The organism is Terriglobia bacterium, from assembly GCA_020073085.1.
Lineage (GTDB): Bacteria > Acidobacteriota > Terriglobia > JAIQFV01 > JAIQFV01 > JAIQFV01.
In genome coordinates this window covers 57,672-115,342 of sequence record JAIQFV010000015.1, presented here as the reverse complement: position 1 = coordinate 115,342, position 57,671 = coordinate 57,672, and the positions used below count along the sequence as shown (strand labels likewise).

General features: G+C 56.4%; 48 protein-coding genes (1 of these 48 only partly in view). 20 read left to right on the top strand and 28 right to left on the bottom strand.

Features of this window, described 5'->3' with window-relative positions; translation table 11 throughout:
• Positions 1–91: 91 nt before the first annotated feature.
• From LAO21_16100 to LAO21_16090, 3 genes are all read right to left on the bottom strand, one after another.
• Positions 92–2,461, bottom strand: a complete 2,370-nt coding sequence (locus LAO21_16100) for a phosphoketolase family protein (GenBank protein MBZ5554240.1) — start codon at positions 2,459–2,461, stop codon at positions 92–94.
• Between the two features lie 32 nt (positions 2,462–2,493).
• Positions 2,494–3,978, bottom strand: coding sequence for an RNB domain-containing ribonuclease (locus LAO21_16095; protein ID MBZ5554239.1), 1,485 nt, complete (start codon positions 3,976–3,978; stop codon positions 2,494–2,496).
• A 249-nt stretch (positions 3,979–4,227) separates the two neighbouring features.
• Entirely contained in the window at positions 4,228–4,776 is a 549-nt protein-coding gene (locus LAO21_16090; GenBank protein MBZ5554238.1) for an ORF6N domain-containing protein, read from the bottom strand.
• 650 nt (positions 4,777–5,426) lie between these two features.
• Between LAO21_16090 and LAO21_16085 the strand changes: the two genes are divergently transcribed.
• Entirely contained in the window at positions 5,427–7,925 is a 2,499-nt protein-coding gene (locus LAO21_16085; GenBank protein MBZ5554237.1) for an Eco57I restriction-modification methylase domain-containing protein, read from the top strand.
• A gap of 207 nt (positions 7,926–8,132) precedes the next feature.
• The gene (locus tag LAO21_16080) at positions 8,133–9,050 is read left to right on the top strand and encodes a hypothetical protein (GenBank protein ID MBZ5554236.1); all 918 of its coding nucleotides are present in this window, start codon (positions 8,133–8,135) and stop codon (positions 9,048–9,050) included.
• A gap of 142 nt (positions 9,051–9,192) precedes the next feature.
• Here LAO21_16080 and mgtA read toward each other — a convergent pair whose 3' ends face one another.
• From mgtA to LAO21_16045, 7 genes are all read right to left on the bottom strand, one after another.
• Complete coding sequence (gene mgtA, locus LAO21_16075; protein ID MBZ5554235.1) at positions 9,193–11,826, bottom strand: magnesium-translocating P-type ATPase; 2,634 nt, start codon at positions 11,824–11,826, stop codon at positions 9,193–9,195.
• Between the two features lie 255 nt (positions 11,827–12,081).
• A complete protein-coding gene (locus tag LAO21_16070; GenBank protein MBZ5554234.1) occupies positions 12,082–13,437 on the bottom strand; it encodes an efflux RND transporter periplasmic adaptor subunit in 1,356 nt (451 codons plus the stop codon).
• 268 nt (positions 13,438–13,705) lie between these two features.
• Positions 13,706–14,014, bottom strand: a complete 309-nt coding sequence (locus LAO21_16065; GenBank protein ID MBZ5554233.1) for a hypothetical protein — start codon at positions 14,012–14,014, stop codon at positions 13,706–13,708.
• A gap of 110 nt (positions 14,015–14,124) precedes the next feature.
• Positions 14,125–14,280: a DUF3309 domain-containing protein gene (locus LAO21_16060; GenBank protein MBZ5554232.1), complete on the bottom strand. Its 156-nt coding sequence runs from the start codon at positions 14,278–14,280 to the stop codon at positions 14,125–14,127.
• A 417-nt stretch (positions 14,281–14,697) separates the two neighbouring features.
• Positions 14,698–15,099, bottom strand: coding sequence for a DUF5329 domain-containing protein (locus LAO21_16055; GenBank protein MBZ5554231.1), 402 nt, complete (start codon positions 15,097–15,099; stop codon positions 14,698–14,700).
• A 117-nt stretch (positions 15,100–15,216) separates the two neighbouring features.
• The gene (locus LAO21_16050; protein MBZ5554230.1) at positions 15,217–16,863 is read right to left on the bottom strand and encodes an AsmA-like C-terminal region-containing protein; all 1,647 of its coding nucleotides are present in this window, start codon (positions 16,861–16,863) and stop codon (positions 15,217–15,219) included.
• Between the two features lie 108 nt (positions 16,864–16,971).
• Entirely contained in the window at positions 16,972–17,763 is a 792-nt protein-coding gene (locus LAO21_16045) for a hypothetical protein (GenBank protein MBZ5554229.1), read from the bottom strand.
• A 586-nt stretch (positions 17,764–18,349) separates the two neighbouring features.
• Here LAO21_16045 and LAO21_16040 point away from each other — a divergent pair.
• Positions 18,350–18,574 carry a DUF3185 domain-containing protein gene (locus LAO21_16040; GenBank protein MBZ5554228.1) on the top strand — a complete coding sequence of 75 codons (225 nt, stop codon included), beginning with the start codon at positions 18,350–18,352 and terminating at the stop codon, positions 18,572–18,574.
• Positions 18,575–18,605: 31 nt separating this feature from the next.
• A complete protein-coding gene (locus LAO21_16035) occupies positions 18,606–19,301 on the top strand; it encodes a lipid-binding SYLF domain-containing protein (protein ID MBZ5554227.1) in 696 nt (231 codons plus the stop codon).
• 31 nt (positions 19,302–19,332) lie between these two features.
• Here LAO21_16035 and LAO21_16030 read toward each other — a convergent pair whose 3' ends face one another.
• Positions 19,333–21,486: an APC family permease gene (locus LAO21_16030; GenBank protein MBZ5554226.1), complete on the bottom strand. Its 2,154-nt coding sequence runs from the start codon at positions 21,484–21,486 to the stop codon at positions 19,333–19,335.
• 372 nt (positions 21,487–21,858) lie between these two features.
• Between LAO21_16030 and LAO21_16025 the strand changes: the two genes are divergently transcribed.
• From LAO21_16025 to LAO21_16000, 6 genes are all read left to right on the top strand, one after another.
• Positions 21,859–22,626 carry a slipin family protein gene (locus LAO21_16025; protein MBZ5554225.1) on the top strand — a complete coding sequence of 256 codons (768 nt, stop codon included), beginning with the start codon at positions 21,859–21,861 and terminating at the stop codon, positions 22,624–22,626.
• A gap of 107 nt (positions 22,627–22,733) precedes the next feature.
• Complete coding sequence (locus LAO21_16020; GenBank protein ID MBZ5554224.1) at positions 22,734–22,901, top strand: hypothetical protein; 168 nt, start codon at positions 22,734–22,736, stop codon at positions 22,899–22,901.
• A gap of 101 nt (positions 22,902–23,002) precedes the next feature.
• Entirely contained in the window at positions 23,003–23,431 is a 429-nt protein-coding gene (locus LAO21_16015) for a hypothetical protein (protein MBZ5554223.1), read from the top strand.
• Positions 23,432–23,632: 201 nt separating this feature from the next.
• Positions 23,633–25,918: a glycosyltransferase family 4 protein gene (locus LAO21_16010; GenBank protein MBZ5554222.1), complete on the top strand. Its 2,286-nt coding sequence runs from the start codon at positions 23,633–23,635 to the stop codon at positions 25,916–25,918.
• Positions 25,918–26,859, top strand: coding sequence for a glycosidase (locus LAO21_16005; GenBank protein ID MBZ5554221.1), 942 nt, complete (start codon positions 25,918–25,920; stop codon positions 26,857–26,859). The genes LAO21_16010 and LAO21_16005 overlap by 1 nt, the downstream gene beginning before the upstream one ends.
• Before the next feature lie 239 nt (positions 26,860–27,098).
• Positions 27,099–27,749 (top strand): DUF2569 domain-containing protein, encoded by a 651-nt coding sequence (locus tag LAO21_16000; GenBank protein MBZ5554220.1) that lies wholly within the window; start codon positions 27,099–27,101, stop codon positions 27,747–27,749.
• A gap of 107 nt (positions 27,750–27,856) precedes the next feature.
• On the opposite strand, the gene LAO21_15995 is transcribed toward LAO21_16000, so the two are convergent.
• Complete coding sequence (locus tag LAO21_15995) at positions 27,857–28,207, bottom strand: hypothetical protein (GenBank protein ID MBZ5554219.1); 351 nt, start codon at positions 28,205–28,207, stop codon at positions 27,857–27,859.
• Positions 28,208–28,269: 62 nt separating this feature from the next.
• Here LAO21_15995 and LAO21_15990 point away from each other — a divergent pair, with 62 nt between their 5' ends.
• The 3 genes from LAO21_15990 to LAO21_15980 all read left to right on the top strand — a co-directional run bounded on the left by LAO21_15990 (position 28,270) and on the right by LAO21_15980 (position 30,541).
• The gene (locus LAO21_15990; GenBank protein ID MBZ5554218.1) at positions 28,270–28,512 is read left to right on the top strand and encodes a type II toxin-antitoxin system Phd/YefM family antitoxin; all 243 of its coding nucleotides are present in this window, start codon (positions 28,270–28,272) and stop codon (positions 28,510–28,512) included.
• On the top strand, positions 28,509–28,904 hold the full coding sequence (locus LAO21_15985) for a type II toxin-antitoxin system VapC family toxin (GenBank protein ID MBZ5554217.1): 396 nt from the start codon (positions 28,509–28,511) through the stop codon (positions 28,902–28,904). Before LAO21_15990 ends, LAO21_15985 begins: the two co-directional genes overlap by 4 nt.
• Before the next feature lie 275 nt (positions 28,905–29,179).
• The gene (locus LAO21_15980; GenBank protein ID MBZ5554216.1) at positions 29,180–30,541 is read left to right on the top strand and encodes an amidohydrolase family protein; all 1,362 of its coding nucleotides are present in this window, start codon (positions 29,180–29,182) and stop codon (positions 30,539–30,541) included.
• A 183-nt stretch (positions 30,542–30,724) separates the two neighbouring features.
• Here LAO21_15980 and LAO21_15975 read toward each other — a convergent pair whose 3' ends face one another.
• Positions 30,725–33,139 (bottom strand): ABC transporter permease, encoded by a 2,415-nt coding sequence (locus LAO21_15975; GenBank protein MBZ5554215.1) that lies wholly within the window; start codon positions 33,137–33,139, stop codon positions 30,725–30,727.
• Between the two features lie 367 nt (positions 33,140–33,506).
• Here LAO21_15975 and LAO21_15970 point away from each other — a divergent pair, with 367 nt between their 5' ends.
• From LAO21_15970 to LAO21_15960, 3 genes are all read left to right on the top strand, one after another.
• Positions 33,507–35,936 (top strand): ABC transporter permease, encoded by a 2,430-nt coding sequence (locus tag LAO21_15970; protein MBZ5554214.1) that lies wholly within the window; start codon positions 33,507–33,509, stop codon positions 35,934–35,936.
• Positions 35,937–36,800: 864 nt separating this feature from the next.
• Positions 36,801–37,304, top strand: coding sequence for a heavy metal-responsive transcriptional regulator (locus tag LAO21_15965; GenBank protein MBZ5554213.1), 504 nt, complete (start codon positions 36,801–36,803; stop codon positions 37,302–37,304).
• A 1-nt stretch (position 37,305) separates the two neighbouring features.
• The gene (locus LAO21_15960) at positions 37,306–37,842 is read left to right on the top strand and encodes a hypothetical protein (GenBank protein MBZ5554212.1); all 537 of its coding nucleotides are present in this window, start codon (positions 37,306–37,308) and stop codon (positions 37,840–37,842) included.
• Between the two features lie 780 nt (positions 37,843–38,622).
• Here the strand turns inward: LAO21_15960 and LAO21_15955 are convergent.
• The 3 genes from LAO21_15955 to LAO21_15945 all read right to left on the bottom strand — a co-directional run bounded on the left by LAO21_15955 (position 38,623) and on the right by LAO21_15945 (position 40,478).
• Positions 38,623–39,018, bottom strand: a complete 396-nt coding sequence (locus LAO21_15955) for a nuclear transport factor 2 family protein (protein ID MBZ5554211.1) — start codon at positions 39,016–39,018, stop codon at positions 38,623–38,625.
• 125 nt (positions 39,019–39,143) lie between these two features.
• Positions 39,144–39,839 carry an amino acid racemase gene (locus tag LAO21_15950; GenBank protein ID MBZ5554210.1) on the bottom strand — a complete coding sequence of 232 codons (696 nt, stop codon included), beginning with the start codon at positions 39,837–39,839 and terminating at the stop codon, positions 39,144–39,146.
• Positions 39,840–40,184: 345 nt separating this feature from the next.
• Positions 40,185–40,478: a BrnT family toxin gene (locus tag LAO21_15945; protein ID MBZ5554209.1), complete on the bottom strand. Its 294-nt coding sequence runs from the start codon at positions 40,476–40,478 to the stop codon at positions 40,185–40,187.
• 148 nt (positions 40,479–40,626) lie between these two features.
• Between LAO21_15945 and LAO21_15940 the strand changes: the two genes are divergently transcribed.
• The gene (locus LAO21_15940; GenBank protein ID MBZ5554208.1) at positions 40,627–40,845 is read left to right on the top strand and encodes a ribbon-helix-helix domain-containing protein; all 219 of its coding nucleotides are present in this window, start codon (positions 40,627–40,629) and stop codon (positions 40,843–40,845) included.
• Between the two features lie 186 nt (positions 40,846–41,031).
• Here the strand turns inward: LAO21_15940 and chrA are convergent, their stop codons facing one another.
• The 3 genes from chrA to LAO21_15925 all read right to left on the bottom strand — a co-directional run bounded on the left by chrA (position 41,032) and on the right by LAO21_15925 (position 43,957).
• Positions 41,032–42,291, bottom strand: coding sequence for a chromate efflux transporter (chrA, locus tag LAO21_15935; GenBank protein ID MBZ5554207.1), 1,260 nt, complete (start codon positions 42,289–42,291; stop codon positions 41,032–41,034).
• The gene (locus LAO21_15930) at positions 42,251–42,697 is read right to left on the bottom strand and encodes a DoxX family protein (GenBank protein ID MBZ5554206.1); all 447 of its coding nucleotides are present in this window, start codon (positions 42,695–42,697) and stop codon (positions 42,251–42,253) included. The genes chrA and LAO21_15930 overlap by 41 nt, the downstream gene beginning before the upstream one ends.
• 495 nt (positions 42,698–43,192) lie before the next feature.
• Positions 43,193–43,957: a sulfite exporter TauE/SafE family protein gene (locus LAO21_15925; GenBank protein MBZ5554205.1), complete on the bottom strand. Its 765-nt coding sequence runs from the start codon at positions 43,955–43,957 to the stop codon at positions 43,193–43,195.
• A 288-nt stretch (positions 43,958–44,245) separates the two neighbouring features.
• Between LAO21_15925 and LAO21_15920 the strand changes: the two genes are divergently transcribed.
• Together LAO21_15920 and LAO21_15915 are read left to right on the top strand one after the other, a co-directional pair.
• Positions 44,246–44,527: a hypothetical protein gene (locus LAO21_15920; protein MBZ5554204.1), complete on the top strand. Its 282-nt coding sequence runs from the start codon at positions 44,246–44,248 to the stop codon at positions 44,525–44,527.
• 136 nt (positions 44,528–44,663) lie between these two features.
• The gene (locus tag LAO21_15915) at positions 44,664–45,002 is read left to right on the top strand and encodes a hypothetical protein (protein MBZ5554203.1); all 339 of its coding nucleotides are present in this window, start codon (positions 44,664–44,666) and stop codon (positions 45,000–45,002) included.
• 252 nt (positions 45,003–45,254) lie between these two features.
• Here the strand turns inward: LAO21_15915 and LAO21_15910 are convergent, their stop codons facing one another.
• Positions 45,255–46,211 carry an alpha/beta hydrolase gene (locus tag LAO21_15910; GenBank protein MBZ5554202.1) on the bottom strand — a complete coding sequence of 319 codons (957 nt, stop codon included), beginning with the start codon at positions 46,209–46,211 and terminating at the stop codon, positions 45,255–45,257.
• A 192-nt stretch (positions 46,212–46,403) separates the two neighbouring features.
• Between LAO21_15910 and LAO21_15905 the strand changes: the two genes are divergently transcribed.
• Positions 46,404–46,904 (top strand): transposase, encoded by a 501-nt coding sequence (locus tag LAO21_15905; protein ID MBZ5554201.1) that lies wholly within the window; start codon positions 46,404–46,406, stop codon positions 46,902–46,904.
• Between the two features lie 265 nt (positions 46,905–47,169).
• On the opposite strand, the gene LAO21_15900 is transcribed toward LAO21_15905, so the two are convergent.
• The 8 genes from LAO21_15900 to amrS form a co-directional block, all read right to left on the bottom strand.
• Positions 47,170–47,538, bottom strand: a complete 369-nt coding sequence (locus LAO21_15900) for a PQ-loop repeat-containing protein (protein ID MBZ5554200.1) — start codon at positions 47,536–47,538, stop codon at positions 47,170–47,172.
• Entirely contained in the window at positions 47,539–47,757 is a 219-nt protein-coding gene (locus tag LAO21_15895) for a hypothetical protein (GenBank protein ID MBZ5554199.1), read from the bottom strand. It lies immediately after the preceding gene.
• Positions 47,758–47,819: 62 nt separating this feature from the next.
• Complete coding sequence (locus LAO21_15890) at positions 47,820–49,157, bottom strand: hypothetical protein (GenBank protein MBZ5554198.1); 1,338 nt, start codon at positions 49,155–49,157, stop codon at positions 47,820–47,822.
• A 159-nt stretch (positions 49,158–49,316) separates the two neighbouring features.
• Positions 49,317–50,087 carry a Crp/Fnr family transcriptional regulator gene (locus LAO21_15885; protein MBZ5554197.1) on the bottom strand — a complete coding sequence of 257 codons (771 nt, stop codon included), beginning with the start codon at positions 50,085–50,087 and terminating at the stop codon, positions 49,317–49,319.
• Between the two features lie 407 nt (positions 50,088–50,494).
• Positions 50,495–54,295 (bottom strand): PAS domain S-box protein, encoded by a 3,801-nt coding sequence (locus LAO21_15880; protein ID MBZ5554196.1) that lies wholly within the window; start codon positions 54,293–54,295, stop codon positions 50,495–50,497.
• A 60-nt stretch (positions 54,296–54,355) separates the two neighbouring features.
• Positions 54,356–54,811 (bottom strand): response regulator, encoded by a 456-nt coding sequence (locus LAO21_15875; protein MBZ5554195.1) that lies wholly within the window; start codon positions 54,809–54,811, stop codon positions 54,356–54,358.
• The gene (locus LAO21_15870; GenBank protein ID MBZ5554194.1) at positions 54,804–57,377 is read right to left on the bottom strand and encodes a PAS domain S-box protein; all 2,574 of its coding nucleotides are present in this window, start codon (positions 57,375–57,377) and stop codon (positions 54,804–54,806) included. Before LAO21_15870 ends, LAO21_15875 begins: the two co-directional genes overlap by 8 nt.
• Positions 57,378–57,634: 257 nt before the next feature.
• A protein-coding gene (gene amrS / locus LAO21_15865) for an AmmeMemoRadiSam system radical SAM enzyme (GenBank protein ID MBZ5554193.1) crosses the window boundary here: on the bottom strand, positions 57,635–57,671 show its 3' portion. The gene runs 1,058 nt beyond the window's last position; 37 of the gene's 1,095 nt are visible here — the last part of the coding sequence; its start codon lies off the right edge, out of view; it ends in the stop codon at positions 57,635–57,637.

Here is a 57,671-nt window from a genome sequence, read left to right as displayed (position 1 = left end):
TTTCGCGCCCGGGACGCGGGAATCTTTGGGCTCGATTTTCTTAGAAAATCTTCTGTCCAGGCGACGGGCAACCGAGAACTCTGCGTGCCAATTACTTTGTGCCGCCCCACTTCCAATTCCGAATCTCCGGCAGGTCTTCGCCATATTTGTTGATGTATTGCCTGTGCTCGATCAGTTTGTCCTTGAGCTGTTGCTTCAGGTAGATGCCCTTATCGCCGGTTTGCGGCAGGCGTTCGATGGTATCCATCACGAGGTGAAAACGATCCAGATCGTTCAGCACCGTCATGTCAAAGGGTGTGGTGATGGTGCCCTCTTCCTTGTAGCCGCGGACGTGGATGTTGTCGTGGTTGGTGCGGCGGTAGGTGAGCCGGTGGATCAACCACGGGTAGGCATGGAAGGCGAAGATGACCGGCTTGTCCCGGGTGAAAAGCTCGTCGAAATCCATGTCGCTCAATCCGTGCGGGTGCTCGGTCTGCGGCTGTAGCTTCATGAGGTCGACGACGTTGACCACGCGGATTTTCAGGTCGGGCAGATGCTCGCGCATCATGGCGACGGCGGCGAGCGTCTCCAGCGTGGGCACGTCGCCACAGCAGGCCATGACGACGTCGGGGGCATCGTCCTGGTCGTTGCTGGCCCACTGCCAGATGCCAATGCCCTTGGTGCAGTGCTTGACGGCGGCGTCCATTGTCAGCCACTGCGGCGCCGGGTGTTTGCCCGCGATTACCACGTTGACGTAATGGCGACTGCGCAGGCAGTGGTCCATCACCGATAGCAGGCAGTTTGCATCCGGCGGAAGGTAAACCCGCACGATCTCGGCCTTCTTGTTTACCACGAGGTCGATGAAACCGGGATCCTGGTGGGTGAATCCGTTGTGATCCTGACGCCACACATGCGAGGCCAGCAGGTAGTTTAACGAGGCGATCTTCCGCCGCCACGGCAGTTGTGACGTGACCTTCAGCCACTTGGCGTGCTGGTTGAACATCGAATCGACGATGTGGATGAACGCCTCGTAGCAGTTGAAGAGTCCATGCCGCCCAGTGAGCAGGTAGCCCTCAAGCCAGCCCTCGCATTGGTGCTCGCTGAGCATTTCCACCACGCGCCCTGTGGGCGAGAGAAATTCATCGTTCGGCACGGTCGCGGCGTCCCACTGGCGTTGGGTCACTTCAAAGAGGGCCTCCAGACCGTTGGAGAGCGTCTCGTCAGGACCAAAGACCCGGAAATTCCGCTGCTCGCTGTTCAGCTTCGCCACATCGCGCAGGAAACGCCCGAGCACATGGGTGTCGCCAATGCCGCGCACCCCCGGCGAGGGTACGTCGACCGCGTAGTCGCAGAAATCCGGCATCCGCAGGTCGCGGAGCAGCATGCCGCCGTTGGCGTGGGGATTCGCGCCCATGCGTCGATCGCCCTGGGGCGCAAGTTCGGCCAGTTCCGGTTTCAGGCGGCCCTGCTCATCGAAGAGTTCCTCGGGCCGGTAGCTCCTCAACCAGTCTTCCAACAGCTTGAGGTGCTCGGGATGGGTGGCCGGGTCGGAGAGCGGCACCTGGTGCGACCGGAAGGTGCCTTCAACCTGCCGGCCATCGATCATCTTTGGCCCCGTCCAGCCCTTGGGTGAATTGAGAACGATCATCGGCCAGCGCGGACGCGCGATGTTGCCGTGGATGCGGGCGTCCTGTTGGATTTTTTTGATCTGCTCCACCGTCGTGTCAAGCGCTGCGGCCATGGCCTCATGCATCAGTCCGGGCTCGTGACCCTCGACGAAGTAGGGCGTCCACCCGTAGCCGAGGAACAACTCTTCCAATTCCTCGCGGGTGATGCGCGCGAGGAGGGTCGGGTTGGAAATCTTGTAGCCGTTGAGATGCAGGATCGGCAGCACCGCGCCGTCGGTGGCCGGATTGAGAAACTTGTTGGAATGCCACGCCGTGGCCAGCGGTCCGGTTTCCGCCTCGCCATCGCCGACGACGCAGGCGACGACGAGGTCGGGATTGTCGAACACCGCCCCGAACGAATGGCTGAGCGAATAGCCTAACTCGCCGCCCTCGTGGATCGAGCCTGGGCACTCCGGCGATGCGTGGCTGGGAATTCCTCCGGGAAACGAAAACTGAATAAAGAGCTTCCGAAGCCCGGCCTCATCCTGGCTGATGTTGGGATAGATCTCGCTGTAAGTGCCCTCGAGATAAGTGTTGCCCACCACCGCCGGGCCGCCGTGCCCGGGGCCGGAGACGTAAATCATGTCGAGGTCGTATTTTTTGATGACCCGGTTCAGGTGCACGTAAATGAAGTTCTGCCCGGGGGTCGTGCCCCAGTGTCCCAGCAGCATGTGCTTCACATCCGCGAGCGCCAGTGGCCGCTTCAGCAACGGATTGTCGTAAAGATAAATTTGCCCGACCGAGAGATAGTTCGCCGCGCGCCAATAGGCGTCCATCTTCTGGAGCAGTTCCGGAGTGAGTGTGTTTGTTTTCATGGTTTAATCCTCATTCTGTGATCCGCCTTATCTTACGCCACTCTCTTGAAGTCAATATAGCCGCGCTCCACATCCGTGCGGACCAGTTGCACGCGGAGCCGGTGGCCGACATCCATACCTTCAAGACCGCTCACCAATCTTCCTTCAACCGGGGGATGCAGAAGACGGACCCATGTGCCCTTGTCCGACGCGCCGGTGACGATGGCATCAAACTGCTCGCCGATCCTTGATTCCAACAGCATCGCGGCGGCGGATTTTGTGACTTGCCGTTCAACCTTCTTCGCGGCGTCCTCCTCTTCGGTGCAGTGCTTTGCGAGCGCCTCCAATTCGTCGTTTTGGTAGGGCAGGGAACGTCCTGCCACGGCTGCTTTCAGCAACCGCTGGGTAATCAGATCGGGATACCGGCGGTTCGGGGCGGTGGAGTGAGCATAGTCCTTGACCGCAAGACCGAAGTGCCCGGCGACACTCGCTCCCGGAATTTCGACGACGTATTCACCGGCACCCAGGAGCTTGATGACGCTGAGAGAAAGATCGGGAAAGCGGAGGGGATCCGCGGCTTTCGCCGCTACCAGGAATTGGTCCAGGGCCTTGGAGTCGGGTTCCTTGGGCAACGTCGAACCGTGTTCCGCGGCAAGCTCGATGATCCGGTCCCAGCGCTTGGGGATGCGGACGACACGCCGGAGCGACGGAAACTTTTTCGCCGCGAGGAATCGCGCGGTCACGCCGTTGGCAGCGATCATGAAGTCCTCAATAATGTCTTTGGCCTTGTTTCTTTTATCGGCTTCCAGGTCTTTGAGCTCATCTCCGTCAAAGACCGGGCGGGCTTCGATGGTTTCGAGATCGAGTGCACCGTGGAGGTGCCGGAGCGCTTTCAGTTTCTGGGCCACGCGGTCCTGGAGTCGAAGGTTCTCGTCGAGACCGGTGACTGCGCCGACGCCGGGTGGCATCGGCCCGTTCCCTTCCAGCCAGCCGGCAACGCTGTTGTAGGCCAGCTTGGCACGGCTGCGCACCGTCGCTCCATAAACGTCCGAACTCTGAAGCGATCCATCCCCGGCAAGAACCATTTCAATAACGATGGCCAGGCGGTCTGACTCAAGGTTGAGAGAGGTCAAATCCGTGGAGAGTTTCTCAGGCAGCATCGGAAAGGTCTCGGCCACCGTGTAGACCGAGGTGGTGTTTTGCCGCGCATGATCGTCAAGTGCCGACCGCTTCTTGACGACGGCGTCAACGTCGGCAACGGCGACCAGGACCTTGACGACCCCATCGGTGCTGCCTTGGAGGGATTCGGCAACGGTCAGCTGGTCGAGATCACGCGAATCATCGTTGTCGATGGAGCACCAGAGAAGGTTCCTGAGATCGCGCGTCGATCCGTCAGTGTGCGTCGCTGGCCCGTGGATTCCGTCGAGCTCGGCAAGCGCCTGGAATGGAAAATCTGGAACAAGTCCTCGTTCCAGCATCGCCCGATGGGCAATTCCTCGCAGGATCGAGCGGTGTTGCTTGTCGTTTGTATCTGTCATAGATCGCACCGTTTCTGGAACGGAAGTATGGGGCGAGGGTAACGCGGGCGTCAAGCAGGCAGTGGTCGGAGTGCAAGCGGGGCGCAAGCTTACCGGCATTTAATCGTGGGTTTGTTCACCGAAACGAGGCTCATGACAGCGCTCGGTAAATTGCCAGATTTGTCCCGGCAGATAATGCCGCTGTGCTCTCGCCATCTCAGACTTCCATCGTCCCTAATTTCCAGGTCGACCTACCAAACCTCAATTTGCCTACCCGCGATGAAATCCAATCCTGCGTTTCTTGGATTCCGGTTGTGCCGGTGGCGGTTTGAGCAACTCACGTATTTCTTTGAAGAGCTGCACGATAGCTTCCTCATGGATCGCGAGGCGCGTCGTCAAGTTGCGTTCTAATTCTGCGAGCTTTACCGCCAACTTCCTGTTTCCGCCTAGGATTTCTCGCATTTTGATGAATGCACGCACGACGAACACGCTCATGGTAACAGCCTGTTCGCTGTTGAGAATATTGGCAGCCATGATGGCCCCATGTTCGGTGAATGCATAAGGAAGATAGCGTCTACCACCTCGCCTATTTGAGGTCACAATTTGTGACCTCAAAAGACCCACTTCCTTCTTCGTGAGTTGAAACACAAAATCATCGGGGAACCGGTGTTTGTTCCGCCTGACCGCTTGGTTCAGGGCCTTCGTGGACACGCCGTAAATCCGAGCCAGATCCGTGTCCATCATGACCCTCTGTTCATCCACCACATAGATGAGATTTTCAATATGGTCCGTCGTGAGAACGCCCAGTTGTCGTTTCATAAATGCCCCCTAAGCCATATTGCCATTCCTGTTCCTTCATTGGCGCAAGGGAATTCATCCTGAGAATTGAATCGAATGGGGGGGATGAATTGCTTCTCGTACCCTGGAACTCGTAAACAGCACTTCGGTCACTCGAGCAGAAACCGACGCTGGTGACAGCGGTGGGTCAAATGCCAGATATGTCCCAGCAGATAATGCCGAGGTACTCTCGCCATCGCAGCCTTCCCTGCTGATCCAAGTTGCCAAATGGGGGATTATTTCGGGGGCAAAAAACACCTTCTAAGGCCTAAATACTAGCCTTTTTTCCGATGATCGACAAGAGTTTCAATGAGTTGACTTAGTCCGACCCCAAGCGGTTTGGATTCCGTCGAGCTCGGCGAGCGCCCGGGACGGGAAATCCGGGACAAGTCCTCGTTCCAGCATCGCTCGATGGGCGATTCCTCGCAGGATAGAGCGGTGTTGCTTATCGTGTGTGCTCGTCATATATGTCTCCATTTCTGGAACGGGAGTATGGAGCGAACGCAATGCAGGCGTCAAGCATGGGGTGGCCGAAGTAGAAGCACGGCTCAGGCTTATCGGCATTCAATCGCCGGCTTGTTCGCGGAAGGAAAGCTTGCCCGGGCTGGCCCACGCTGACATAATACGCGGCAATGGACGCGAGTGTCGCACTAGCAGAATTAGGTAAGACCGTTGACCTGGCGAGGGTGGCGGTGACGGACCATCTTGACCCCAAGAAGCGCTCTGAATTTGGGCAAGTGCTAACGCCTTACTTTGTTGCGAAATTGATGGCAGGCAGGCTGTCGCCGCATCGTTCGTCAATTCGTTTGCTTGACCCAGGCGCTGGAATCGGCTCGTTGACCGCTGCTGTCGTCGAGTGGATTCTTCAGAGCGACCAGCGACCTACTTCGTTTCATGTGGATGCTTTCGAGATTGATTCGACGCTTGCCGACCACTTGGAAGATACGCTGGAACTTTGCGCGAGACATCTTGCAGGGAATGGCGTTTATTTCACGCATGTGATTCACCGGACGGACTTCATCTCCGATGCAAGTCTGGCACTCCGAGATGACCTTTTCACCGGCGAGCACCAGCGTTACGATGCTGCAATCCTGAATCCGCCTTACCGCAAGATCGCCACGGATTCAGCGGAGCGAAAGCATCTTGAGGCAGTGGGATTGCCGGTGGTTAATCTCTATACGGCCTTTCTAGGACTGGTTGTGAAGCTACTGGCAGATGATGGAGAATTGGTCGCGATCACGCCGCGCAGCTTCTGCAACGGCCCATATCACGCGCCGTTTCGCAAATTTTTTTTGAAAGAGATGGCGATCAAGTCCATGCACGTTTTTGAGTCACGAAAAGCTGCTTTCAATGAAGCCGATGTGTTGCAGGAGAATGTCATCCTTCACGCCGTCAAGACGAGAATTAAACCCCAGACGGTGATGATCTTTACGTCGAGTGGCCAATCTGACGACATGGTTTCGTACCATGAATCGCGTTATGAAAAAATAGTCCTGCCGGACGATCCACAGCGGTTCATTCGCATTGTCGAAGACAGCGTTGATGACGAGGTTCAACAGCGACTTCAATCTCTGGTCACTCGTCTTGACCATATGGGGCTGTCAGCGTCAACAGGCCGCGTAGTGGATTTTCGCGCGGCTGACCTACTGCAAGCCGAATCGAACGACAAGACCGCTCCGTTGCTTTATCCCCAACACTTACGACAATCCCGAATTAAGTGGCCGAACCCCAAAGCCAAGTTCAATGCCATCACCGTTAACGAAGGCCATCGTGATTTGTTCGTCCCGAATGACACGTACGTGCTGGTGAAGCGATTCACAGCGAAAGAGGAGAGAAAAAGGATTGTTGCAGCAGTGCATTTCAAGGGTGATACACTCACCGAATTGCTCGGCATCGAGAATCACCTCAACTACATCCACCGCGGTGGACTGGGACTTGATGCAAACCTGGCCAGAGGACTCGCGCTCTACCTGAACTCAACATTACTCGATCGATATTTCCGCCTATTCAGCGGCCACACTCAAGTCAATGCAACTGACCTCTATTCACTCCCTTTTCCGACACGCGCGCAACTTGAAGCGCTTGGACAAGAGGCCGGCGATTCGCTGTTAGGACAACAAGAGATCGACAATTCGGTTGAGAGAATCGTCTTTCAACAAACTGGAACATCCAATCACCCATTGATCACTATGAACAAAATCGACGCGGCACTCGAAATTCTGAAGGCGCTCGGCTTCCCGAGGGCACAACAAAACGAACGGTCGGCATTGACGCTGTTAGCGTTACTCGATCTAACCCCTCGCAGGGCGTGGAGTGACGCTTCCGCTCCCTTGAAAGGGATTACGCAAATGATGGGGTTCTTTGAACAACATTACGGCAAGAAATACGCGCCCAATACTCGCGAAACGGTGAGAAGACAGACTGTGCACCAATTTCTCGAAGCGGGAATAATTCTTTACAATCCCGACGAGCCGACTCGCCCCATCAATAGCGGGAAAACCGTCTATCAAATCGACGCTACGGCTCTCGTCCTGATCCGCACTTTCGGAACAACGAAGTGGGAGAAAACGCTTAGGGAATTTCGAAAAAAGGTGACGACGCTCCGCGAGAAATATGCGGAAGAGAGATACGCTCGTAGAATTCCCGTGCGAGTGTCCGGCAAGGTAACGATCACGCTATCGCCTGGTGGACAGAATGTCCTCGTAGAAAATATCCTCAAGGATTTCGCACCGGTCTTTGCGCCTGCCGGGCGCGTTCTTTACGTTGGCGATACCGACACAAAATTCGCCTACTTTGACAAGAGTGGCCTCAGCAAGTTGGGTGTGCATCTGGAAGAGCACGGCAAGATGCCGGATGTCATCATTCATTACACAAAGAAAAACTGGCTGCTGCTGATCGAAGCAGTCACCTCCCATGGGCCGGTAAGTCCAAAACGGCATCAAGAGCTCAAAGACTTGTTCGCGAAATCGAAGGCTGGCTTGGTGTACGTCACGGCGTTTCTCACCCGCAAAGAAATGGTCGTGCACCTCGGACAGATTTCATGGGAAACAGAAGTTTGGGTGGCAGAATCTCCGACGCATATGATTCATTTCAACGGGGAAAGGTTTCTTGGCCCGTATCCGGATGCATAAAACCCTGTTCGAAACCATCGTGAGATAATTTTGGCCGAAGCCGAACAGATGATATTCGCCAACGTGGAAACGGTCTGCCTGGATTGTCCCGAATTTTCCATGCGGTAAGGCGATCAGGTGTTGTGTCTGTGACAGTGGAAAAATTAAGGATCACACCTGAGTTTTCGTCGATGCCAAGTGATTCCAACTGATACCAGAGCATTCAATATGCCTACTGAAAAAGAAAACAGGAGAAACCAAGTCTTGAAAGCCTTCGATGTTGCCCTTAATAGACAAGGACACCCTTTTCAATACAGCGTCCTAAGACGGGCAGAAGAACTCTTTCGAGCAAATAAATCCAAATGGGTATTTGAAGCCACGGAGTTTCCAGTTGAAGTCCAACAGTTTGGAACACGCGTAGACTTTGTTCTTAAGCATTTCAATTCCTCTCCATATTACATCCTGGCTGAATGCAAACGTGCTAACCCGGCATTCTCAGACTGGTGTTTTGCCTATGCGCCATATTACAGGAGGAACCGGAGTAAACGAATTTTTGTGATGGAACATGCGGAACTTGGTGAAAATAGGAAACTGCGCTCCCGAGCAGCAATTGTTGATCTTCACGATGGCCCAAAGCCTTATCAAATAGCCGTTGAAATCAAATCCGGTAAGAGAGGAGACGCAACTGGACAGATCAAGGGAACGATCGAAGAAGCGGCAACTCAGGTGTGCCGAGCGTTAAACGGGATGCTGGAAATCTTTATGAGGAATCCCAATTGTCTTGAGTTACGGGAAACCGTTGACCTTCTCCCAGTGATTTTTACAACTGCGCAGATTTGGGTCTCAGATGTTGATCTTGGTGCAGCAGACTTGCGAACAGGAGAAATAGATATCTCGCAATCAAATCTTCAGCGCGCAAAGTGGATTATTTATCAGTATCACGCATCGCCTGGGTTAAAACATACAGTCCCTCCGGTGAATAAGTCAGCTGGGCTTGGGCAATTGATGGAACGGGAATATGTGAGGATGATCCCCATTGTTTGCTCGGAAGGCATCGATGAGTTCTTACTTTGGTCTTCATCATTTGGTGCAAACCCACCAGTAGATATTTCAGTTTCACAATTAAAGAGATCGTCACATTTCTAAATGAAATTAGAGAAATTCAGATTCCAACAACATCTGACGCTCGTGTGCTTTCAGGACCATGCGCCGACGGGGCATATTCATATACTGACCTGACCTCGTGGGCTATCCCATAAATTCAGGAAAGTCCCGAATTGTCCCGCGATTATTCGCCAAACCTGCGAATGAACCAGGTCTTCACCACCTGGGTCAGGATCGCATAACCCAGCAGCATGATCGCCAGAAACAGCCAGTATAACGGCGGGAGCGGGACAAATCCGAGCGTTTTCGCGAGGGGCGAAATCGTCAGCCAGGCGCCCACCGCGACGATGAGTATTGAAGTGAGAATCAGCGGGCGGCTCGCCCGGCTTTCGATAAACGGAATCTTGTTGGTGCGAATGACATGGATGATTAGCGTCTGGGTGAAGAGCGACTCCACGAACCAGCCGGTGTGAAACAGGGCCGGGTTATGCCAGCAGTTGAAAACGTACAGCATCAGGAAGAACGTCAGGTAATCGAAGATCGAGCTGATCGGCCCGATAAACAGGATGAAATGCATGATCTTCCCGATCGTCCACTGGCGCGGCCGGATCAACCAGTCCGCGTCCACCTCGTCAGTGGGGATGGTGGTCTGCGAGAAGTCGTACAGGAGGTTGTTGGTCAGCACCTGGATCGGCAGCATGGGCAGGAAGGGCAGGAATGCGCTGGCGCCCACGACGCTGAACATGTTGCCGAAGTTCGAGCTGGCCGCCATCTTGATGTACTTGACAATGTTGCCGAACACCCGCCGGCCTTCCAGCACACCCTGCTCCAGCACCAGCAGGCTGTTCTCCAGCAGGATGATATCGGATGACTCCTTGGCGATGTCTACCGCGCTGTCCACTGAGATGCCTACGTCGGCGGCTTTCAAGGCCGGGGCATCGTTGATCCCATCGCCCATAAACCCCACCACGTGACCCCTGCTTTGGAGCGCACGGATGATGTGTTCCTTGTGAGCCGGGGCCAGGCGGGCAAAGACGCTCGTTGCGCCGACCGCTTCAGCCAATTCCGCCACGCTCATCGTCTCGATTTGGGAGCCGAGCAATAGATGCTCCACCGATATGCCCACTTCCTTGCAGATATAGGCGGTGATGATCTCGTTATCGCCGGTTAAAACCTTGACATTCACGTTCAGGGTGCGAAGCTGCTTCAATGCCTCCGTCGCGGTGCCCTTGGGCGGATCGAGGAAGGCCAGGAAACCCAGCAGGATCAGGTCCGACTCATCCTTGATCGCATAGACGGGTTCATCCGGGGCGTTCGGCATTTCCTTATACGCCAGGGCTATCACCCGGAAGCCCTGACCATTCAGGGCGTCCACCATCTGCCGGCGTTTGGCGTCGTGTTCGGCCTGAACAGCGATGACTTTCCCCTGGAGTTCCACCCGGGTGCACAGGGTCATCACTTCATCCACCGCGCCTTTGCAGATCAGCGTGTTCAACCCGGTTTCATCTTCCACCACCACCGACATCCGGCGCCGCACGAAGTCGAAAGGAATCTCGTCGATCTTGCGGTACTTTTTGTTCGCTTTCAAGCGTTCTTCCAATTCCTCATGGTCGAGGATCGCCTCGTCGAGCAGGTTCTTCAACCCGGTATGGTGGTAGCTGTTCAGATAGCCATAGTCGAGCACCTTCTGGCTTGGATCGCCGTGCGCGTCCAGGTGCTTTTCGAGCACGATCTTGCCCTGGGTCAGGGTGCCGGTTTTGTCGGTACACAGCACATCCATCGCCCCGAAATTCTGGATGGCATTCAGGCGTTTGACGATCACTTTCTTGCGCGACATCGCGAGGGCGCCCTTGGCCAGGTTAACGGTCACGATCATGGGCAGCATCTCGGGGGTCAGCCCGACTGCCACGGCCATGGCAAACAGGAAAGCTTCCAGCCAGTTGTGCTTGCTCAGTCCGTTGATGAGGAAAACCGCCGGAACCATGACGGCGATAAAGCAGATCATCATCCAGGTAAACTTGTTGATGCCCTTGTCGAAGCTGGTGAGCTGGCGCTCGCTGACAATGCTGACGGCCAGGGATCCAAAGTAGGTCTGGTTCCCGGTGTGGAGGACCACGGCCGTCGCGGATCCACTCTCCACGTTGGAACCCAGGAAGCAGATATTGGGAAGGTCGAGCGGATTTTGAACGTCTGCCGGAGCGAGGGCGGCTTTCTTTTCGACAGGCAGGGCTTCGCCAGTGAGAGCCGCCTGATTCAGAAACAGGTCTTTGGCGGAGAGCACCCGGACATCCGCCGGCACCATATCACCGGCTGCCAGCCGGATGATATCTCCAGGCACCAGCATCTTGAGTGAGACTTCTTTCTCCTTGCCATCCCGGACCAAAGTCGCCGTGTTGCTGACCATCGCTTTGAGCTTTTCGGCCGCGTTATCGGCGCGCATTTCCTGGAAGAAGCGCAACACCACGCCCAGAACCACCATCACGAAAATAACCACCATCGCCCGCAGGTCACCCGTTAGGAAGGAAAGCACGCCCAGCGCCAGAAGCAGGAGGACCAATGGATTTTTGATGTTACTCAAGAGGCGCATCAGGCCGGACTGACGCTTCTCCCGGGCGATCTCGTTCGTCCCCACTTGCTTCAAGCGAGAATCGGCTTCAGTCTCGCTCAGGCCACTGAGTTGCGATCCCAGCTCCTTCAGAACGGCATCGGTATCAGCACGCGCTTTTTCCAACAGTTGAACGGAAAAATGCGGCCCGTTTTTGCTAGGGGGGTTATCGGTGCGCCCGGTTGTGTTCAGGGTCTTCTCTGAGGTTTCCACTCATGCCTCGACTGAGTGATTTATCGTCCTGGTCTTGTTGGAAGGCTGATCAGAAGCATGGGTGACTTCAAATCGGCGGGGCTGCCGAAGAATTCGAGTGGATTGCGGAGGAACCCCAACGCCGTTGTCGCGCAGGATGACCCGCGCGGCAGTGTCCGTTTTGGAGTGGGCCGCAGGCATTAACGTAATATGATCGGCGTGTCTTCCGCCGAAGGTATTGTATCTGTTGTGGAACGGGACGTCGACCGAATGCGCTTACTCGTACCTCAAGGCCTCGATCGGACGCAGCGCTGCCGCTTTCTGCGCCGGGTAGAAGCCAAAGAAGACGCCGACTGCGCCGGAAAAGCCGACGGCAATAATCATCACGAGCGGCGAAATGTTTGTTTCCCATCCCGTGAAGTGGGCGAGCACCTTCGCGCTCGTGATGCCGAGAACGAGACCGCCGATGCCGCCCAGGACGCCCATCACGATGCTCTCAACGAGGAACTGCGTCAGCACGTCCGAGCCGCGCGCGCCGAGCGCGAGGCGAATGCCGATCTCGCGCGTCCGCTCCGTGACCGACACCAGCATGATGTTCATGATGCCGATGCCGCCGACGAGCAGTGAGATCGATGCGATCGCCGCCATCAGCAGGGTCATCACGCGGGTGCTGCTCTCTGCAGCGGTGGCGAGGTCGGTCTGATTGCGGACCGTGAAATCATCCTCATCATCGCCGGTGATGTGATGCGACTCACGCAGCAGCGTTTTGATCTCGTCCTGCGCCGCCGAGAGTTCGCCTTCCGAGGCGGTGCTGGCGAGAATCTGCGGAATGCGGGGCTTGCCCGTGAGACGGGTCGCTGCAGTCGTGTAGGGGATCAGGATCACGTCGTCGGAATCGCTGCCGCTTGCGGTCTGTCCCGGCAAGGCCTGCACGGTGAACTTCACTGACTGGCCTTGCTTGATTAGCTCGATGTCGCTTTCACCCACCTGCGCGAGGATCTGCATGTGCGAGAGATCGTTCGCGATGAGGAACAGCTGAGGAGCGGAGAGACTCGCCGCCACCGTCTGTCCATTGTTGACGTTCCGCTCGACCACGACGCCATCGATGGGCGAGTAGATGGAGGTGAACGACAGGTTCTGCTTCGCCCGCTGGAGGGCGACACTGGCCGATTTCACATCGGCTTGCGCGACCTTCAGTGCAGATCGGCCCTGCTCGAGCGTGCTCCGCGCGATGAGCCCGCCCGACGAGAGCTCGCGGTTGCGTTTCTGATCGCGTGAGGCCTGGTTTGCCTGCGCTTGCGCCTTCTCGAGGTTCGCCTGTGCATCGGCCACCCCCTGCTGTGCGATGGTCGGGTCGATACGGGCGAGGAGTTGTCCCTTTTTGACGTGGTCGTTGAAGTCGACCAGCAGCGCGGAGACCTGTCCTGAGACCTGTGTGCCGACGCTGACGGTTGTGACGGCATTGAGTGTCCCGGTCGCCGAGACGAGGGCTTGGAGGTCACCTCGTTGCACGGTCGTGAAGCGGAACGCGGGCGCGTGCTGTGCGGACACAAAATGACGGATGAGCAGCCCTGTCCCGGCGATCACCGCTGCCAGGCCGATGACGACGCTTACTTTCTTATTGAGATGCATAATGCTTCCTCCTCACCTTTCTTTGCCTCAGGAAGTTCGGGGAATTGCGGCGCGCATTGTGAGGACGTGAACCGTCTTGGATCTCCAATGGACATCATGTGATCTGCTGCCATGCACCCGCATTCCTACTGATCGCATAGGTTGGGCAGGTCGAATTAGTAGATGCCGGCAAATGTCTTCCGGGGGTGGAGGCAGACAATGAACGATCAGTAGCCCGCAAACTCTTCCGCGCGAATGTCGTCATCGCCGACTCCGGCCTCATTGATCATCACGGACCTTCGATCTTAATCGCGGATTCGAGCGGCATTGTGTTTAACACTCGCTTGAAAGCCGTATCGCGCATTCGAGTAGCCACCATCAGGGTTTCATCGTGGGGAGCACTCGCGATTGAAAACGTGCGCGTATCTCCTTCGGCATCCGTCTCTGAAGGATCGAGCAAAGTCATGTCAAGAAACTGGCCCGCCTTGAATGTCCACTTCGATGGCTTTTCAAAGCGGAAGGCTATAGTGCGTTCGGCGACTTCATGCCGGCTCAGGAGTTTGGACAAAGTGACCGGCGAAGCTTTGCTGGTGCTCATAAGTTCTCCTCTCGTATTGCATTGCATCTTCCGGGGCCCGCCTTCAAGTTGCTCCCTTGCGCCACAAGTAAGCACCGATCGGGGAGGAGTGCTGAGCGGCGAGCTTTGCCTCAATGCAAAATCCCTAACAGGTAGGCTATAAGGAGAATCACTAATATGGTACCCAGCCCTACGCCAGCGCCTCCCTGGTAACCCCAGCGGGTATGGCCGTAGTACCCTCCCCCGGCACCCAAAACCAACACCAAAACGACAATGAGTAGCAACATTGTGGACCTTCCTTTCTTCTGGACTTCTTCTGAATACTAGCTCTCGAGTCCAAAACACGTTAACAGGGCCCCATCGAGCTGTCTGTTCTGATTTGACCAGCCCCTTCAGAGCGCCGGGATGAACCGACGGAAAATCATCGACGCAGGAGGCCGCCGCGACGGGGAAAGGAGCAAGGAGCAGTTTTCCGCCTGACTCCGCCGACTCACACCCCCCTTCATGCGGGGAAGCTTCTACGCCATCAAGTGACAATCGACCCCCGGTGTGGACGGGGTGAGATGAGGAGAGCATGAGAAGGGAATGTGAGGATCAGTTAGGAGATCTCGACAGTCGGGAGCATCGAGGCGACCCTGGGCACAGGCCTCTCGGAGAGTCTACATCCCGAAGCCTAATGGACGGCAACGTCCAGGGTGTCTTTATTAGCCGCCCGTCTTCTTTTCTTCCTTGTCTTTCCTGGTTTTTCTGTACTCTTCCAGGATATGTTTCATCCACTCGTCACTCCGCAGTTCTTTTCCTTCGGTCGTCCTGATCATGTAGGGTTTACCCGAGAGCATACTCTTGGTGGCAGCAAGCCGGATGAAATCTTCCGGTGTCGCGATTTTGTCCTTGTAATATTGATACTTGCTATTCAAGTGATCCGACGCTCGTTTGCCAGTGTAGGACTGGCCGTTACGAATGAAGGTACAATCGGATTTGGCAACGAAGGCCAACAGATAGGCAATTGTCTCGTCTGTGTCTTTTTGAAGACGTGTGTCTACAGCAAGGAGCATAGTTACGGCAAGAACAGTTGTGATGGCTGCAATGATTAAGTTTTTGTACATATTCTCTGCTCGACCAACCTTTGATTATTGTAGTCCGCATAATGTCATCGGCCCCGAACCATTGAGCACTGTAACAGAGGGACTGGGGCAACAGCCCGTGGGAGGAAACCCCCTCAATCAGAATTGTCGCGGCTCACCGGCTGGGGGGAGAGAGGATTCCCGGCTTTTTCCAGCAAAATCCAACGCGAAAGAAGGATTGGAAGATGTGCCGGTAATCGTGAAGGGGACGACCGTAACAGACTTCTTTTTCAGGAACGGACCGACGGCCTTCAATACCAGCGCCTTGAATCCCGACGTGGTGTCGGATAACTTTCCGTTGGTGTGCAAAATTCCATGGAGATCGACTTTTCGGTCCAGCAAGTTGTAGGTGCCATGCAGCTCGGCGAGCGTACCCGGAGCGCTGAAGGAGATGTTGGACAGCGTTGCGACGCCGTTGTTCACCGAGATCCGACCCTTAAGATTCGAGAGCACCGTTTCCGGGTTTTCGGCTTGCTGCTTCTTGTTCTCGCCGCGGGCACTCTGAGTTAATGTGTTGACCGACTGTTGTAAGTCTGTGTCCGTGAAGCGCCCGCTGCCAATGCCGAAGCCGACTGCAAGATCCAGCTTCCTCAAGAACCCCGGCGGCCCCGGCGGCACTTCCACTTTCGCGCGCAGGTTGATACTGCCGGTCATCGACGAGTGTTTCTCCTCCGTAAAAAGGTACAACAAATCCTCAATGCGGCCTCCGTTCACGGCCATCTCCAGCCGAGCTGATTTTCCGTGCTGGCCGGGGTGCCCGGCCACGCTGCCACTCGACGTCACCGTGGTTCCCTGAAAATGCGCCTCCACGTTCTGAAGATACGTGTCTCCATTCGTTCCGTCCACCACCGCCTGGAATTTTGAAGTCAGGTGAACGGTGTGGCTGCTTCCGGATACCCGGAAGTCGGGCACGTCGGTTTCGCCATTCGTATCCATATGGCCGATGGTGCCGCTGAACTTGCCGCGGGACGTCAGACTTCCTGCGATACCCTCGAACACAGCCAGGTTCGCGTGCTCATAAGTGTAGGAACCGGTCACTGGAGTACTGCCGGGGTCATCCTCATCCCAGGGGCCGATTTTACCGTCCGACCGAATTTCCCCTGGCGGCTCCGGATTTAACAACGTTACATGGTAGGGAATGGACCGGCCCTCACTGACCTGGTCGAATGTCAACCGATGAACCCGCAGCTTGAAGGGTTCATGCCCCGGCTGCCTGGGCATAAACTCCAACAAAGCGTCATCCGCGGTGATTGCACCAATCGTGACCGAATTGCCGGAAGTGCTGGTCGTCAACGGGATCACGTTCGGCGGCCGGCCGCTCTTAGCCGGCGGCGCTATTAACACGTGCAAACCTTTCACCTGGACGTCATCCACGCGCTTGTGAATCCGGAGAAGGCCATAGTAGCTCCCGCGAATGATCAGCGCCTGGACGCTGATCAACGGGGGCAGGTCCTCGCCTTCCCGGTGCAGGAAACTGACCCCTTCAGCCACGCACCCCGGGGGAAAGTAGGTTTTGCGGAAGCTCTGGATCTGGACGGTTCGGGCGAAGCGGTGCTCGAGCGCTGTCGTGACGGCCTGTTGCGTGAATGGCCAGTTCAGGGCCAACACGATCAGCACGATGCCTGCGATGACAAGGATCGAAGCTCCGGTGATCAGCCCCCAGCGCCCAAGCCGCCGCCGCTGTCCTGGTGTGCGGGCCTCGGCCGGGCGGGTCTCTACAGATATCGTGGTACACTCCCCAGTCATGGATATAACCCCGAATTTCCTTCTTGAACTCCCCGTCGCTCAAATCGTACCCCTGACGACAATAAAAGGGCTTGCAGTTGGTTGCCTTGAAATACATCTATCCTGAAGCTACTCGCGGGAGTTTGCGGCACTACTGACGTTACTCAACGAACTCACGCCCGTGATCTGATAATCCTTGTAATCAATTGTAAAATCGGCGCGTCCGCCGAGGCGAATGGTGGAGCGGCTGTGCTGCTGCGCGGGGAGCCAGAAACCATTCACTTTGACGTAGGCCTGTTGGACTTCGGTGTTTTTTGTCCAGAAGGATGGATTCTTCGCGGGCTCTACTTCCATCCTCACTACAGCAAATTCTTCGGCATCTACCCAGATTCGACCGCGGTAGAGGAACTTGTCCTTTGTTCTGGGCTCGACCGAAAGCAGATAGATTGAACCGGCGGGCGTGCTTTCGTATCCGATCAGCGTGAAGACATAGTTCTCGCTGTTGAGAGCCGCGCGCTTTTGGTTCACCGCCTCGAAGGCTTCCTTTTCGCTCTGCAAGAGTTTCTTAAATACCTTGTCAATGATCAGCTTCGATCCGGTTGCTGACAGGATGGTAAATTCCTTGATTCCGGGTGACTCGTACTTGACATCCACGACCATCTCCGCGCTCCGGGTGCCTGGAAAACCGCGATATTCAAGCCGATAGATTCGGGTTCCCTGATAGGCACGCAACGCTTGAGCGCGTTCGAGGTTCATCCGGACCAATTTCTCTACCAACTGCTTGGCGTTCAGCGGAGCAGGAGCAGCAGGGGGCAAGGGACACGGCTGTTGAGCGAATGCAGGCTGTCGCAGCCCCGCAAAGATCAGGAGCAGCCATATTAAAAAAGCGAGACGGAAGTGCATCGAATTCTTCATGTTCATGTGAGTCGTAAAGTGCCGGGACTGCTGATACGATCGTTCTCGGTGCTCTATCGGGGCACGCCGCATAGGGCTGAGCTCAACACCGATTGAACCCGATCACGGTCTCATGGGAGGCGCTGACATGAGCTCCGTGATTTTTCCGAACAACTGGTCGGCGGTATAGCCTCCTTTCATGAAGAATCAGGAAGTCAACATCATGATCGCATTCGAACGCCCTGACGTCTGTTCAGAATTGACCATCGTCGACCAGCGCAGGAATCAGGTCGGATGACGAACTCCAATGCATCGGAGCTGGACATCCGATGAAAGACCTTTGCATCCTGGAGACATCGGCCGTCCAACTCTCTTACACAGAAATCGCAATCTGGTGTTTTAAGACGAGGGTGTTCCTAAGTGAACAGACATCCTCCTTCATCGCTTGTAACGTGCTTCATGTGGGGGGAGGAGGATAAGGAATGGAAAGGCATTCATATGAGAACTCCGGTCATCAATTCATTTGGTTCATATCACGGCTCCGGGGTTCTCCACTATTCATCAGGATCATTCAAGGCCGAAGAGTTCTCGGATAACAGCGGAGGCGAATAACATGAAATCGATCACTCTGATAGGGATCCTGTTGGTCATTCTGAGCGTGGTGGCCCTTGCCTACCAAGGTTTCACTTATACCCATCAAGAAAAGGTCCTTGATGTGGGACCGATCCATGCCACAGTGGAGAAGCATGATCGAATCCCCCTCCCTCCAATACTTGGAGGACTGGTGTTGGCTGGCGGGGTCGCCTTGCTAATCGTAGGCGCGAGGAAAAAGTCATAAACCAATAAACTTCTGATCGAGGAGGTGAGCGATGTTTCGTTATCTAGTTGTTCTCTGCTGTATGTTTGTTGCCCTTCCCCTCTGTGCCGGGGATAACGAAAAGGAAACCGACCGCCTGGAAAATTGCGGCGTGGTGATGGGAGAAATCCTGAACATCCCGGACAACATTCCCCAGGAGCTCTTGGAGAAGACCGATTGCGTCATTATTATTCCTTCCGTGTTAAAGCTAGCGGTCGGAGTCGGTGGGAGTTATGGCCGCGGGGCGATGGTGTGCCGAACGGGCAAGGATTTCCGTGGATCCTGGGGCGCTCCAGCCATGTACGCCCTGGAAGGTGGAAGCTTTGGATTTCAACTGGGTGGACAATCCACCGATCTTGTCCTCCTGGTGATGAATGAGAGAGGCGCGAGTTCAATTCTCAACAGCAAGGTCAAATTGGGGGCTGAAATCTCCGCCGTGGCAGGCCCCAAAGGGCGGGATGCTCAAGCCGCCACCGACGCCTACTTGCGGGCAGAAATCTTGAGCTACTCTCGTTCGCGCGGCCTCTTTGCCGGTATTTCCCTGGAGGGTTCCACGCTTCGCCCTGACAATGACGCCAATGAACGAGTCTATGGTCGTAAAATCACAGCAAAGGAAATTGTGTTGGGTGACAAGGTCACTATTCCGGAGCCAGGCCGTCATCTCGTCGAGGTCCTACAAAAGGGTGTACCGCGGAATGAATCGAAGTGACCTTTAATCGATGGCGACCCCAATCATGCAATCATGCTACAGATCCCGCCGAAGATCTTCCAATCGGAAAATCATGTAAGTTTCCGTGAGCGTCGATGATACGGAAGAGGACTTGATGTTTACGTTGATCGCGCAGCTTCTCCCACGCTCTTCGGAAATGCTTTGCTTGTTCTGCGAGCGGCAGCACCGCGGATGGCCCGACAATGACTTCGGTCGAATTGAGTTGTGCCGCCGTGAGGATGATGGCTTCGAGAATATTGGAGGATGGCACGACAAGCAGATGCACCGGCTTGCCTGCCTTTTCCGCAAGCGCGACCACGTGAGTGAACAGCAATTGCTTGAAGCTCGTGAAAAGATGATGTTCATGAATGCCCTTGTACCCGGTGTCGGGTCCTTTGGGGACCTTTACGGTCATCACGACCAGGTCTTTTTTGCCCGTGTGCGTCAGCTCCAGAGCTCTGCGGACGTGATCGAGTGTGTGGTAGTCGCGAACGAAACAGAGCGTGTTTCCGGGCCGAACGCCGAGGCTCTCGTTTGACACGGTTTCTTGCGGGTGTGTCTGGAATTGATCCATTTCGACGTGGGCGGCCACCCCCTCTTTCCGGTCGTTGATGCGCTCCGAGATCTCAAAAATGAGGAAGAAGACCAGCGTGAAGGCGACGCCGCTGATCGTCGCCACCTCTTTGGTGATCAAGTTGATTCCGGCAACCGAGAACAGCAGCGCTGCAATCACCCCCAGCCCCATCGGAATCTCGTTGCGGCCCAGATTGATATTGAAGGGAACCTTCCACTCGCGCGGCGATTTATCTTTAAAGCGAAGGACCACCATTGCCAATCCCTTGAAGGCAAATGACCAGATGACGCCGAACGCGTAAGCCTCGCCCAGGACATAGACGTTACCGCGGGAGCCAATGATCGTCGCAAGTTGCAGGATCACGATCAGGTTGATCATGCGATGGCTTGTGCCGTATTTCTTATGGGGTTCGCGGAACCAATCGGTCATTACGCCGTCTTCCGAAACCCTGTTGAGAACGCCGTTGGATCCGATAATGGCCGTATTCACAGCCCCCGATAACATCAGAAAGCCAACGATGACGATGAAAGCCTGGAAAAGAAGTTTCAGCGGCATCGGGCCGGCCAGGTACAAGGCAATGCCGCTGATCAGGTTGTCAAAATACTGTGGCCGGACCGGGTCGGGGATGATGGCATAGGCAAAGAACGAAACCAGCGAGGTGAACAGCAGCGAATAGACGAAGATGACAAATCCGGCCCGTACCAGGTTTTGATGCTTGGGGTACTCCAACTCGCGGTTGACCTGAGCGAGGGATTCTTCACCGGACATCGCCAGAAACGAGTGCCCGAAGGCAATCACGATGCCGATCAGCCCGAAAAGAGCACCGGCGTTGGGCACGAGACCGACGAGCGGTTTGGGTTCTGCCTCTTCCGGCGCGGGCGTCGTGGCGGGTGGCGCTACTATGGGCAGTTGCCGCAGGGCCCCCGGCAGGATTTTGGGTAACCACCCCACGGCATCGTGATTGAACGCGAGGTGGCCCGGCTGCGGCATGGGCGGCAAACGCTTCATTGCGGGGTGCGTCCAGATCGTCAACCCGCACCACCCAATCAGCAGCACCACCATGATCGTCGTCACATACATGATCCTCAGCGCATCGTCCGACGATTCGTGGATGCCCTTCGTGTTGCGCCACCAGAAGTAAAGGGTCACCAGGACGGCGAGGCCGGCGGCCAACAAGTTTATCCTGGCTTTCGAAGGGGTCCAGGCATATCCCAAATGGGTGGCCGTTTGCGCCACGAGGCCGACGATATACTGCCCTGCCGAAACACCTGAGATCGGCCCCGTCAGGATGTAGTCGAACATCAGGGCCGAGACCGAAACTTTGGCGAGGGTACCCCCCATCGCCTCTTTGACGACACGGTAGACTCCACCGCGTGTAAACATTCCGCACGATTCGATATAGACAGCCCGCACGGCATAAGAGAAAAGCATGACCCCAAAGATAAACCAGGGAGCAGCGCGTCCAACCGCTTGCTCGGCGATGCCGCCGACGTAGTAAGCCGACGAGCCGAGATCGTTGAGGACAATGGCGGCAGCGCGCCAGAAGGAAATGAACGAGAGCATCACCGACGTCACGACGACCACTTTCGTCGCCTGTTTGGCCGGGTTCATCGGACCTCCGGGAATGTGGAAGAACCTGGAGCGGACTATAACACAGCGCCTTTGGCCCCACCAACAGGGTGCGCGGCAACTCCTTTGAATTGAGAGTCATTCTCGAGATGACCCTGTTCCCCAATCAAGATTCACACACCCCGAACCGTTTTTCCTCCCCCTATTTTCACGGCAACGATTGCACAGTGAAAACTCGGGGGTGTGTCTAAGTGAACAGACAATGATTATTGTTGCCTGTACCATATTGGGTGAGGGGTAAAGCAGCCGGACTGCCATCGAAATCCGTGCGCCCACTACATTTTTATTCCCTCCGCTTGAAATCTGAACTGGAAGGATAGCCAACACTTACGCTCTCCTAAGAAGGGGGGGATTATGGGATCGTCTTTTGGCATTGGTTTTTTCCCGATTGTCTTCATTATCATCGTGCTCTACCTGCTCAGTTCCGTCAAGATTCTCTCGGAATACGAACGGGGTGTCATTTTTCGCCTCGGGCGGCTGTTGGAACAGGCCAAAGGCCCCGGCCTGATCTTCGTTTTCAAACCGATCGACCGCATGGTGCGTGTCTCTTTGCGCGTCGAGACGCACGAAGTGCCGGCGCAAGATGTCATCACCCGTGACAACGTCGCAGTCAAGGTGAATGCCGTCGTGTATTTTCGGGTGATCGAACCACGCAAAGCCATCGTTGAGGTGCGCGACTATTTCTTCGCCACGTCACAATTGGCGCAGACCACATTACGGTCCGTGCTGGGCGAAGTGGAACTAGACGACCTGCTCTCGCAACGCGAAAAACTGAACGACCGGCTGCAGTCGATCATCGACCAACACGCCGGACCCTGGGGCATCAAGGTCGCCCTGGTGGAAGTGAAGCAAGTGGACCTCCCGGAGCAAATGCAGAGGGCCATTGCCAAACAAGCGGAGGCCGAACGCGAAAAGCGCGCCAAGATCATCCATGCCGACGGTGAGCTGCAAGCCTCGCACAAATTGATGGAAGCGGCCGAGGTCCTGTCGTCGCAGCCGACGGCCATGCAACTTCGATATCTCCAAACCCTGACAGAGATCGGGGTTGAGAAAAACACAACCATTGTCTTTCCGCTGCCCATCGACCTCATCACCGGCCTGGCTTCCCTGATCAAGAAGTAGGGCCCTGATTGAAGGAGCGGAAAGAATCTCAAGGAAAATGATTTGTTCGGGAGGGAGGCTCCGGTAGATTCAATTCGGAAATACTGGCTCAAACCCTTGATTTCATCATGGAGCATCAGGACCAGTTCACGCGTCGTCCTGAGGCTGGTCGTCATGGTCTGGTTTTGATCTACCCGCCGGCTGGAGATGAATGTACGGAAGCTGCCACATGGATGAGAGAAGTTCCTGATCTCGCCCCTCACGTCGGCGGCGCTTCGGGTCAACAGGTGGCGTGATACCGAAAGTGAGTGACAGATTCCGGTGTGGGGATCGTGTCACCGTCAAGCCATTTGCACGCTGGCGCAACCGCCACTGCGGACCAAGGGGATAAGCTGACATGACAGAGGAAGTCAAAACTGGTACTATCCTGATCAGAGACAACACTCTATTGCCGGAAGGTGTGCAGGTTGAATGCGAACCCCATTCGAGGGGATGGAGATTAATTAAAAACTTCGATGGTTCCACCCTCGATCGAAGGATCACCAAGGCGGGATGCAGTTTTTTCTACCTGGCGGGTGAATCTACGGGGAGCGCCTTCGGCTCGAACAGAGAAGTGACCCGGGAACGGGCAGTTCGCCGGATCCTGTCACACCTGAAGGCGGAGAAGTTTAATTGCCTGGAAATCACCCGAGTGGAGGCAAAGCGTTTTCTGGGAGTCCCCTATGTGACGGTTTCAGCCAACGCGCGACATATTCAGACGAGCGTCTTTCTATTCCCCAGCACACACCCTGCTGAATGGGATTTGGGCAAACCAGCGGCTGCGTGATTCGACAATCGAATTCCAAAGGGAACCCGGGAGCCCCAAGGCCGAGCTTTGATCCGCGGCTTTTCAGGGAAGCATTTTCGATTCAGGATCAAAGAAGCTTGTTTAATTCTCTGCGGTCCCGATCCAGCGGAACGGCCCTTCCGCGGGAGGGCATGATCTTTCTTCACCTTGGTCAAAGTGGCCGATAAGGATACCCGGATTATGGAACACGGCTCAACCAGTTCAACACTTAGCCGCATTGCATTCATCGGCAACTACTTGCCGCGCCACTGCGGTATCGCTACCTTCACGACCGACTTGTGCGAGGCCATGGCTGCCGAATACGCTGCAACCACCTGCATTGCCCTTCCCGTCAACGATCGAGAAGAGGGTTACGCCTATCCGGCACGCGTTCGATTTGAGCTGACAGAGAAAGATATTGACTCCTATCATCGCGCCGCCGATTTCCTGAACATCAACAACGTCAACCTCGTGTCCCTGCAATTTGAATACGGCATCTTTGGCGGGCGGGCCGGCAGCCATATCCTGGCCCTCTTACGCGAATTGCGCATGCCCATTGTCACGACCTTGCACACCATTCTTCGCGAGCCGGACCCCGATCAGCGGCGGGTACTTCAAGAAGTGGCGGGTCTGTCGGATCGGCTGGCCGTCATGAGTGACTGCGGCGCGGAATTTTTGCGGGAGGTCTATGCCGTGTCACCGGAGAAGATTGATCAGATTCCACACGGCATCCCTGATGTGCCTTTTGTAGACCCGAGTTTTCACAAAGACCTGTTTGGCGTCGAAGGCAAACTCGTTCTGCTCAGCTTTGGGTTGCTCTCGGCGAACAAGGGGATCGAAAATGTCATCGCCGCCCTCCCCGAAATTGTGGCCCGCTATCCGAACGTGGTGTACATCATCCTCGGAGTGACCCATCCCCACGTGATTGAGTCCGAGGGGGAGACGTACCGGTTGTCTCTCCAATGGCTGGCTCAGGAGAAGGGGGTGGAAGGCCACGTGATTTTCTACAACCGGTTTGTCAGTCTGGTGGAACTCATCGAGTTCATCGGCGCGGCGGACATTTACATCACCCCTTATCTGAATGCGGCCCAAATCGTCTCCGGCACCCTGGCTTACACCCTGGGCGCCGGCAAGGCCGTGATCTCGACTCCGTACTGGTACGCGGAAGAGATGCTGGCCGAAGGACGAGGAGCGCTGGTGCCGTTCCATGATCCCGCGGCCCTGGCTGCGCAAGTGATTGACCTGCTGGACAACGAGGCCAAACGTCACGCCATGCGGAAGCGCGCCTATCTGTATGGCCGGGAGATGATCTGGCCGACCGTGGCACGTCGTTACATGGAGAGCTTCGAGCGCGCCCGCGCCGAACGTCGGCATTTCACTCCTCCCGGCTTCATTGCCAAAGCGCTGGACAAACACCTGGGTGAACTTCCTCCGCTCAAACTGGATCACTTGCACCACATGACGGATGAGACCGGCATCCTGCAGCACGCCATCTTTACAGTCCCCAACTATAGCGAAGGCTACACCACCGACGACAATGCCCGCGCGCTGATGGTGACTGCGCTCCTGGAGGCGCTGGGCAACACGGAGTCCTTCGAACTGGCGTCCCGGTATCTCGCCTTCATCTGGTATGCATTCAATACGGAGACCCGGCGGTTCCGCAACTTCATGGACTACCAGCGCCACTGGATGGAAGATGGCGGTTCTGACGACAGCCACGGTCGCGCGCTATGGGCGTTAGGCACGATGCTGGGCCGCTCCAACTCACCGGCCCTCCATAGTATGGCCGGCCGGGTGTTTGAGCAGGCCCTGCCCGCCATTCGCGACACGACCAGCCCGCGGGCCTGGGCCTTCGCGCTGCTCGGAATTCATGAGTACCTTCGGCGATTTGCCGGGGATCGACAAGCCGGTCAGGTGCGGGAGGAATTGGCCGGACGACTCTTGACGTTGTATCAGAGCCACCGCGCGGATGAATGGCATTGGTTCGAGGAAGGGCTGACCTATTGCAACGCGGCCCTGCCGCATGCCCTGCTGATGTGCGGACAGTTTATGCCGGACAGCAACATGACCGAGGCCGGCCTGGAGTCGCTCCGCTGGCTGGCTGCCTTGCAATGCTCTGACGTCGAGGGGGGGCATTTTGTCCCGATCGGCTCTAATGGTTTTTATCAGCGGGGGGCTGAACGCGCCCGCTTCGATCAACAACCCGTCGAGGCCCAGACCATGGTCTCGGCCTGCCTCGAAGCCTACCGAATCACAGCCGACAAGCGTTGGCGGAAAGAAGCCCGGCGGGCCTTCGAGTGGTTCCTTGGTCGCAACGACTTGAACCTGCCGGTTTACGACCCAACGACGGGGGGTTGCCGCGACGGTCTGCATCCCGACCGGCCGAACGAGAATCAAGGCGCGGAGTCTACCCTCGCCTTTCTTCAATCCCTGCTGGAGTTGCGCCTGGCTGAGAATGCTCTTCTTACTGTGGAGACACAATCTTAATGACCCGACGATATACCGAACTCTTTCGCCGTCATACCAATAACCCCATCTTGACCGCCGCCGATTGGCCGTATCTAGTCCACACCGTTTTTAATCCCGGGGCCGCATTACTGCCCAACGGAACCACCTTGTTGTTATGCCGTGTGGAGGACCGGACCGGACATTCCCACCTCTGTGCGGCGCGCTCCGCGAATGGCGTAGACGGCTGGATCATTGACCCCCAGCCCACGTTATTGGCGGACCCCGAGCACTATCCGGAGGAAATGTGGGGAATTGAAGACCCACGCATCACCTTCGTCCCCGAACTAAAGCAGTATGCCATTGTTTATACCGCCTACACCCGGGACGGTCCAGGCGTGGCCCTGGCGCTCACGGAGGATTTCTCCCACTTCAAACGCTATGGTTTGATCATGCAACCGGAAGACAAGGATGCCGCGCTCCTGCCTCATCGGATCGGCGGCCATTGGGCCTTGATCCATCGCCCCGTCAGCGCGCCCGTCGCGCACATGTGGATCTCCTACTCCTCCGACTTGCGCCAATGGGGCAGTCACAAGTTGATGCTGCAAGCCCGAAAGGGCGGGTGGTGGGACGCGAACAAGATTGGCCTCTCGTCTCCACCCATCGAAACCCCTCAGGGTTGGCTGGTGATTTACCATGGTGTAAGGCAGACAGCGGCTGGCTCCATCTATCGGCTGGGACTGGCCCTGTTTGATCTGCAATCGCCGGAGAAGTGCCTGAAACGGAGTGCCGAGTGGATTTTTGGGCCCGAGCAGTCCTACGAGCAACATGGAGATGTGGGCAAAGTCGTGTTTCCCTGCGGGTACACCATCGCCCCCGATGGCGACACACTCCATTTGTATTACGGCGCCGCCGATACAAGCATCGCCCTGGCCACCGGCAGTGTTCGCGCTATTCTGAAGTGGCTGGAACAATCCAGGTAGACAACTTGCGGGGTTACAGATCGCATAAAACTGGAGGCACGCGCCACCTTGGCCGCTCCACACTCCGATGAATCGGAGCGGGCGCGTTTAGAGGACGGGTGCAGGGCATCAGCGTCTGTGCCCCCAAAGAGGGGAAGAGCCCCCGTCGGCAAAGAACGCCGGCGAGGCTACCAAAGCCTCGCATTGAGGACCCTATCGAGCCGAGTAAGCGCCATCAAGCCCCAGTTAAAGGAGGACTCATGAAAACATCATCGTTTGCAGAGGTGGAAGAACGGTATGCTTTGCTGAGCGCGGAGGAGTTTGCCGCGATCGATCGGGCCAACCTGACCGACGAAGCTCAAGCGGCCTACGACGAGGAGGCTACCCGCCGCGGGATCGCAGGATCGACGGCCGCGAAATCCACGGAGGTAGAAACATTGGTGGTACCCCAGGCATCCCAATATGTGGGCGTGCGAGGATGGCTCCTGCTCCTTTGCCTTGCCCTCACGGTGTTTAGCCCCATTGCCACGGTGTTTTTCCTGGTAGCGAACTACCAGGGCGCCGCTCAATACTTCGAGCAATTTCCGGGACTGAGGTTGATCGGCCAGATTGATATTGTCCTGAGTGTCGGCATGATGGCCTTCAGCGTGTACGCGGGCGTGGGCCTGTGGCGGAAGAAACATAATGCGGTCCGGATCGCAAAGGCGTATCTCTGGACCTACCTCGGATACTCGATCGTAGCGAGCGGCCTGCCCTTTGCCGCAGGCCTTCCATCGTCCACCCATGAGGCGATGATTATTGAAGTCGTGAAGAACCTGTTTCGCTCTCTGTTGTTTTTTGCCCTGTGGTATGCCTATCTGAATGGATCAAAGCGCGTCAAGGCGACATTTCCAGCCGGTTCGTCCATGTGACCGGTCGGGGATTTTCCGCTTTTGACGGAGTCGGGTAAGAGATCTCGAATGACTTGATGCAAGACACAGGCCGCGATGGATCGGGGCCTGCGGCACCCGTGCATCATTCACCCCAAACTGGAATACGCCTCCGTCGCAGGCATGCAAAGAGCGCATGCCTGCGGCACCCGTGCATCATTCACCCCAAACTGGAATACGCCTCCGTCGCAGGCATGCAAAGAGCGCATGCCTGCGGCACCCGTACGTCGAATCAAGGCATCATTCACCCCAAACTGGAATATGCTTCCGTCGCAGGCATGCAAAGAGCGCATGCCTGCGGCACCCGTGCGTCGAATCGAGGCATCATTCACCCCAAACTGGAATATGCTTCCGTCGCAGGCATGCAAAGAGCGCATGCCTGCGGCACCCGGCACCCGGTCTGTTGCGACCTGAAAAATGAAATAAGGGTTGAGCGTCATATTTGACTATGGTCGTTGACTATGGTATTAGTCATTCTTCGTCTGAGGAGGACAGGTCCATCATGGAAGAAATCGCCATCTCGAAGTTCAAAGCAACTTGTCTGGCCATCCTCGAGCGTGTGCGCCAGACGCGGCGCCCGATCCGAGTCACCCGGTTTGGGGAGCCCGTGGCGGAGGTTGTCCCCCCTTCCCAGAAAGCGAAAAAGGGACGGTGGCTTGGCTCCATGGCCGGCACGATTGAGATCAAGGGCGATATTATTGCTCCCGCGAGTGCCGAGAATGATTGGGAGGTCCTTAACTCTTGAAGCTTCTCCTGGACACGCATATCTGGATTTGGAGCCTCGCTGATCCGGTCCGACTCAAGGCCCGTGTCCTCAAGGCGCTTGAGAATCCGGCCAACGAGAAATGGATTTCTCCGATCAGCATTTGGGAACTGATGGTCCTGGTCGGGAAGGGCCGCATACGCCTGAACGCAGACGTGGAGGAATGGATTGCACAGGCGCTCCAAACGGCACCGGTCAGAGAAGCTCCTCTCACGACCGAAGTCGTTCTGGCCACTCGCAATATCCATTTGCCCCATCGAGATCCAGCCGACGGGTTTCTAGCGGCTACGGCCAAGGTCTTTGGTCTGACATTGGTCACAGCCGACGCCCGATTGCTCGCCACGAAGGGGATATCGTTTCTTCCAAACCGCTGAGATCCTTACAGAGCGGCACCCGACACAATGCAGTTGGCAGCCATCACTGGAAGACGGTTCCATCGCAGGCATGCAAAGAGCGCATACCTGCGGCACCCGGGGTGGGAAAATGGTGCCTGCGGCACCCGACCCCTGCGCCATCCAACGCAAACCGGGATACCTTCCATCGCAGGCATGCAAAGAGCGCATACCTGCGGCACCCGGGGTGGAAAAATGGTGCCTGCGGCACCCGCACCCGAGTGGAGTCATAAATTGGTCTTAAGGAGGTCAATCTAATGAAGCGTTCTTGGATATTCCTGTACACCCTGTCAATCCTGTTGATTGGTGTTGTTGTTGCGCAGGCACAACCGAAAGCCGCGCCGATCACCGCCATCAAGGCCGGCCGTCTCATTGATCCCGAGACCGGCACGGCGTCCATCAATCAGGTGATCCTCGTCGAAGGCGAAAAAATCAAGGCCGTCGGTCCAAATCTCTCGATCCCCGCGGGCGCGACGGTCATTGACCTGTCAAAGCTCACGGTGCTTCCCGGCCTCGTCGATGCACACACGCACATGGCGCTGACATACAAAGAGCGGCCGGAGAACGATTATTATTACCTCACCTACATTACCGATTCATCGCCCTTGCGGGCCATCCAGGCGGCCTCCAACGCCATTCAGCTTCTCAACTCCGGCTTCACCGTCGTCCGCGACGTCGGGAACAACGCGCTTTACACCGACACGGCCCTGCGTCAGGCGATCGAGCAGGGTTGGCTGCCCGGGCCCACCGTGATCCCTTCGGGGCCGATGATCGGCAGCACGGGCGGACAGTTCTGGCCGACGCCGGAAATGTACAAGTACCACAACATCATGTTCCCCGAATACATCGACGCCAACAGCCCCGACGAAATCGTCCGCGCAGTCCGGGAAAACATGCTGTTTGGAGCGAGAACGATCAAGCTGTGCATCGACTGCAAGCCGTGGGGCTATTCGGTGGAGGACATTAAGCTGGCCATCCGGGAAGCCGCGAAAGGCGGCTGCAAGGTCGAGGGACACGTGCAAACTCCCGACGGAGCACAGCGGGCCATCGACGCCGGCATCTACATCATCGCCCACGGCGATGCGTTGACCCCTGAACACCACCGACAAATGGCCGAGAAGGGGATATTCCTGACTGGCACCGATACACCGTTCACCCCTTACCGTGGGAGCGAGCCGGCCTTCAAAAAAACGGTTGCACTCCTTCGTGACGCCTGGGAAAAGAAGGTGCCGCTGACCTTCTCGACCGACTTCGATTATTGGAATGACCGGATGAAAGACGAAAAGACCGGCGAGTGGCTCAGCCGCGGTGATCTGACGATTGAGTTCCTCAAGACGTGGAAAGAGGCTGGCATTCCCACAGCTGACATCCTGCGAGCCATGACCATCAACGGCTACAAGGCCGCCGATATCATTCAAGAGCGCGGGCCGATCAAGCCGGGCTTCTTCGCCGATCTGATCGCTGTCTCGGGCGACCCGCTCGCCGACGTCGACGCCTTGCGATCTGTTCAATTCGTGATGAAGAACGGCATGGTTTTCAAGAGGGATGTCGTGATGGTGCCGGAAAAATTCTTCCACCCCGGTCCGGTCAGAACGCCCAATGGCAGGTGGACACGGTAAGGAAAATCGTGGAACCTCCGATGTACCTAATACAATGGTCATTGAAAATGTTTCAAAATCGTGCATGAATCAACGTAGGGGCGCATAGCTATGCGCCCCTACCGCGAAGATTCTACATAACCCCATGTAACGTAATTTCCAACGTTTGTACTGTCGGCGTAAATCCTCGTGCAAGCCAGCGGTTCACTCATACCGCAACGCCACCAGGGGATCGACTCGGGTGGCGCGGCGGGCAGGAAAATAGATGGCAAGCAGCGCCGCGCCTGCCAACACCAGAGCGGCCGCGGCAAAAGTCGCGACGTCCGCTGGACGCACTCCGAAAGGCAAGTGAGACAGAAGTCGCGTCAAGGCAACCCCACCCGCCAGACCGATTCCCAAGCCGGCCAGCATGAGAATCCCGCCTTGTCTTAAGACCAGCTTCAAAATCGTCCCCCGTTCTGCTCCGAGGGCCATGCGAATGCCGATCTCCCTTGTCCGTTGGCCGACGCTGAATGACACCACACCGTAAATCCCAATCACCGCCAGGAGCAATGCCACGGTCGCAAAGCTGCCCAGAAGCAAGGCAGCCAGACGCTGGGACGCGATGCTGGCCGCCCGCGCCGTATTCAGGCTCTGCACCTTAAACACGGGCTGGTCCGCATCCACACCCCGTACCACCTCTCGCACGGCTGGCGCCAGGCCCGCGGGATCGCCAACGGTGCGAACCGCGAGTGACATCGTGGTCTTCGAATCCTGGGTGAGCGGGTAATAGACCTGGCCCAACTGACCTTTCACGAGGAAAGTGAGGACGGGGCGCTTCACGTCGCCGACCACTCCCACGATTTCCCGCCAAGGATCCTTCTCCTCCAATCTGAACCTTTTGCCCAGGGGATCCTCGTTGGGCCAATTCTGTTTGGCCGTCCATTCATCCACCAGGGCCACCAGGACCGTGTCGATCTGGTCTCTTTCGTCGATGAGTCTTCCGTGCAAAAGGGGAATTTGCATCGACTTGAAATAGTCCGGCGTGACGGCATCATGGAGGACGATCGGTTGCTTGGTCAGTCGAGACTCCGGGCGGCCTTCAATGTGGAGGGCGGATCCATGGACATCATCGCTGGGAGGAAGGGCGTCGCAAGCCCCGACGCTCTGAACCCCCGGAAGCGCCCGGATCCGCTCCAAGACCGCATCGAAAAAAGCGACCTGCTTTTGCGGGGTTGGGTATTGACGATCCGAAAGTGCAATATTGAGGGTCAGCACACTGCGAGAGTCATATCCCGGATAGGCTGAGCGCACCCGCAGGAAGGTTCTAAGCATGACCCCGGCCACAATCAGGAGCACGAACGTCAATGCGACTTCGCCGGCAACCAGGACACGTCCCATGCGATGGCGCGCACCCCCACTCAGGGTTGTGGTCGACTCCTTCAGGGCCTCGTTCAAGTTGGTCTTCCAGACCTGCATGGCAGGCACCAACCCAAACAGGACACCCGTCGCCATTGAAATAAACAATGTGAAAAGAAGAACGCCTCCATCGAGCCGGATCAGTTTGAGGTTGGGCAGGCTGCCAAGGCCGAATGAAGTGATGAAATCGATCCCCCAGAGGGCCGGCAAAATTCCCAGGAGACCTCCCAGAACAGCCAGGAGCACGCTCTCCGTCAGCAGCTGCCGGACGAGCCCGTTGCGGCTCGCCCCCAGGGCCGTGCGAATCGCCATCTCCTTCTGGCGCCCGGTGCTGCGCGCCAACGAAAGGTTTGCCACATTGACACAGGCAATCAACAGGACCAAGCCCACGACCCCAAAAAGAATCCACAGCAAAACCTCGATGTCTTCCACATAGGCCGCTTCAACCGGCTGCAGCCGGACGACGCCTCCTCCCCACTCCCGGGGAAACTGCTGCTCCATGCGGCGAGTGAACTCCACCATCCGCTGCTGCGCCGCCTCGAGACTCAAGCCCGGGCGAAGCCGTCCCATCACTCCCAGGTGACGACTGCCACGTTCGGTGTCACGAGGTCCCGAGAAAACCATGGGCGCATAAATCTGCTCTTCTTCCAGGTTAACGAAATCCTTCGTCAGCACGCCGATGACGGTCCGGGGCGCTCCATTAAGCACGATGGTTTTTCCCAGAATATTGGGGTCGCTCCCCAAATGGGATCGCCATAGGCCATCGGTCAGGATAACGACGGCTTCATGGCCCGGATCTTGATCCTGGGGCTGAAAGATCCGGCCTAGCTGCGTTTTCGCCCCCGAAATTTCAAGCAACTCAGCAGTTGCTCGAACCCCCGGCACACGCTCGGTCCGGTCTGCCAGGCGGAGACTGAAGCCTTCATCTTCAAAGGCCGCCAGTTTTGAAAACACCCCGCTCTCGTTTTTCCAGTCCATGTAATCCGGCCCGGAAGCAGGCACATTGTGCCAGCCGCGCGAGGGATTCTCCGTCCACACCATCACCACTCGATCCGGCTCGGGAATGGGTACCGGAGTCAGAAGGGCTGCACGAACCACGCTGAAGATGGCGGTGTTGGCGCCGATCCCCAGTGCCAACGTCAGGACGGCAACCGCAGTGAAGCCCGGGCTCTTGATCAGCAACCGCAAGCCATAACGAAGGTCTTGTAGGAGTATTTGCATTGACGCAGCCCTCCGCCTTTGTTAGAGCACTTTCACGTCCATTCAGGTGGAACGAAAGCCCTTTGCAAACATGATATTCATAAGCCGCGGCACCCTTTGCCTGACAGGGACTGTCCGATTCTGGGACGCTCTTGTCCGAAACCGAGAATGGCCTCGCCTTCGAAAGGCTGACCGTTCTCGTGCTTTCCACAATCTATTTCGCCCCTCTTTTTGCGATCATGGAGAAGGCAGCCTCTTCGAGGGAGTTTTGTCTTGAGTGACAGATACCTTTTTTGATTTTCGAAGTCTAATGTCGTAGAGATTAGGTCTGACAATTCATTCACCCGGCTCGAAATTTTCAAATGCGCCGAGTGGCGTGGGGTCGATCATGGACACTCTCTGGCATGATATTCAGTTCAGCTTCCGGATGCTCCAAAGGAAACCGGGATTTGCTGCTGTTGCAATTATCACCCTGGCCTTGGGGTTGGGGGCGAACACTGCGATCTTCAGCGTGGTCAACGCGGTCCTGCTGAGGCCCCTCTCTTACAGAGATGCCGATCAGTTGGTCGTGATCCTGCATCAGGGGCACAATCCCGTGGCAGCCGCAAATTTTGTCGATTGGAGAAGCCAGAATCACTCTTTCGAAGCCATGGGAGCGGCAGAATACTGGACTCCCAACCTGACCGGTCTTGATCAACCGGAACGTCTGTGGGCCCTGAAGGTGACTTCGGATCTGCTCCCCGCATTGGGTGTTGCACCGCGGATGGGACGTGTCTTTATCACGGAAGAGGAGGAGCGCGGAAAAGAGCGTGTCGTCGTCCTCAGCTATGGCCTGTGGCAACGGCGTTTTTCTGGTGACCCGAAGGTCCTCGGCCAGAGCCTGGCGCTCGACGGCGAGTCCTATACTGTCGTCGGTGTCATGCCGCGCGACTTTATGTTTGCCCCCTTTTGGGCCACGAAAGCTGAACTTTGGGCTCCGCTGGCCTTAGGTAATCGAGTCACGAACCGGAGCGGCAACAGCCTCCGTGTGTTTGCCCGCCTCAAATCCGGCGTCACGCTGGAGCAGGCGCGGAGTGAGATGGCCACCATTACTGGCCGGCTTGAAAAGGAATTTCCGGGGACGAACCGGGACGTGACTGTTCTCCCCTTGAAGGAGAAGGTGGTGGGGGGCATCCGACCGGCGCTCCTCGTGCTGCTCAGTGCCGTGGGTTTCGTTCTGCTGATCGCCTGCGCCAACGTCGCCCACATGCTCCTGGCACGAGCCGCTGAGCGCCAGAAGGAATTTGCCATCCGGACGGCACTGGGGGCCGGTCGATTTCGGATGGTCAGGCAGTTCCTGGTCGAAAGCCTCATGCTCGCGTTCATGGGAGGCGGTGTGGGCTTACTGCTTGCGATATGGGGCATCCGGGTTGTGGTCAGACTCAGCCCGGTGATCATCCCGCGGGTCGACACCATCGGGCTCGACGGCCGGGTCCTCGTTTTCCTTTTCGGCAGCGTGTTGTTGACCGGTGTCGGTTTCGGCCTTGCCCCCGCCATGCAGGCATCCACGCTCCCTATGAGCGAATCACTCAAGGAAGGTGGCCGAGGATCGATTGAAGGGACTCGCCACAGCAGCCTGCGCAGCCTCCTGGTGACTTCTGAGTTTGCCCTGGCGCTGATGCTGCTGGCGGGCGCCGGGCTGATGATTCGCAGCTTCTTTGCGCTTCAGGCGATCGACCCCGGATTCAATCCGCACCATCTCATGACGATGGTGGTTTCTGTTGCCGGCTCGCAGGAAACAGAACCTCACCGGCGGGCCACCTTCTACCAGGAGGCGCTTCAAAGGATTCGGGCCCTGCCCGGGGTGGAGTCCGCCAGCGTCATCAACCACCTCCCGATAGCAGGTGATCTCTGGGGGTGGCCCTTTTCGATTGAGGGGAGACCGTTGGCGCGCCCCGGCGAAGCGCCGACTGCCGTCTACCGAGTGGTTCTGCCGGGCTACTTTCACACCATGAATATCCCCATTCTGCGCGGCCGCGACCTCACTGCGGACGACATCCTGAGCGCTCCCGGAGTGGTCGTGGTCAATGAACAGTTGGTCCACGAATGCTTTCCCGGGGAGGACCCCATCGGGAAGCGCGTTACCTTCGATGATCCATCCAAAATCCCTTCGTGGGTCACCATTGTTGGAGTTGTAAAGAACGTTAAGCAACAGGACTGGGCGGGGATTCCCGAGAGTGAGATCTATCTCCCATTCCTTCAAAATCGGGCACTGCTGGAGAATTCGGCATCTCCATTCGCATACCTGACTCTGGTCGTGCGCACGACAGGAGACCCGGCTGCCCTGGCGCCCGCCCTTAAGAACGGAATCTGGTCGCTCGATAGAAACGTGACCCTTTCCGAGGTCCAAACGATGGACCAAGTCGTGGCTGAATCCAATGCGCAACCACACTTCCACCTGCTCCTGCTGGGTGTATTCGCTGCCGTTGCGCTCGTCCTGGCGGCGGTGGGCATCTACGGGGTGATAAGCTATTCGGTTTCACGCCGCACTCATGAGGTGGGTGTTCGCATGGCGCTGGGGGCACGATCCCACGATGTTCTCAAGCTGGTGGTGGGCCAGGGGCTGAAGCTGGCTTTGATCGGGCTGTCTGTCGGATTTATGGGAGCCTTCGCCCTGACACGTCTGATGGCGGGTTTATTGTATGGGGTGAGCGCAACCGATCCCGCCACCTTTTCCATCATGGCGCTGCTCCTCCTGGCAGTAGCCCTGGTGGCCAGTTACCTGCCGGCCCGGCGCGCTACCCGGATCGATCCGATCGTGGCGCTGCGGTGTGAATGAACCCACAAGCCCTAGTGAAATGAAGTCTGAATAGGCCCGGAGGGACGTCAGATTGTAGCCCCACCAGAAGCTCCGTCCCGCGTTCTGTGCCGGGCGGAGCGAGGGTGGGGTACCGTTCTCCCCAATGACATCCGAGCCCCGCTTGGGGGGCGAAAGAATATGCCGAATGAATCTTCGGACAACCACGCAATAACTCCCAGGCATGTTCCACTCCGCAATGCTTTCTCTCCACTTCCCGTTGCCCTTCTCGCTTCACAAATGAGAGGAGCCCAACTCCACCGGTTGGATTCACGAAGCGACATCGGGACACTCGAAGTTTTCCTGGCAGTCGAAGCGCCCTCGGATGGTCTCGTTTCCGCAAAAGTTGACGAATTCTTTCCGAGTGCAAGGCCTCGAATAGGACGCCAAGCACACTTGGACATGAGGACATTGTTTCGCCATGCAAGGGGGCTCTCACGATTTCTCTCATGAATACCCCGCCCTCGCCCCGCAAAAAAATGAAGCGCGGGGCTCAGGCGGGGCCACAGTCTGAGAGCCCTCCGGGCCTAAAGGGGATCTCTGGCGCGGGGCTAAGCGCCGGAGCGCAAGAGCCATCCGGGCCTAGAGCATCGGCCGCCTTGCTCGAATAGCATAAACTGGCAGAACAGAGTCAGACGTCTCTCCCTCTTTCTCCGGTCCCTTCAAGGGCGGAACAATTCCATCGTTTCTTCAGTCCATCCCAATCGAATTCAATGGAAGAGCCTAACGCTTGATTGACCCCCTTCACTTCGGAATTCAGGCCTATTTTTTCTTGACTGAGCCCGGAACCTGCCTTGCAAAAAATCAATTGACCCTGGAATCGATTCCAACCTTTATAATGCGGGCATGACAGGACCGTCGACTCGGACCGGGTTCTTCAGCATTGGTGAACTGGCGAGAGCCGTTGGGGTGAGTCCCGACATCTTGCGGCATTATGAGCGAAAGGGTGTGTTGGCTAAACCCATTCGCCTCCCTAACAGGTATCGCCGATTTCCGGCATCGGTGTTGGAACGCGTGCGCCTCGTTCGGCGTGCCCTGGCCCTTGGATTTACTCTCGATGAGTTGGCCCGAATCCTGAATGTCCGGGATCGGGGAGGTGCGCCGTGTCGGCAGGCCCGGGACCTGGCCGCGAGGAAACTCTCCGAAATCGAGCAGCGGTTTCGGGAGATGCGAATACTGCGCCGTGAGTTTCGCACTCTCTTAAAGGATTGGGACCGGCGGCTGGCCAAGACACCCACCAGGCGCGCCTACCTTCTGGAGACTCTAACGGCGAAGAAAAAAATCCGGCCGCTCGGCGCGTCCCGTTCAACCTTCTTAATGTTGCAGAATTCCAAAAGGAGAAAACAATAAGATGATCCGCAAACCACATAGCTTCTTGATCTGGGTGATTGCGATGGCCCTCGTGGCTGTCGTTCAGGTTTGGGCGCAAAAGCCGGAGGAGTCGAAGCCGGGCATGGAGAATAGTTCGATGCACCAAAAACACATGGAAGAGATGAACGCGCGCGGCAACCACGCCATGGGTTTTGATCAGGCGAAGACCATCCATCATTTCACCTTGCTGGCCGGTGGTGGTGTTATTCAGGTGGAAGCCAAGGACCCCCAAGATACCGCGAGCCGCGATCAGATCCGGATGCATTTGACCCACATCGCCAAGATGTTTAGAGAAGGGGATTTCTCAATTCCTTTTGCGGTCCATGCCCAGGCGCCATCCGGCGTTGAGACGTTGAAGCGGTTGAAGACTGAGATCGACTATAAGTATGAAGAGATAAAAAATGGTGGGCGCGTGCGAATCTCAACTGCAAACCCCGAGGGCCTTGCCGCTGTTCATGAATTTCTGAAATATCAGATTACCGAACACCAGACGGGGGATTCCTTGAAGGTTCAGTAGATTCGAGGAGGCAGTCGCTTTAGGCCCGAAGGGCTGTTGCGCCGCGGCGCATAGCCCTGTCTGAGCCCCGCGCTTCTTCTTTTTGTGGGGCGAAACGGTGTTTTCAGATCCAAGTATACCGGCTGTCCTATTTGATGTCTTGCACTCGGAAAGAGTTCTTCCTCTCTTGCGGAAAAGAGATCCTCCGAGGGCGCCCCCGCTGTCAAGAAAACCTCCAGTGTCCCGATATCGCTTCGTGAATCTGGCCGGTGGAGTTGGGCTCCACTAACTTGAGAAACGAGAAGGGTAACGGGGAGCGGAGAGAAAGCATTGCGGAGAGGAACGTGGCAGGAAATTATTGTAGGGTTGTCCGAAGATCCACTCAACAGATTCTTTCGCCCCGCAAGCGGGGCTCGGACATCATTGGGGAACCGGTACCCCGCCCTCGCCCCGCAAAAGGAAAAAGCGCGAGGCTCAGACGGGGCTACAGTCTTTCGGCCCGACGGGCCTGAGGCCATGTCATTTTCTCATGCTGTCCCCACCCTCGCTCCGCACAGAACGCGGAGCGTCAGGCGGGGCTACACGCTGAGGGCCCTTCGGGCCCAGAGCAGGGTTTCCGGTAGGGCTAGCCGCCTGGCGGGACAATCACAATCTGTTCAGGGTGAAGGCTTCTTACTTCCTGTGTTCCTGGCTTCCTAATGATAGATTTTTCTTTCCCGTGGCCGCCACAGATTCTGTTGAAAAGCCATAAATGATTTCAAGGTCTGCGATGAACGAACCGGGGGCAGTTACAGCGGGGCTTCAGGCCGTGGGGAGTTCAGGCCCCGCTGCGATCGGCGTTCCCTGGGCCGCGACGAGGCGCCATCCACCTGGCTGCTCCACATAAACGTGGGTGTACCGGCTGCTCGTGGCAAAGGAAGCGTTCGCAAACCTTCCCTTTATTCGCGTTCGGCCTGTGATCACGGCGGTCGTCTGATAGATGCGCACAAGATGCCCGGCACGCTCGATAATGTCGAACCTGAGCTGTCCTGCTCCAATGACGGCGAGCAGTGATGGCTTGGGAATCTCCGATCCGGTCATGACATCGATGAGGATGAAATCGTCGGCCAAGACCTGGTCCAGGACTTCCGTGTCGCCTTCGAGCAGGGCGTCGAAGAACCGATCCTCTGCTGCAAGTGATTCCGCTTCAGCGTTCATGTCCCCACGTTCTCCTCTCTTTATCCCGATCCTTCTACGGCTCTCAGCTGAGGTGAATGTTCAGCGGCGGAACAGGCGCCGAGGCATCCCGACCTCTCGGAGCGACGCGCAGGCGAGGTGACCCCCTACGACAGCATCAAGGCCACAACACGATCCACATGAATTTTAGTGGTATCCAGGAAAGGGATTGCATTGTATGTCATATCGCGCAGGATCAATGGCAACTCCGTTCCGCCCAGAATCAAGCCTTGAATGCCTTCCTGCTCCTTCAACCGGTCCACGATCTTGAGCAAGCGTTCCCGAGTGTGATCCCGGAAGACGCCAAGAACCAATTCGTTCATGTATTTTTCGTGAATATAATCCTGCTCCTCCACGTCGGGTACGACAAGTGTGATCCCCTCCCTGGAGAGAACATCGCTGTAGAATCGACCTTGCATGGTGAATCGCGTACCGAACAGGCCGGCTTTCCGGATCCCCCGGGCGCGGGCGGCGTCGCAGGTGGCCTCCACAATACTGACTAAAGGGATGGGGGATTGCCGTTGAAGCTCCTCAAAGACGATGTGTGGGGTATTGGAAGCCAGCAAACCCAGATCCGCCCCAGCCTGTGCCAGCTTCTTCAGTTCACCCAGCAGATACTCAGTGACTCCCGGCAAATTATCGGACTTGATCAAATCCAGCATCCTCTTCATGTCGATGCTGTTGATTAAAATCGGAGGATAACTCCCATCACGTCTCCGGTCGCGGTAAGAGGCGATGATCAAACGGTAATATTCGATGGTGGATCCCGGAGCAATACCGCCAATAATGCCAACGGTCTTCATACTCGACACCCCATTGGGAGGGCTTCCCGATCCTGATGCGGACGCAGCACCGATCTGGCGTCATAAGCGCACATGCGACCCCTCTCTTGAATGAAGCTGCATGCCTTGGTAGAGCACATCTGCAGGCATCACCCTCTTCTGGGAGCCTTATGCCTTTGACGAGCGGCGATCCTGCTCAAGGCTCGGAGAGCCTCATTCACGGCCTTTGAATCAGGAAATAGTTCCGCGACATCGGGATCGAGAATGATGATGTTAGTCCCTTCCTCATATCGCTTCGAATATTTTCCGCGTTCACCACCCGAGAAGTCGTATTCTGCGCGCATCTCGGTCACTCGAGAGGTGCGTTTACCTTTTTTCATATGTTCCGCCTTCATACGCTTTCTTTTCTTTGGGCGTTGCCTGGCGTGCGCTGATGATTCGAACCCTGTCGCCACGCTCGACGTGGACAACAACGAGCAACCGACCTCGCTTAGATAACCCGGCGAGCACCCACCGTTTCTCTCCATGCGAGTGCATGGGATCCGGAATCGTTAACGAGAGGGAATCGCCGAATGATGTCATCGCCTCTTCGAATGACACACCATGTTTTCTGCTGTTCAATTCCGCCTTCTTGGAGTCCCATTCGAATTGAAGAGCCATCCCATTTCCTGTCTTTTGCTCGGCGGTGTGGCAGCGGTGCGTCACCCGCCCACAATCTTTTGGGGGGATCGGGTGCTAGCACGGGATTGCTACCGCATTTCCATGAAGAAACTTGTCTATCCTCACGGCGTGTAATACATTGTATGGCATGAGACCTGCTATTACCATCCGCCTCGATGAGGATCTTGAACAACTGCTCGACCGAGTCTGCAAGGAGACCGGAAGGAACCGAAGTGACTTGGTTCGTGATGCCATTCGGCGGCAGCTGTCCCTGCTCCGTTTTGGACACCTGCGTCGGAAGATCTTACCCTTCGCCGAGGCCCGGGGCTATCTAACGGAAGAGGACATTTCGCGAAAAGTGTCGTGAGGGTATTCCTGGATACCAACGTCCTGGTGAGTGCGTACGCAACCCGTGGCTTGTGTTCTGACGTTTTCAGGCATGTCCTCTCCGAACCCCATTGACCATTGTTGACCCACGAGGTTCTTGGTCTCTTCTCCACAAATATCAGCCCAAGAACTAGCCTGCACGATCCACGCTATTAGATCATCATCCCTAGTGACCCCGCACAAGGTGGAGGAGTATTCCAACAAATCCCCCCATGAGCACCAGCCACGCGGAGTTCAACCGGAAACGCAGGAGCGCGAGCAAAGACGCCACGGCCAGCAGCACCGTGTCGAGATCGACGAGGGACGCTCTCCCCAGTTGCCATGTAACCGCCGCCATCAGTGCGAGTGACGCGACATTGACACCATCAAGGAATGCTCCCGCGAGCTGAGACTGGCGCAGACGCGGCACAAGCGGTCCGCTCACGGCCACCAGCAGGAAGGCCGGCAGGAAGATTCCGACGGTCGCCACGACGGCTCCTCTCAGGCCGCCGAGCACATAGCCGATAAACGTAGCCGTGGTAAAAACAGGTCCCGGAGTCACCTGGCCAATGGCGATGGCGTCGACAAGTTGGTGGTCCGTGAGCCACCCGCGTTGTGTCACGAAGTCGGCGCGGAGGAATGCCAGCAGCACATAACCGCTCCCGAAGACCACCGCTCCCATCTTCAGGAAGACGAGAAACAGTGCTCCGAGACCAAACGGGACCATCTTGGCAACCGTCCCCGCCACCCCTTTTGCGATGGGGGAAAAAGTCCGAGCAAGACTTTGTATCGCCGCAAGAGGCGCAAGAGAACACAAACTACCTTCCTTAAGCATGCGCTTCAACCAGTGAACCAGCACCATCGCAGAGCCTGCCATCAGGAGCAGCAAAAGGGGGTGCATTCCATAAAGACTCAGCGCGACAGAGAAAAGGCCGATCACGACAAGAAGCTTGGTTTTCATGGCGGTCCGTCCCAGCCCCCACAAGGCTTGGAGGATGACCGCAATGACCACGGGCTTGACCCCGTAAAGCAGCGCCGCCATGGCGGGCAGCCTACCGAAATGGACGTAGGCCCAGGCGAGGGCCGCAACCATCGCGGCAGCGGGGAGAATGAAGCAACTGCCTGCGACCAGGAGTCCCCGCCACCCCGCCTGCTGGTAACCGATGTGAATCGCCAATTCGCTGGAACTTGGTCCCGGGATGAGATTGCTCGCGCCCAGCAGGTCCAAAAATTTGTCACGGGAAAGCCACGCGCGCCGCCGCACCAACTCGTCTTCCATCAGGGCCACATGAGCCGCAGGGCCTCCAAAGGCGGTCGTGCCCAGCCGCAGGAAGAATGCAGCGAGCTCACGCAGGGGCGCGGTTTCTCGAGCAGAATGTGAATGCGACAGTTCGGGCACGGCCGTATCAGCCTTTCCCGCGTTCTCGCCTTGAGGCCAGCCACGCATCGAGGGACCAGGCGCCTGCACCCACGATTAAGAGAAAGATGGAACCCAGCAGCATCGAGTAGTCGGTTCGCGCTTCGGCTTCCATCGGCCAAAAACCACTCTTGAGGAAGATGGGGACCTTGGTCGACGCGATGGCCACGGAGATGTCAAGGATGAGAGGAATGGACGCCAGCCGGGTCAACAGTCCCACCAGCAAGAACAAACCGCATACGATCTCAATGACACCCACGAAGGGGCCCATGATGTGGGGGGCCGGAATTCCGATCCGTGCGAAGCGGCCGGCGCCCCACTGGTCCGCAAAGAAAAACTTCTTCACTCCCTCAAGAAAGAAAACGCCCCCCACCAGCAGGCGGACGATCCATGTCGCCGCCGGAGTTCCGCTTGGCAACATCTTCTCTCCGATCATCTTCGAAGACCTCCTTGGCTCCAGTCAAACTGCAGGGCTCCCATCTTATTTCATTTTTTGAAAAAACTGGATCCAATTGCCGGAATTGTCTGTCACGGTTCTTAATGTTTGATTTCAGTGGCAGGGTACTCTATCCGAAGCGCTTCCGCCTCTTGTCAATAGTATTCTCAAGCTCCTTCAAGAAGCTTCCAACGTTACAGCCCAATGGAGTCATAACAGCACCCCGATTCATCGGGGTGTCGACTGTTCACCCCTTCCATTTCTTCAACCGATTCATCGGTTTCCTCTCCTTGCCACCTCCGACCCTGAAAGGGCGTGGCTGCCGCTCTTCTCCCGATTCAGCTTGCCCAATCTCGCTAAACCGTTGAAACGGTTCCAGCTGATTTATCGAGGGTCGTTCCACCCCGATAAATCGGGGTGCTGTTGAGCAGGACAGACGAGATCCCCCGGCTGAACTCGGAGATTTCCATGTATTCCTCCCATCCATGAGGTCGCTTACCGAATGAAGTAGATCACGGAAACGACGACCCCCAGGGTAACGACGATCCATCGGAGCACGGCGGGCCGAATCCGTCCCGCCAATCGGCCGCCGAGGACCCCACCCGCCAGCGCCCCCGCTGCCATCACCAGCGCCACCCACCACACGACCTGTCCGGAAAACAAAAAAAAGGTGGCTGCTGCAATGTTGATGCTGAATGAGATGGCTTGTTTCAAAGCATTGAGGCGTGTCAGCGAATCGTCCAGCACAAGGCCGAGGACGGCCAGCACGATCACACTCACGCCGGCGCCGAAATAACCTCCGTAAATAGCGGCCGGAATGACCGGCAGGATCGTCCATTTCTCGTGGGCCGTGGCATGTGCTGCATGCTCCATGCGGCGCAGAATCCAGGCGCGGAGAGGGTCTTGAACCGCGAGGAGACCGGCCGCGAGCAGGATCAGGAACGGCACCAGAGAACGAAACATCTGCTCACTGGTGTGCAGAAGCAGAATGCCACCGGCAATCCCTCCGAGAACACCGGTAGGGAGGAGCATCCAGAGCCGCTGTTTTTGTCCAAGAAGGTCGTTTTTTTGTGCAAAGGTCGCCCCCAGGTATCCGGGGCAGAGCGCCACGGTGTTAGTGACATTGGCCGCCACCGTCGGCACACCGACTGCTGTGAGCATTGGAAATGTAATGAGCGTTCCCCCTCCCGCGAGTGCGTTCACGGCACCCCCTGCGACTGCCGCCAACCCCACCAGCACATACTCCGGTCCACTCATGATGCTCTACGTCCTTTTCTCATCACGGGTCATTGGGTCTTTGAGAATTACGTACTATACACGAACTGCGAGCCATGCCAAACTCCTTGGGACGTAATAAAGCAGACAAAACCCCTTATTCGCTGTATAGTGAATATCCACTGGCTGCTTCAAGTGGTCCGGGATCGCAACCCAAGGGTATCCCTGCCTGGTCCTTGAATCTGCAGAATTCCCGCAGAGAAGGCAAGAGATTGTCGACTGGTTCGACAAAGGAGCCTCATGGTAAGTGTGCTGACCAGACCTGAAATCCTTGTGTCGAAGATCAGAGAGATCGTCAGGATTGGTGGAAATGATAGTGCCCAGGATGAATCACGAAAATTCCACTGTAGCGACTTGGAAATCGTTCGCTCGCGCGAGGGCGAACTCCGGGCGTCCTTTCGGGGAGTGATTTGTCTGACGGCGCCCATGCCCGGAGACACTTCAGAAAGGATTCATGTGTATTGCTCCCATGACGAGTTTTTTGATCTCATCGAAAAACTGCACCGGGAAGTTAACGAAAACCCGCGAAGCCAGGCACCTGCCGTTGGGTATTGAAGTGGACATTCATTGCCAAATTTATCACTGAACCGGGTGCATCACGAAGGGGCCTTTCGAAGATCATTCTTTATCTCACCTATACCTTGAAACACTTGGAGGGAAAATGCCTTGGAAGAGTGTCAGTCATGGAAAAGTGAAGATCTCCGGAAAGATGGCGGATTGGATGGGGATTTTCCAGGGATGTTATGAAGAAGATTGTGAGATCAACAGCATTGGATTTGGTCATTACGTCCTCAAACTTATCCATCTGGTCGGAGAGCAGGCAGTCGGAAAATGGGAAAAGCAGACTCAAGGCACTCCCAAGATTACCATGTACAAATCGCTGTTTGACCGCGAAGCAAAGCCGCCCAAGTATAATGTATTGGACGCGATGGACTTTTTAGCCGAAAAGGTGGGGCCACGGGAAGCCGATTCTTTTATTGAGGTGGCCAGAAAAGAGCTGGCGCAATCTGTCCAGCGTCAGGATCAATGACGCATCGCCGCACCACGGGGCCCTGAGGGTCACAGGATCATCTCAATTAGGAAGCCAGGAATTAAGAGGCGCCTGTGGATATGACCGTCGCTCCCCCCGAACGGGGAGCGATGATTCCCGGAAAGAGCACTTCTGTTCTCCTGCTATCCTGGATTTCTAATGGCTTTTTGACACGGAGTCCCACACATTGGGACTGTATGAATCGCGCAATTGGGATCTCACCGTCTTCGCCCCCGCCTTCCCATCATCCGCTTAGTTCCTTTTTAGAAAGTTGATGAGGATGGGATTCACAATCTCAGGGTCCTCATAGTACGGGACGTGTGCCGAATCTTCGATGGGGTGAAACTCCGCCTGTGGAATGGCCTGCAATACCTTTTCGCTGACGGCAAAGGGGACATCTGTGTCGAGCTTGCCCCAGACCAGTAGCACCGGCTTATGACTCTCTCCGACGCGGCGGTATTCATCCGTATCATCACGGGTCAGGTAATGACGGATTGTGGACAGGATGGCATGTCGGAATCCCTTGTATTGCATCTGAGGCCGGTACTTCTCCACATAATCGGGAAACCGTTCGGGATGGGCGAAGTCATCCATCTGGGAAGCGGGCAATGAAGGGGCGAAGGTGACGGCCATGATGTACTCACCAACCAATGGCGCCCGGACCGGGAACGGCAGCTTTCTCCCAGCCAGATAGGCCGGATCCAACAGAGAGATACTGCGCACCAGCCCAGGGTGCCGGTCCGCAAAGGTGATGATGATCGCCCCGCCCATTGAGGCGCCCACCAAATCGACGGGTTGCTGAATCTTCAGGGCCGCGAGCAACTCGACCAATTGACGGTCAAAGAGCTCCGCGTCGTAAACCCCGTCCGGCCGGTCCGAATAACCGCGACCATAGAGATCGTAGCGCAGAACGCGGAATCCCGCGGCGACCAGGGCGTTGAAGTTCTGGTCCCAGAGGTAATAGGGGACCGAAAACCCATGGACCAGAACAAGGGTTCGCGCGCTGTCAGGTCCCGCCAGTTCGTAGTGCACATAGCCGTCGGACAAGCGCACAAAACTCCCGCCGGCTGCCTTCCTCATCGCATCGTTCAACTCCCGCGTCTCAAGATCGTGATGCAGATAGTTTGCGGCCAAGTAAAATGTGAGACCGGTAAAGAGAATCCCGACCAGCGAGACACAAACCTTGAGGATGCTCAAGCGCTTCTTCATGGGTGACTCCAAGTTTCGGGCATTGTACCAAACTCAGAATCAACTTCTCATCATTTCATATGACAGGCTGTCGGCCTGCAACGGCAGGGGTGTACAAATCCGGTCCCACGCGGCACCCCCCTTTAATAAACATCAAATTGAAACTCACGCCGGATCAGTCCGTCCGGGCCGACGGTCTACAAGGGGGATCCAATGAACAAGAGCAGTGATCAACGGAAGAACCTACCAAGGCGTTTGCGTCGACTTCAGTTCGTTTGGGCACGGAACCCGTCCCCACGCTATTACCTGACTCTCTGTGTGGAAGGGCGTCTCTGTGTTTTGGCGAATAAACCAATGGACGAGCGGATGGTGTCGTTCCTGCTCGACAGCCCGAAACGTTATGAATGGTGGCCGACGCAATACATGTTGATGCCCGACCACCTTCACCTCATTGCCCATCAAGGGCACCATGGCACTGCGCTCGGTCAATGGATCAAGGCACTGAAGGCTGTGACGGGTCAAAGGAATTTCAAGTGGCAAGAGGGCTTCTTTGACCACCTCATGCGCCGCGATGAGAGCGAGGCAAAGAAATGGGAGTATATACGCCAAAATCCGGTTCGGGCGGGGTTGGTTGAGCGCCGGGAAGATTGGCCTTACGGCGGTCGAATCGTTTATGGCGAGAATGGGGTGAAGATATTGCGCGGCGGGAAATGATAGTTGTCGACCACCCGTCATGGCGGAACACCAATTGCTTGGGAAAGAATGAAGCTAAGCACCGGGTCAGCGGACCGGGCATACAACAGAAGGACTGGACAGGCCCGCCCTAACGAGGCTTTCTTGAATTTGTTGTAGGCCGCGTGCCCCCATGCGGCGCACCCTCCCACGGATGGAATCAGTTTGGATGATTATATCGCAACTCGTCGCCGGGTCGGGGGACCCGGCCTACAACAGCAAGATAGCGAATTGCCGGGGCTTGGTCTCAACAATCTTGGCCCGTCATCTTGCCCGCGCTCGGTGCAACCGGTTGCTGGGCGGCGTCCCTCGGTCCTGCGCCCCACTTCAAGCCTCTGAGATGTGTCAAGCACACATGCCTTCCGTATCGTTTTGCGAGGATTAGGATGACGGCGATGGCCATTAGATTGACCAGCTGGACGACGGTGAACACGGCGTCACGGATCATGACAGCATGGATCAGAAACAGGGCAGAGGAGATACACCAAAGAGAATAAGCCTTCAGACTGATGCCGGCGGAGCAATGTTCCTTGTGTAAATGGATAATCTGCGGCACGTAGGCGCTGGCCACCACTGCCGTCCCGGCAAAGCCCAGGATCTCAGGAACGTTCGTCATTCAATAGCCCGCAAACTCCTCATCCCGAATGGAGGCTTCACTGATTGCTGCCTCGACGAGCAAGGCTTGCATGACCGCCCCCACGCCGGGAGGACCCGCGATGTAGTAAATCGGCGCGGCCAAGCCGTCAATGAACATGCCCAGCATTTGGTGGTACACAAACCCCCTCTCGCCGGACCACATCTGCAGCGATTTCTCCATCGCGGTCATGGTTCTCACAAACGTGAATTGCGCATTCTGCCGGGCGAAGCTACCGCCGTCAGCCTGCGAGCTCGAAGCGCCTACAACGATTTCAGATATTCGACCAAGTCCTTCTTTTCCTGTTCGCTCAGGCTCAAGCTGAACAACTGGTTATAGTGTTCGACCACATCACGCAGCGCTGCAAATCGCCCGTCATGGTAGAAGCCGCCCTTGGCATGGCTCCAGAGACCGGCCAGCGGAGCGGTCCGGTACATGTGCGTCGGCGAGCGGTCCGCCTGAAAGGAATCCACACCTATTTCGGTGGGTGCATGGAGATTGTTCCCAGGCTCAGTAAATAACGGCGGGACGTGGCATTCGGAGCATTTTCCTTTGCCGTTGAAGATTGCCTTCCCCTGAGCCGCCGCGCTCTTGTTGAAGCTGCCATCCACAGCTTTCGGCGCCGGGATGGCCAGCTGGTAAAAGTGGAGTGCGGCGAGCTTCGAGGTGACTTCATCTGGGATCCCGCGCGTGTTACCGGACCCGCTCTTTGCAGCCACCGGATACTGCCCCGGATTGTTCAGTCGGGCGTCGAAGAATGTGCCTGAGCCGTGCATTTCTGTGGCAGCGACATACGCATTCCAGTAAGTTACAGAGCCGAACCCCGTCCATGTATGCAGGTTCACGCCGGCCAGCCCAAACGCCGGGGGAATCAAAGTACAGGCCCGCTTGCCATCCGGCCGGAGAGCCTTTCCATCCTTGTCCAGCTCGGCGTCAAAGCACCCTGGACCCCAGCTCGCAAGGACTTTCTTGAGAGTCTCGACATCCATATCAAGCAGGTCCGTGAAGGGCTTTGGATTAGGGGCCAGGGAAACGATCGCGCCAACGTTCAAATCGCGATTCGCCCAGCCGTCCAACCGCTTTCCGATTCCCGGCGCCAACGAGTCGTCCACGGTAGCATGACAGAAAGCACACTGAATCCCCATCGAGCGAAGATTCCCTTTCGTGTCAAAAAGTCCTGTCACTCCGACAACGGCATTGAGCTTTAGTAATGCCAAGGTCGTGGCGGGATCGTCGAGGTTGACCTTTCCCTGTTTGAGCTGTTGCTGGAGCGAATCAGGCAAAGCATCCGCGTCGACCTTCAGGCCGACGGACAGGGCGGTCTTGGGACTCACTCCGTCGCCCACCCCTCCATTCTTTACGCCTGCAATCGCACGGTGCAGCTGTAAGGCATCGCCCCAGAAGGCCTCGCTTCCGAACGTGTCATAGCGAAAGATTTGTCTCCCCTTCTCCATCATCTGTTGCGAATTCTTTAGGATCGTTTCATCGAAACCGGGGACTTGTGCACTCTCTTTCTGCGCCGCTCTCCCTCGCGGAGATCCGAGGGCAAAGCAGACCAGGAAACAAGCAAGGATGATCAAGAAAGCTAATTTCTTATTCATTGCCAGAGCCTCCTCCTTTGGGATTTCACTCTCAAGTCGGCCTTTATTTCCGTTCGGGATGGAATCCGTCGGGGCAGAATTTAACACTCTCGCCAATGCGAGTCTGTTACTTGGGTAACTAATGGGAGGAGTATGCGATAGGTCGAAACGGACCGGCCCTCAACCGCCGTAGCTTTCGAGAGCCTTGATGTCCAGGGTCAGGTGGCCGTGGTTCGAATAGCGCACCATGCCACGACGGCGCAAAAAATTGAGCGCCGTTGAAACCCTTTCCCGGCGAGCTGCCACAATCTGCGAGATTTCTTCCTGCGTGAAATAGGTCGGAATGTCCACCATGTGTCCCGAGCGATGGCCGATCTTCGCGGCCAATTTAAGCAGGGCCTTAACCAGTCGATGAACGATGTCATCCACCGCCAGGGTGTTGACTTGCTCGTAGGCTTCGATCAGCGCCCCGCAAAATACTTCCACCAAACGATCCAGCAAGTCAGGCTGCTTTCGCAAAACTTCGATCACTTCGTTGTATGGGACCGGAATGGCCTCGGTGTCTTCCAGCGCTACGGCCCTGTCCGGTCTTTCGTGCTGACATGCACAGAGTTCTCCGACGACATCTCCACCTTTACGAACATCGTAGATGAGTTCGTGGCCGTCGGCAGTAATCGTTCCTAGTTTGACAAATCCGCTCACCAAGAAGAAGAAGATTCTGTCCTTCTCTCCCACATTGTAGATGACGTCGCCCTTTTTGAAGGTGGTCGCCTTCCGGTTAGGCAGGATCGCATCACAAAACTTGCCGCGAAAAATACCCGCCAAGGCGGATGAAACGGTCGCTTGACGGATAGCGAGATCATCACCAGAAAAAGCCAGATCGTTCGGCTCGAAGACCGTCGGCTTCCCAGCGTGATCACCAAAAGTCGGCACCAAAGGTTTTTGCGACATCGTCTGTCTCCACCCGGGCACTTTGTCGAACCCTATCACTGTGTTTTCAACCTGTCAATCATCCGAATCGCGCAATCTGAAATGTGATGAGAGATGAGATCGTCGCGCAATCTTCCATTCGCATGTCAAAGCGATGGGCATCAGACCCGGCTGGACATTTCTGATCGGCACATCGCCTGTGGCGGATCGAGTGGGTGCCATCCCGCTACGACGAGGCTGGACAAGCCCGCCTTAACGAGGCTTTCTTGAATTTGTTGTAGGCCGCGTGCCCCCACGCGGCGCACCCCCACGGATGGAATCTTATTGGAGAATTATCCTGCAACGCACCGCCGGGTCAGGGGACCCGGCCTACAACGCGAGGCAAATCCCAATGACCATCCTCTGGGACATCCGGCACGACGCTTGGATTACTGAACCCGTGACAACTCCTGATCCAGCACCTCGCGGACTTTGTGCAGCAGGATGCTGGGGGTGAAGGGCTTCTGAAGGAAGCTCATGTCCGGATCAAGCCGGCCCTGGCGCAGGATGGCATTATCGGTGTAACCCGACATATAGAGCACCTTAATCTTGGCGAACAGCGGTTCGATCCGGCCGGCCAACTCTCGCCCCGTCATGCCGGGCATGATGACGTCGGTCAACAGCAAATGAATGGTCCCCTCGTGTGTTCGGCAAATTCGAAGGGCCTCTTCGCCATGGGCCGCCTCCAGGACCTGGTAGCCAAATCTGTTCAACGTTTCAGTGGCCAATTTGCGTACCAGCGCATCGTCCTCCACGATCAAGATCGTTTCCGTGCCCCGGGAGGCTTCTTCTCCCTTTGGGTATCGGGCCACCGGTTCGATGGGTTCATCGACACGAGGCAAATAGATTTTGAAGGTCGTCCCCTCCCCGGGTTCGCTGTAAACCGAGATACTTCCCCCGCTCTGATTGACAATTCCATAGACCGTCGAAAGGCCCAAACCCGTTCCCTTTCCCGTCTCCTTGGTCGTGAAGAAGGGCTCAAAGATCCGCAACCGAATGGCCGGATCAATCCCGCAGCCGGTGTCGCTGACCGACAGCATCACATAGGGACCGGGTTCGACATCCACATGAGTGCCGGCGTAATTCTCGTCGAGTTCGACGTTGGCCGTTTCGATGGTCAACTTTCCCCCTTTGGGCATTGCATCGCGGGAATTGACGGCCAGATTCACCACCACCTGCTCGATTTGGCCCACATCGGCCCTGATTTGGCCCACCTTGGGGTCTAAGAGCGTGACGAGATCGATATCCTCGCCAATCAGCCGGCGGAGCATCTTGTCCAACTCCCCGACGACTTGATTCAGATTCAAGACCTTCGTTTGAAGCATCTGTTTCCGGCTGAAGGCGAGGAGTTGACGAACGAGGGTGGCCGCGCGCTCTCCCGCGTTACGGATCTCCCGGACACTGGAGCACAGGGGATCGTTGGCCTTCAACTTCGTCTCCATCATCTCGGAATACCCGAGAATCGCCGTGAGCAGGTTATTGAAGTCATGGGCCACTCCTCCCGCCAGTCTTCCAATGGCGTCCATTTTTTGCGATTGCCGGAGTTGTTCCTCCAGACTTTTTCGTACTGAGAGGTCTTCCTTGATGGCCAGGAAATGAGTGATGTCGCCCTGGGCGTTCTTGATGGGAGAGATCGTGGCATATTCCCAGTAGAGCTCGCCATTTTTCTTCTTGTTATGAAATTCGCCGCGCCAATCATGGCCGCTGGTAATGGTTTTCCACAGCTCCTGGTATTTTTCCGGGGATAGTTCGCCGGATTTCAAAATGCGGGGATTTTGTCCCAGGGCTTCTGCCGACGAGTACCCGGTGATTTGAGTAAATTTGGGATTCACATACTCGATGTTCCCTTGCGTATCGGTAACGACCACCGAGTCCGGACTCTGTTCCACGGCACGAAAAAGCTTGAGACGTTCCTCCTCCGCCCGCTTGCGCTCAGTTATATCTTCTTGAACAGAGATCCAACAATCCTTGCCTGAAATTTCCATTCGGCTAATCCGGGCTGAAGTGACAAAGTGCGTCCCATCTTTCTTGGTGTTCAGGCATTCTCCCTCCCACAGCGACCCGGTCTGGAGTCGATGTGCAATCTCGTCATGGAGCTGCGCACTCTCTTCGGCTGAACAATGATGCAAGATGGACGCATGTTCTCCGATCAACTCTCCTGGCTCATATCCGAACATGGCGTTGAATCGGGGGTTGGTGAACGTGATATGGGTTCCCTCTTCCGTGACGCACACGCCTTCAACCATGTTCTGGAGCACTTGTGCCTGCGTTTTGAGTGCTTCCTCCGCGCGCTTGCGCTCCGTGATGTCCTCAACGGTCCCTTCATAGCACATTACCGCACCGCTTGCATCGCGAAGGGTGCGAGCGTTCACTGAGGTCGAAATCCGGGTTCCGTCTTTCCGGCGGGTCTGAATCTCCAGATCTTTCACATAGCCACTTACCTCCAGGAGGCGCTTGAACTCTGCCCGCTGGTTGGAATCGACGTAGAGTTGATGTCCAATGTCGGTTATGGAGGACATCATTTCCTCAGGGGACTCGAACCCATGGATCCTGGCGAGGGCCGGGTTGACACTGAGGTAACGACCCTCCGGGGTCGATTGAAAGATGCCTTCGATGGTGTTCTCAAAAATGGAGCGATACTTGTTCTCGGCCAGTCGCAGCGCTTCCTCTCCGCGCTTGCGCTCGGTAATGTCTTCCGACGTTCCGACCACGCCCACGACTTGTCCGTTCTCCAATAGGGGAGCAAGACTGAAGGAGATGGTAATGGTTGTCCCATCTTTCCGGATGAGATCAGTCTCGTACTGCGAAATGGAAATTCGGTCGGTCACCAGCCGCTTAAACTGCTCCACAAGGCCAGGCAAAACCTCAGGTGAGTAAAGCCGGTGAAATGACATCCCGATGAATTCGTCCGGCTCGTAGCCGGTGATCCGGGATGTTCGCTTGTTGGCGAGTGTAAACTTCCCCTTCAGGTCAACGGCGAAAATCGAATTGGTGGCGCTTTCCATGACCCTGTCACGGAACTCATGGCTGCGCCTCAGGGCTTCTTCCGCGCGCTTTCGGTCTGTAACATCGCGGGCCACACTATGAATGAAAGGAACCTCGTTGATGAGGATGCGGCGATTGTTGAATTCGGTATCCACCTTGCTGCCGTCTCTTCGCAAGACCTTGGCCTCGTCCACAATATCCACACCCACCATGATGCGGTCGTGATATTTCTCATAAGCCTCGAGATCACTCGGCTCATGGAGATCGGGAATTCGCATGCCCAGGAGTTCCTTCCTCGAATATCCCGTCAATTCGCAGGCGGCCTGGTTGACGGCAATAAATCTCGACTCGGCATCACTGATGAAGATGGCATCCCGTGAGCCTTCAAAGATCGCTTCATACCAGGCCAAGGCTTGCTTCAAGCTCTCTTCCGTCCGCTTGCGGGTTGAAATATCGCGATAGCTGACCACGATCGCCCGGATACTGGGTTCATCCACCATATTACAGGCGACCCCTTCGATCCAGAGCCAGGAGCCATTCTTATGCTTGAATCGATATTGCGCCGTTGCCCTGTCACCCGGCGTATTCACCAGTTCCGTCAGGATCGCCAGTGTAAGCTCCCGATCGTCCGGATGGATGAATTCGAGCACGTTTCGGCCGACCAACTCCTCTTCCTGGTAGCCGATGACTCGAGCGGAAGAAGGCCCGGCATACAAGAAGGTCCCCTCGGGAGCCACCAGGCAAATGGTGTCCGAACTATGTTCGATCAAGGTGCGAAAGCGCTTTTCATTGTCAATCAGGGCCTGTTCGGCCCGGCGTTTCTCCTCCTGCGCTTTTTTTTGCTCCAGCGCATGACCGACGGCCTGGCCCAATCGAGCGAGGCGGTCTTTGAGCAGGTAATCAGAGGCGCCTGCTTTCAAAACGGAAACTGCAAGGTCTTCTCCGATGGATCCTGAGACGAGAATGAAGGGAATATCCAATCCCCGTTCTCGCAACAGTCGAAGGGCGCGAGTTCCGTCGAATTGGGGGAGTTTGAAATCGGCAAGGATGATGTCCGGTGCAGGACTGAGATGGGTCAGGAAATCCGCTTCGGTATCCACGCGCTCCCATTGGGGGTCGAAGCCGGCGTTGCGCAACTCATGCAATATGAGTTCAGTGTCAGAGACACTGTCCTCCAGCAACAAAACCTTGATTGGGACAGACATCGGTCACCTCGGGGTTTCTAATTCGATTCGCTCGACCTCAATACGGCCTTGCATCACGGCCTAGCCGTTCGGATTAAAGATGGGGGGCCGATTGAGGAGCAGCCAGTAAAGGCCTACCTCCCGAACGGCTTCGGTGAACTGTTCGAAGTCGACGGGTTTGACAATGTAGCTGTTGACCCCCAGATTGTAAGTTTCCACGATATCGCGCTCTTCATGGGAGGAGGTCAAGACGACCACGGGGATGGCCCGGGTCCTCGCGTCGGCCTTGATCTTGCGGAGGACTTCGATCCCATCCACCTTGGGCAGTTTCAAATCGAGCAGGATCACCTTGGGTTTGTCCTCGATGTTCCGGCCCTGATAGGCCCCTGAGCCAAAGATATAGTCCAGGGCCTCAACGCCATCGCGCGTGACGTGGACTCGATTGGAAAGATTGTGTTTCTTGAAAGCATGCAGGGTGAGTTCCACGTCATTCGGGTTATCTTCCACCAGCAGGATTTCCACAGGTCTTTCACTCATGGCTCGTCTCTCCCTCCAAAGTAAAATAGAAAGTTGCTCCCTGGTCCAACGCGGCCTCGGCCCAAACGCGCCCTCCATGGCGAGAGATAATCCGCTGCACGATCGCCAGCCCCACGCCGGTGCCTTCATATTCTTCCAAGCGATGCAGCCGTTGAAAAACACCGAATAATTTCTGTGCATACTGCATGTCAAAGCCCACGCCGTTGTCCTTGACATAATAGGTGGCCCCGCCATTTCGACTCTGGCAGCCAATTTCAATGCCGGCCAACTCGCGTTTACGGGTAAATTTGAGCGCATTGGATAGCAGGTTCATGAAGACCTGTTTGAGCAGGGGTGAATCGGCGTGGCAGGCGGGCAAGGACCCCACCTTGATTTCCACCTTCCGGCCATCCTGCTCGGGGCGTAGATCTTCGATAGACTGGTTGACCAGATCTTGTGGCCGGACCACTTGCTTATTCAGGTTTTGACGGCTGAGCCTCGAGAAGGCGAGCAGGTCATCGATTAAATGACCCATCTGCCGGGCGTTGTCCCGTACCAATTGAAGATAGCGCTTGGCCTCGAAGGCAAGCTGGGAGCTGTAATCACTCAGCAGGATGCGCGAGAATCCATCCATGGCACGCAGCGGAGCGCGAAGGTCGTGGGAGACGGAATATGCGAACGCCTCCAGTTCCTGGTTGGCCGCTTCCAGCCGGGTGGTGCGGTCGAGCACACGTTGTTCCAGTTCAATGTTCAATCGGCGGACCTCTTCCTCCGAGCGCTTGCGCTCATTGATGTCCAGGATGTGCGTGATGAAATGGACGGGTTGGTGGTTCGCGTCCCTCAGGAGAAAAGTTCTCACAAACGCCCAGATGGGCTGTCCGTCCCGGCGGAGGTATCGCTTCTCAAAATCGGCGGATTCTGCCTTTCCGGATAGCACGCGCTTTAAGCCTTCGAGGCTGTTCTCCCGGTCGTCCGGGTGCGTCACCTCGTCAAAACCCCTGGCCAGCAGGTCCGGCTCCGTGTATCCGAGGAATTGGCAGAGGGCTTGGTTAACCCGCAGGAGACGGCCCTCAGGAGTGGTCAAGCACATGCCGACGGGCGCGTCATCGAAGGCGGTGCGGAATTGCGCCTCACTGTGACGCAACGCAGTATCGGCGCGCTTGCGCTCCGTGATGTTTTCGAAAACGGCGACAAAGCAATCTCTTTGCGGACTGTATACGGAGATCGAAAACCAGATTCCCAGGCCCTCAACATAAATCTCAAATGTTTCCGGCTTGCCCGTCGATGCCACCCGGCCATAAGCCTCGAATAATTCCGGAGTGGTCCTCCGTATCCCCGGAATCACCTCGGTGACCCTTTTCCCAACGACATTCTTCAGGCCGGTCAATTGCTCGAAGGCACGATTGACATCGAGATAGATGAAATCTTGGGGCTGATCGTGTTCAAAGATCATCCGGCAGTAGGCGTATCCTTCAAGCATGTTCTCGAACAAAGAGCGATAGCGCGCCTCGCTCTCTTTCATCCTCTGCTCGGTCAACCGCCGTGCCAGTTCCGCCTGGTATCCTTTGAGATAGAAACGGGCTGTCTGCTGTCTCCAAATGAATCCCAGACACAAGGCGGCGGAGAGGATCAGAATCCCCACGAACGCAATGACCCAGCGCGCTCGCTCGTAGAGGGGCCGGTAGACTTCATCTATGTCCACCTTAGAAACCATCGCCCAGGATGAATCAGGGATGACGCGTTTGACCGCGAGCACCTTGACGCCGCGGTAATCCACCCCCTCCACTGTTCCTTCCTGGCCCAATGCCGCCTGAACAGCCGGGACCTCCAGCTTGGTAAGAGGGATTCGGAGGGCTGGGGAAGCATTCCTGCGGTGGCGCAGATCATTCAAAAACAAAACGTCTTTCCCCTCGCGACGAACGAGCAGGGTTTCACCACTCTTACTGGGCGTGGGCCACGTCTGGATGAGCGGGTATAGGATGGTGCGAGGGTCGATTCGGAAAAGGAGAGCACCCACCAGAATCTTTTCCGAGCCCTTCCCCAGGACAAGGGGTGCAATCAGATCGATATCAAGATCCTTTCCTTGGTTCGATTCCCGAATGTCCGACAGAATTGCGTGGCGGGTGCTCAAGGCTTGCTTTACGAGATCGATCGTGAGGGGGTGGATCCGTTCATCCTCCGGGTTGGCAGATAACCTGATGTTTCCCAGGGCGTCGAATAAAAAAGCAGAGTTGTATTGATAGTTCTTCCTTCTGGATTCCATCCACGTCAGGATTTCCTGTTGCAGGGCAACGGAAGACGGGTCGTTGAGAAACTGCTGGATCCGGGCGGCAGTCCAGGGACCCCCAAAGATAACGTCGGCATCTCCCAGTCGAGCCTTCCGCCAACTCACAATCCCGTTGACCTTCAACTCGGCGATGGCGGAAAGCTCTTCGGCACTGCTTTGTTTGATATCTTTTCGCTGGTTGGAATAGTAATAGTAACCGGAAGCCCCAATGCTCACCGCCAGGATGAAAAACACCAAAAGGAGGAGTCGAGGCATGGAGGGAGGGTGGGTCCGCTTATCGATGGCAAGAACTGATTTCATGCGATGACCTTTGACTATGAACTGACCCTAAGAAGGTTCGCTGGTTGTGGGGGTCGAAGAGGTTCCGAAAGCGAGCTTGAGATGAGATTCAGCTTTTCTGAAAAACAGACGTAACCGAGCAGCAGCGCGGCCCGAAGGCTTGCGAAAACACTCCTACCCGTCCATTGTTATCGGATTTTTTCAGAGGAGCATTAGAGAATTCTTTTCAAGGAGTTGGAGGGGAAGTTTAAATTGTGCCTGATTTCAGATTCCGTCCACTAGGTCCAGACCCCCGGAATTCTTTCACCACAGAAC

Excerpts from the sequence above, each read along its gene's own strand:
- LAO21_16100 (MBZ5554240.1), bottom strand. The coding sequence starts at position 2,461 with ATGAAAACAAACACACTCACTCCGGAACTGCTCCAGAAGATGGACGCC.
- LAO21_16095 (MBZ5554239.1), bottom strand. The coding sequence starts at position 3,978 with ATGACAGATACAAACGACAAGCAACACCGCTCGATCCTGCGAGGAATT.
- LAO21_16090 (MBZ5554238.1), bottom strand. The coding sequence starts at position 4,776 with ATGAAACGACAACTGGGCGTTCTCACGACGGACCATATTGAAAATCTC.
- LAO21_16085 (MBZ5554237.1), top strand. The coding sequence starts at position 5,427 with ATGGACGCGAGTGTCGCACTAGCAGAATTAGGTAAGACCGTTGACCTG.
- LAO21_16080 (MBZ5554236.1), top strand. The coding sequence starts at position 8,133 with ATGCCTACTGAAAAAGAAAACAGGAGAAACCAAGTCTTGAAAGCCTTC.
- LAO21_16070 (MBZ5554234.1), bottom strand. The coding sequence starts at position 13,437 with ATGCATCTCAATAAGAAAGTAAGCGTCGTCATCGGCCTGGCAGCGGTG.
- LAO21_16065 (MBZ5554233.1), bottom strand. The coding sequence starts at position 14,014 with ATGAGCACCAGCAAAGCTTCGCCGGTCACTTTGTCCAAACTCCTGAGC.
- LAO21_16060 (MBZ5554232.1), bottom strand. The coding sequence starts at position 14,280 with ATGTTGCTACTCATTGTCGTTTTGGTGTTGGTTTTGGGTGCCGGGGGA.
- LAO21_16055 (MBZ5554231.1), bottom strand. The coding sequence starts at position 15,099 with ATGTACAAAAACTTAATCATTGCAGCCATCACAACTGTTCTTGCCGTA.
- LAO21_16050 (MBZ5554230.1), bottom strand. The coding sequence starts at position 16,863 with ATGACTGGGGAGTGTACCACGATATCTGTAGAGACCCGCCCGGCCGAG.
- LAO21_16045 (MBZ5554229.1), bottom strand. The coding sequence starts at position 17,763 with ATGAACATGAAGAATTCGATGCACTTCCGTCTCGCTTTTTTAATATGG.
- LAO21_16040 (MBZ5554228.1), top strand. The coding sequence starts at position 18,350 with ATGAAATCGATCACTCTGATAGGGATCCTGTTGGTCATTCTGAGCGTG.
- LAO21_16035 (MBZ5554227.1), top strand. The coding sequence starts at position 18,606 with ATGTTTCGTTATCTAGTTGTTCTCTGCTGTATGTTTGTTGCCCTTCCC.
- LAO21_16030 (MBZ5554226.1), bottom strand. The coding sequence starts at position 21,486 with ATGAACCCGGCCAAACAGGCGACGAAAGTGGTCGTCGTGACGTCGGTG.
- LAO21_16025 (MBZ5554225.1), top strand. The coding sequence starts at position 21,859 with ATGGGATCGTCTTTTGGCATTGGTTTTTTCCCGATTGTCTTCATTATC.
- LAO21_16020 (MBZ5554224.1), top strand. The coding sequence starts at position 22,734 with ATGGAGCATCAGGACCAGTTCACGCGTCGTCCTGAGGCTGGTCGTCAT.
- LAO21_16015 (MBZ5554223.1), top strand. The coding sequence starts at position 23,003 with ATGACAGAGGAAGTCAAAACTGGTACTATCCTGATCAGAGACAACACT.
- LAO21_16010 (MBZ5554222.1), top strand. The coding sequence starts at position 23,633 with ATGGAACACGGCTCAACCAGTTCAACACTTAGCCGCATTGCATTCATC.
- LAO21_16005 (MBZ5554221.1), top strand. The coding sequence starts at position 25,918 with ATGACCCGACGATATACCGAACTCTTTCGCCGTCATACCAATAACCCC.
- LAO21_16000 (MBZ5554220.1), top strand. The coding sequence starts at position 27,099 with ATGAAAACATCATCGTTTGCAGAGGTGGAAGAACGGTATGCTTTGCTG.
- LAO21_15995 (MBZ5554219.1), bottom strand. The coding sequence starts at position 28,207 with ATGACGCTCAACCCTTATTTCATTTTTCAGGTCGCAACAGACCGGGTG.
- LAO21_15990 (MBZ5554218.1), top strand. The coding sequence starts at position 28,270 with ATGGAAGAAATCGCCATCTCGAAGTTCAAAGCAACTTGTCTGGCCATC.
- LAO21_15980 (MBZ5554216.1), top strand. The coding sequence starts at position 29,180 with ATGAAGCGTTCTTGGATATTCCTGTACACCCTGTCAATCCTGTTGATT.
- LAO21_15975 (MBZ5554215.1), bottom strand. The coding sequence starts at position 33,139 with ATGCAAATACTCCTACAAGACCTTCGTTATGGCTTGCGGTTGCTGATC.
- LAO21_15970 (MBZ5554214.1), top strand. The coding sequence starts at position 33,507 with ATGGACACTCTCTGGCATGATATTCAGTTCAGCTTCCGGATGCTCCAA.
- LAO21_15965 (MBZ5554213.1), top strand. The coding sequence starts at position 36,801 with ATGACAGGACCGTCGACTCGGACCGGGTTCTTCAGCATTGGTGAACTG.
- LAO21_15960 (MBZ5554212.1), top strand. The coding sequence starts at position 37,306 with ATGATCCGCAAACCACATAGCTTCTTGATCTGGGTGATTGCGATGGCC.
- LAO21_15955 (MBZ5554211.1), bottom strand. The coding sequence starts at position 39,018 with ATGAACGCTGAAGCGGAATCACTTGCAGCAGAGGATCGGTTCTTCGAC.
- LAO21_15950 (MBZ5554210.1), bottom strand. The coding sequence starts at position 39,839 with ATGAAGACCGTTGGCATTATTGGCGGTATTGCTCCGGGATCCACCATC.
- LAO21_15945 (MBZ5554209.1), bottom strand. The coding sequence starts at position 40,478 with ATGGCTCTTCAATTCGAATGGGACTCCAAGAAGGCGGAATTGAACAGC.
- LAO21_15940 (MBZ5554208.1), top strand. The coding sequence starts at position 40,627 with ATGAGACCTGCTATTACCATCCGCCTCGATGAGGATCTTGAACAACTG.
- chrA (MBZ5554207.1), bottom strand. The coding sequence starts at position 42,291 with ATGCGTGGCTGGCCTCAAGGCGAGAACGCGGGAAAGGCTGATACGGCC.
- LAO21_15930 (MBZ5554206.1), bottom strand. The coding sequence starts at position 42,697 with ATGATCGGAGAGAAGATGTTGCCAAGCGGAACTCCGGCGGCGACATGG.
- LAO21_15910 (MBZ5554202.1), bottom strand. The coding sequence starts at position 46,211 with ATGAAGAAGCGCTTGAGCATCCTCAAGGTTTGTGTCTCGCTGGTCGGG.
- LAO21_15905 (MBZ5554201.1), top strand. The coding sequence starts at position 46,404 with ATGAACAAGAGCAGTGATCAACGGAAGAACCTACCAAGGCGTTTGCGT.
- LAO21_15900 (MBZ5554200.1), bottom strand. The coding sequence starts at position 47,538 with ATGACGAACGTTCCTGAGATCCTGGGCTTTGCCGGGACGGCAGTGGTG.
- LAO21_15890 (MBZ5554198.1), bottom strand. The coding sequence starts at position 49,157 with ATGAATAAGAAATTAGCTTTCTTGATCATCCTTGCTTGTTTCCTGGTC.
- LAO21_15885 (MBZ5554197.1), bottom strand. The coding sequence starts at position 50,087 with ATGTCGCAAAAACCTTTGGTGCCGACTTTTGGTGATCACGCTGGGAAG.
- LAO21_15880 (MBZ5554196.1), bottom strand. The coding sequence starts at position 54,295 with ATGTCTGTCCCAATCAAGGTTTTGTTGCTGGAGGACAGTGTCTCTGAC.
- LAO21_15875 (MBZ5554195.1), bottom strand. The coding sequence starts at position 54,811 with ATGAGTGAAAGACCTGTGGAAATCCTGCTGGTGGAAGATAACCCGAAT.
- LAO21_15870 (MBZ5554194.1), bottom strand. The coding sequence starts at position 57,377 with ATGAAATCAGTTCTTGCCATCGATAAGCGGACCCACCCTCCCTCCATG.